Below are 57552 nucleotides of genomic sequence, written 5' to 3'. Positions count from 1 at the left end.
AAATGAAGACCGGCGAGGGCGACGGCTTCCTGGCGCCGGCCGCGATCAAGGCCGGCGAGCAGCTTGCCGAACTCGGCAAGCTGGAACCTTTCCAGCAGGGTTATCTGGGCTCCACGTGGCCGCAGGCGCTGGGCGTCTTCGGTGACGGCAAGGCCGCCATGATCCTCGGGTTCGATACGACGGAGGCCAATCAGCGGAAAAATGCCGGCGACGGCAAGGGGCTGGCGAGCGACAATATCGGCCGTTTCGAGTTTCCCATCGTCGCGGATGGCGCCGGCGCCGCGACGGACACGCTCGGAGGCATTAACGGCTGGGCGGTGACCGCCAAGGCGCCGCCGGAAACGCTCGATTTTCTGGCATATCTGACAGGTGTGGAAAGCGAACGGCTCATGGCCAAGGCCGGCCAGATCCTCCCGGCTGTCGCCGGGGCCGAGGATAGCGTGACGGACCCTCTCATGCACCAGTCCGCCGAACAGCTTGCGCGCTCCACATGGCATCAGAATTTCTTCGATCAGGAACTCGGTCCGTCGGTTGGTCGCGTGGTGAACGACGTTTCGGTTGCCATCGTGTCGGGGCAGATGTCGCCGGAAGAGGGCGCGCAGATGATCCAGGAAGCGATCGAGCTGGAATAGATGTGATGCCTATGATCGGCGGGCTTCCACGCCCGCCGATCAGCATTCCTCGATCCCGATACCCGGAGCGAAGATGACGAATTTTTCTGCAACGACGGCCGCCGGACCGGTCGCAGAGGCCAGGCCCTCTGCACGGCGAAAAAGCCCCACCGTTCGCGGACGGCTTCCGGTGCTGGTCCTGTTCCTGCCGCCGGCATTGCTCCTCTTCACGATCTTCGTGATCCTGCCCATGGGCGAGGCGGCGTTCTACAGCCTCTATCGATGGGACGGTTATGGCCTGCCCACGCAGTTCGTCGGCTTGAGAAACTTCGAGGTTCTGTTCAAGAACAGCGCGTTCCTGACGGCCCTCAAGAACAATTTCCTGATCATCGTGGTCTCGCTGGTCTTCCAGATTCCGCTCGCGCTCTGGCTCGCGACGATGCTGGCGACGCGGATCAAGGGCGTGGTGTTCTTCCGGTTGATCTTCTTTCTGCCCTATGTGCTGGCCGATGTCGCCGCAGGCCTGATCTGGCGCTTCGTCTATGACGGCGACTACGGCCTGTTCGCGGCGATTGCCGGCCTTCTCGGCGTCGAAACGCCCTATGTGCTGGCCGATAAGGACCTGGCGATCTATGCGGTTCTGGCGGTCATCGTGTGGAAATATTTCGGCTTTCACATGATGCTGTTCATTGCCGGGCTGCAGTCGCTCGACAGAAGCGTGCTGGAAGCGGCCGAGATCGACGGCGCCACGGGCTGGCAGAAGTTCCGCTTCGTGACCTTGCCGCTGCTAAGCTCGACACTGCGGCTTTCGGTCTTCTTCGCCGTGGTCGGCTCGCTGCAGCTTTTCGACATGATCATGCCGCTGACAGGCGGCGGCCCGTTCAACTCGACCCAGACCATGGTGACCTTCCTTTATAATTTCGGCGTCACCCGAATGCAGGTCGGTCTTGGCAGCGCGGTCGGCGTCGTCCTTTTCGTGATCTGCGTGACGCTCGCCTTCAGTTACAAACGGATATTCATGCGCCATGACTGAGATGTCCTCGTCCATTCGAATGAGCACGGGCACGAAGATCTATCTCTACGTGTCGCTCATCATCATCGCGGCGGTCGTCGTCGTCCCGCTGCTCACCACCGCGCTGGGAGGCTTCAAGACCCTGGGCGACCTGCGCACCAATCCCTTCGGCCTGCCGGTGGATTGGCAATGGTCGAACTATACCGATATCCTGTTCGGGGAACGCTACTGGCGGCAGATGATGAACTCGCTGATCATCGCCGTCCTGACGGTGACCCTGACGATCTCCGTCTCGGCTATGGCGGCATTCACGTTCGCTCATGTCCGCTTCTTCGGCTCCAACTTCCTTCTTAACTATTTCCTGATCGGGCTGATGTTCCCGGCGGCAACCGCCATCCTGCCGCTCTTTATCCGCATCCGCGATCTCGGGCTCCTCAACACCTATTGGGGTGTCGTCCTGCCGCAGGTCGCCTTCGGTCTCGGAATGAGCATCCTGCTCTTCCGGAACTACTTCCGCAATCTTCCCGAAGAGCTGTTCCAGGCGGCCTTCGTGGATGGCTGCGGCTATATCCGTTTCTTCTGGCATGTCTCGCTGCCGCTGTCGCGCCCGATCATCGCAACCGTCGGCATCGTTTCATTCGTCTCGAGCTGGAACAGCTACATACTGCCGCTGATCATGCTGAATTCGGAGACCATGTATCCGTGGCCGCTCGGCATCATGGTCTATCGCGGCGAGTTCGGCACGGAATGGCAGCTGGTTCTCGCCTTCATAACGGTCACCATCCTGCCGACGATCATCGTCTTCTTCCTGGCACAAAAGCATATCATCGCCGGGTTGACCGCCGGCGCCGTCAAATCCTGATCCCCGCAGATTGGAGCAGCCAATGGCATCCGTCACATTGTCGAACATCAAGAAGTCCTACGGCTCGCTCGGGGTCATCCATGGCGTCTCGCTATCGATCGAGGACGGGGAATTCATCGCTCTGGTCGGTCCCTCCGGCTGCGGAAAATCGACGCTTCTAAGAATGATCGCGGGGCTTGAGGAGATCACCGATGGCGACGTCTCGATCGGCGGCAAGGTGGTGAACGAGTTGACGCCCCGCGAGCGCAACATCGCCATGGTCTTCCAGTCCTATGCTCTTTATCCCCACATGACGGTCGCCGAAAACATGGGCTTCAATCTGAGGCTTTCCGGCGAACCCAAGCCGGTGATTGCGCAGCGCGTGGCCGAAGCCGCTCGCATGCTGGACCTGACCGACCTCCTCGACCGCAAGCCGGCGCAGCTATCCGGCGGCCAGCGGCAGCGCGTCGCCATGGGCCGCGCGATCGTTCGCAACCCGGCGGTTTTCCTGTTCGACGAGCCGCTTTCGAACCTCGACGCCAAACTGCGCGTGCAGATGCGCTCCGAGATCAAGACGCTGCACCAGAAGGTCAAGACGACTTCGATCTATGTGACCCACGACCAGATAGAGGCGATGACGCTCGCCGATCGCGTGGTGGTGCTCAACCAGGGCAGGGTGGAGCAGCAGGGCACACCGATCGAGCTTTACCGCAAACCGGCCAATCTCTTCGTGGCCGCCTTCATCGGCTCGCCGGCGATGAACATCCTGGACGGCACCGTGGAGGCCGATGGCGGAGAACCCGCCGCGCGACTCGGTGACGGGACGGCTGTCCGCATCTCCACCGATCGCAAGGTGAAGCCCGGCCAGCGGATCAAGATCGGCCTGCGTCCGGAACATCTGAACCCCGGTGCGGGCGGAGCCGCGCTCGCGGGCCAGACGCTTCTGGTCGAGCCCACGGGGGCCCAGACGCATGTAGTCTTCGATCTCGCCGGCCAGGCCGTGACGGCGGTTGTTGACGGTGAATATCCCGCCCGCTATGGCGCCCGCTTCCAGGCCAGCATCGCCGCCGAGCAGGTGCATGTCTTCGACAGGGAGAGTGGTATCGCCCTTTAACCAGCGAGCCGGCTGCCATTCACCGTCCCACGCGACTATCTGCCGGAGGCGATGACTTCGCGGGTCAGTTCGTCGACCCTCGAACAGCCGAGATGGCCGAGCGTGGTCCAGAACTCCCGCTGCAGCAGCTCCAGGGTCCGCCGCACGCCGGCTTCTCCGTCGGCTGCGAGCCCGTAGGCGATGATCCGGCCAAGGGCGACGGCATCGGCGCCGAGTGCGATCGCGGCGGCGATATCGCTGCCGCGCCGGATGCCTGAATCGAATATGATCGGTACGTCCGTACCGACCGCTTCACGGATTGCGGGCAATGTCTCCAATGCCGGTGGCGTGCGGTCGATCGTGCGGCCGCCATAATTCGAGACATAAAGACCCGCGGCTCCGGCATCGAGCGAAGCTTTGGCGTCGCGCACGCTCGACACGCCCTTGACGATGCAGGGAAGCGGCGCCTTCTTGATGACGGCTGCGGCCTGCGCCCAAGTCCAGCGCGGCTGCGTGAAATCGAGAAGCTCATGCAGGGCTGCAGGATCCGATTTGCCCGGGCCGAAGTTAGAGGGGCTGGATTCGCCCCGAATGGTGAAGCGGTCCTCCATCATGCGTTCGCGCCACTGGCGGATCGGCGAATAGGTGACGCAGATGTATTTGTAGCCGGCGGCTTTGGCGCGCTCCATCATGTCGAGTACCGCACCTTCATCGCCGACAAAGGTCATCTGAAAGATCGAAGCGACGGGCGAGGCTTGGGCCACGTCTTCCAGCGAATGGCCGGCCGCGACCGGCACCATCTGCTGAATGCCTGCAGCCGCGGCAGCGCGGCCGATCGCCAGATGTCCTTCCGGATGGAACACTTTCTCCCCACCCCCAAAGGGCGCGATGAAGGCGGGAAAGCTCAAGTCGAAACCGAGCACTTTCGTGCGTGTGTCGGGATTGTCGATGCCGGCAAAGAGCGGGACTTCGAAGCGGATATTGTCGAAAACCGAGGTGTTTTCCTTCAGCGTTACCTCGTCGCCCGTGCCGCAGGATAGATAGTTCCAGTCGATCTCGGAGAGGCGGCGTTGGGCATCCCTGTAGATGCCGCGCAAGGTCGTATATTTCTCGGTGGCTGCGTAACGATCATCGATCCGGTTCGTCTCGGTCATGTCCGTTCCCTTATCGGCTGAAAGCGAACGGGCGGATAAAGATCCGCCCTTGAAAACTAGTGGCTATTTCTTCGCGGCGATCAGTACGATCTCGATGAGGCGGCGCGGATCGCCAAGATCGGCAACGCCGATCGTTGCGCGCGACGGCAGGTCGTCACCGTCAATCCATTCAAGCCAGGCCTCGTTCATCTCTTCCTTGCGCGACATGTCGGAAAGATAGATGCGAGCCGAAAGGATATTCTTCTTGTCGGAACCGCATTCGGCGAGCACCTCGTCGAGCTTGGCGCAGGTCTGAAGGGTCTGCTCCTTCATGCCGAGCGAGATATCGTTGGCGGCATGTCCGCCGAGATAGAGCACGCCGTTATGTTCGACGACGCCATGCATGATGCGGTGCTTGCGGTGACGCTTGATCATCATAAATTCCTTTGACAAGGGGGGAGGGGGCCGGCCGCACGCACGCGGCAGGTCGGGGTTGGAGTTTTGCCGGTCCGGGATCAGCAGCGCCCCTGCGGGGCATATTTCTCGATCGGGATATCCGTCGCCTGACCGGTTACGAGCTTGGCGAGCTGGCTGCCCGCGAATGGTCCGATCGTCAGCCCGCCGGCGCCAAGGCCATTGCCGAGCGTCAGGTTTGCGATGCCGGGTACGCGGCCGAGGATCGGGTTCATGGTTTCGCCGGCAGGGCGGAAGCCGATGCGGGTTTCGATCAGCGTTGCATTGGCCAGACCGGGCGCGATGTTAAGGCCGGCGCTGAGAACCTCATGCTCGCCCGCGGCGGTCACGCGGTAGTCGAAGCCCGAATTGGTCTCGCGGGTGGCACCGATCACCACGCGGGAGTCGTCGAAAGCCAGCATGTAATGGCTGCTCATGGGCAGCACGACCGGCCATTTGGCGGTTGCCACGCCCGGCAGGCGCAAGTGGATGATCTGCCCTTTCTGCGGCACGACGGGATGGGAAAGGCCGAGTGGCCGCAGGATCTGCGAGGCCCAGGCGCCCGCTGCAACGATGATCTCGTCGGCTTCGATCACTAGACCGTTGCTGTCGAGGCAGCGGGCGCGATTGCCTTCGAGCTTCAGCGTCACGTAGTCGCTACGGAATTTTGCGCCCATGGCGACGGCGGCGCGCACCATGGCGGCGGAAAGCAGCCGGGCATCGACGCGGGCGGCTCCCGGAATATGGATCGCATCCAGATCGCCCCGCAGCGGCGGGAAAAGCGCGCGGGCCTGCGTGGGCGTCAGATGGCGGACTTCACCCGCCTCGGGAGCTTCCTGCACGCGCCTTGCGACCCTCTCTGCGGCGGCGTGGAATTCAAACCGGTCTTCGGCAACAACAAGGGCTCCGACCTTGCCGTAGCCGAGGTCCGTCTCACCCTTCGTCTTCAGTCCTTCGATGAGGCTGTCGTAGAAACGGGCGCCCGAGGCATACATATAGTACCAGTCCGGATCGTCGGCCTTGGTGGCCCAGGGGCAGACGATCCCGGCACCGGCCATGGTGGCCTTGCCCTGATGGGCTTCGTCGACGATTTCAACATCCACGCCCTGGCGGGCCAGATGGTAGGCGGCGCTGGCGCCGAGGATGCCGGCACCGATAATCAAGACACGCATTTCAATTTCCTGCATTTCAACATGAGATTGGCAAGGCCGGAGAGATGCCGGCTGATAACGCCGGCATCCAGGTCATTCGACAGTAACGCCCGAAAGACGGCTGGTGCCGAAGATCGCCGGCACATAGCCTTTGACGTTCTTGGCGACGGCCGTGATCGTATCGGCGCCACCGAGGATCACGGCGGGTACTTCGGCATGAAGCTCTTCCTGCGCCTTCTTGTAGAGCTCGATGCGCTTGGCCTGATCAGTGACGGCGCCCGCCTCGTTCATCAGGCCGATGAATTCCGGGTCGCACCATGCGCCGATATTGGATGGACTCGGCTTGCCGGAGGAGTCGCAGGTGAAATAGTTGTTCGGAATCTGGCTCGGATCCGGGAAATCGTAGATGCCGCCGAACATGCCGACTTGCGCTTCGCCCGCCCGGGCGCGGGTGATGTATTCGCCCCATTCATAGGAGACGACTTCGGCCGTCACGCCGATCTTTGCCCAATCCGCCTGGATCATTTCGGCGGCGCGGCGGCCGTTCGGCATGTAGGGACGGGACACGGGGACGGCCCATAGCTCAGTAGAGAATCCGTCGGGAAATCCGGCTTCGGCAAGCAGCTTCTTGGCCAGTTCCGGATTGTATTCGTGGGCGCCGAGATCCTTATCATGGCCCCAGAGCGAAGGCGGAATGACCGCACCCGTCACGGTTCCCATGCCGTCATAGACGAGATCGACCAGCGGCTTCATGTTGATGGCATGCGCCAGCGCCTCACGGACTCGCTTGTCCTTGAATTTCTCCTCCCGGAAATTGAAGGTGATGAAGCCAGTCGAGGCGACCGGTGTCTGGACGAGATCGAGGTTCGGGCTTTCCTCGATCATCTGCCGATCGGCGAGATTGGGATAGAGCGCGATCTGGCATTCGCCAGCCATGGCGCGTTGCAGGCGTACCGACGCATCGGCGCTAATGGCCAGGATCACCGCATCGAGCATCGGTGTGCGGGCGGGATCATTGATCGCCGCACCCCAGGTCGCCTCGAACGGCGCAAGGCGGATGGCGGCATCCTGCTGGTAAGCTTCGAGCCGGAACGGCCCGGTGCCGATCGGCTCGCGATCGAGGAGTTCCGGCGTCCCGGCCTTGGAGAGCGCATCGGCATATTCCGCTGAGGTGATTGCCAGCGACTGGTGAGCCATGATGCCGATGAAGGGTGCAAGTGGCTTCTTCAGCGTGAAGGCCACCGTATGGTCGTCGATCTTCTCGACGGATTCCAGTGTATCGGCGAGCTTCGTGCTAAAGGTGATGAAGTTGCCGCCGTTCACCTTTGCATACGGATGATCCGGCTTCATCATCCGCTCGAAGGTGAACATCACGTCGTCGGCGTTGAAATCCCGTGTCGGCGTGAACTTTTCGCCTGACTGCCATTTCACGCCCCGGCGAAGCTTGAACGTATAGGTACGGCCGTCATCGGACACGGTCCAGCTCTCGGCAAGAGCCGGTTGGATGTCCGACGAGCCGGCCTTCACCGAGACGAGGCCGTCATAGATCTGGCCGAGCACGTAAGAGGTGGTACCGTTGCTGGTAAGCTGGGGATTGAAGACCTCCGGCGATCCTTCGATGCAGACGGAAAGAACCGCTGCCTTCGCGGGCGCCGCCGCCACGAGAGCCAGCATGCATAAGCCGAGTGTCTTCTTCATATGTCTTCGTTCCCTTTTGTTCCACCGGCCGCTTGGTGCCGCCTTGACATGATTTTGCTTCAGCCGGTCCCACTTAAGACCGCCCGCCGGACAGATGTGCCCCGCAGATGATGTGAACTGGAGACGGGCCCTTCTTCGGTGGCTTGTTCCGTTTCCGCATGTTGCCGGTCCCGTGCGAGAAACCGACATAGCTTGCATGATAAAGCGCCTCGACAATATGATTGTCAAATAGCTTGTTATCCAATCATTATAACCAGAACTCATGTTGGTTCCGGTGCATCGAAAGGCCTCACGCGACAATGAACATCAGGCAGCTCGAGGCATTTCACGCGACGATCGAGGCAGGATCGGTGACGTTGGCGGGCGAGAAGCTCGGTATATCGCAGCCCGCTGTCAGCAAGCTGTTGCGCAGCTTCTCCGAAGCGTGCGGTTTCCAGCTTTTCACACGCAGCGGCGGCCGGCTTGTGCCGACGCTGGAGGCGCGCATGCTGGCAGTCGAGGTGGAGCGCATGTTCTCCGGCACGAAGCGGATAGCACGGCTTGCGGAAGCCGTCCGCAATCGGGAATGGGGAGAGGTGACGATCGCCGCGCCGCCGGCGCTTGCCACGCGCTATCTCTCGCAGGCGCTCTCACCTTTTTTGAAGGAGCAACCGGATATCCATTTCACGCTGCAAAGCCGCACGTCTCCGCGGATCGGAGAACTCGTCGCCGCCGGCCAGATCGATATCGGGTTGAGCGTGCTGCCCTTCGATCATCCGAATGTCAGTTCGCAGGTCATCATGCGTTTCAGCATGGTGTGCATCCTGCCGGTGAGCCATCCGCTTGCCAAGCGTCAGGTGATTGAGATCGACGATCTGCGCAACGTACCCTTCATCTCGCTCGCCCGCGACGACTGCTCTCTCATGACTATCGACCGCGCCTTTCAGCTCAAGGGCGTGCAGAAGCGTAACCGCATCGAGGTGCCGCTGTCGGAGACGGCCTGCAGCCTCGTCGCCAATGGCGTTGGCATCTCCATCGTGCCGCCTTTTGTCGGCCTCGACTATGCGGAAGATCGCCTCGTGCGCAGGGCGCTTCTGCCGGAGACCTTCATGGATGTCTGGCTGCTGACGCCGAGTGGGCGGCCGCCGTCGCTCGCTTCCCAGAAACTCGTGGAGTTCATCCGCGCAGCGGTCTCGCCTTTCGATCAGCGGGTTGGCCGCAAAGCCGGTTAGAGAAGCTTACCGGCTTTGCACGCGAGTTCCGGCCCTGTCGAAAAGGTGGAAATTGCGCGGTTCCGCGGAAAGCGTGACGATCTCGCCGATCTGGATGCTCGAACGTCCGGGCACGCGGAAGACGATGGTGTGCCCATCCGGCATGCTGCCATGGACATAGCTTTCGGCGCCTACCAGTTCCACCGCTGCGACCTGCACCTCGGCGCGGAATGCGCCGGGAACGGCCGCGCCGGCAATGGTGATATCTTCCGGACGGATGCCGATGGTCGCGGTTCCCAAGGGAAGTCCTGCTTCGCCGGACCAGCCATTGCCCTCGCGAAGCTCCATCAGGTTCATCGACGGCGAGCCGATGAAGGTGGCGACGAAGGTGGTTGCGGGTTTCTCGTAAAGCTCGATCGGTGTGCCGACCTGTTCGATCCGCCCGCCGTTCAGCACCACCAGCCGGTCGGCGAGCGTCATGGCCTCCATCTGGTCGTGCGTGACGTAGATCGAGGTGGTCCCGAGCGAGCGTTGCAGCCGGCGGATTTCGACGCGCATCTGAACCCTCAGCTTGGCGTCGAGATTGGAGAGCGGTTCGTCGAACAGGAAGGCTGCCGGTTTGCGCACGATCGCCCGGCCCATGGCCACGCGCTGACGCTGCCCGCCGGAAAGCTGGCGCGGCCTGCGCTCCAGGAAGGGCTCGATCTCCAGAGCGCGTGCAGCCTCGGTGATGCGCCGATCGATCTCCTCTTTAGGTGTGTTGCGGTTCTTCAGGCCATAAGCGAGGTTCTGGCGAACCGTCATGTGCGGATAGAGCGCATAGTTCTGAAACACCATGGCGATATCGCGCTCCGCCGGCTCCAGCCCGTTGATGACCTTGCCGGAAATCAGGATCTCGCCGGAAGTGATGCTCTCGAGCCCCGCCACCATGCGAAGCAGCGTGGATTTTCCGCAGCCGGAGGGGCCGACGAGAACGATCATTTCGCCGTCCTCGATGTCGAGCGAGACGCCCTTGATGGCTTCGACCCCGCCGCCATAGACCTTGCGGACATCCTTCAGTTCAATTTCTGCCATTACTTCTCGGTCTCCACCAAACCTTTGACGAACCAGCGCTGCATCAGCACCACGACGATGACGGGAGGAATGATCGCCAGGATCGCCGTGACCATGACGTAGTTCCAGGGGGTCGAGGCGTCGGTGAAATCGACCATACGCCTCAAGCCGATGATGATCGTGTTCATCTGGGCCTGGTCGGTGACGAGCAGCGGCCAGAGATATTGGGTCCAGCCGTAGATGAACAGGATGACGAAGAGCGCCGCGATATTGGTCGTCGAGAGCGGCAGCAGGATATCCCGCATAAAGCGGAACGGACCGGCATTATCGATGCGCGCGGCCTCCACCATTTCGCCGGGGATCGTCAGGAAGAACTGGCGGAACAGGAAGGTCGCGGTCGCGGATGCCATGAGCGGTAATGTGAGGCCCGCATAGGTGTTGAGAAGCCCGAGATCGACGATCACCTTGTAAGTGGGCAGTATGCGCACTTCGACCGGCAGCATGAGCGTGATGAAGATCATCCAGAAGAAGCCCATGCGGAAGGGAAAGCGGAAGAAGACGATGGCGAAGGCGGAGAGAAACGAGATGACGATCTTGCCGATCGCGATCGCCAGCGCCACCACGAAACTGTTGAACAGCAGCCGCTCCAGGCTGACGCCGACCACCCGCTCGACACCGCCCGACATCGCCTCACGATAGTTTTCGAGGAGATGGCCGCCGGGAAGCAGTGACATCGGCGGACGGATGATCCCGATCGAGGTCGTCGTCGAGGCGATGAAAGTGTAGTAGATCGGGAAGGCCACGATGATGATGCCGATGACCAGCATCAGATGCCCGAAGAGCGTGGCAAGCGGTCGGTTTTCGATCATGTTACCTCACCCGTAATGCACGCGCCGCTCAACGAAGCGGAACTGGAAGGCCGTCAGCAGAATGACGATGACCATCAGGATGACGGACTGAGCTGCCGAGGAGCCGAGATTGAGGTTTACGAAGCCGTCGTTATAGACCTTGTAGACGAGCGTTTCGGTCGCTTTCGCCGGACCCCCGCCGGTCACGGCGTGAATGATGCCGAAAGTGTCGAAGAAGGCGTAGACGGTGTTGACTACCAGCAGGAAGAACGTGGTCGGCGCAAGCAGCGGAAAGACGATCGTCCAGAAGCGCCGGCTGCCGCGCGCGCCGTCGATTGCCGCGGCTTCAAGCAATGATTTAGGGATTGCTTGTAAACCAGCGACAAAGAACAGAAAATTGTAGCTAATCTGCTTCCAGGCAGCGGCAAGCACGACGAGCGCCATAGCCTGATTTCCGTCAAGCAGAGGGTCCCAGGCGATGCCGTTACGCCTCAGGATATAGGCAAGCGTGCCCATTGCCGGATTGAACATGAAGAGCCACAGCATGCCGGCGACAGCAGGCGCGACCGCATAGGGAATGATCATCATGGTGCGGTAGAGCCCACGCCCTCTAACGACGAGGTCGGCGGCGGTGGCCAGAAGCAGGGCAAGGGCCATGGAGATGAGCGCCGTCAACAGGCTGAAGATGACGGTGACCCGCAACGAGTGCAGGTAATTGGCATCCGTGAGGATGGCGCTGAAATTGGCGAGCCCGACGAAGGTGCTCTGCAGGCCGAAAGGGTCCTCCCGCATGGCGGATTGGTAGAGCGCCTGGCTGGCGGGCCAGAAAAAGAAGATCACGGTGAGGATGATCTGCGGCGCGACCAGCAGATAGGGCAGGATCTTGTTGGGAAAGACGACGCTCTGCATCCGGTCTCCTTCGAATGTAAGGGGAAGCCGCCCGCGGGAAAGCGCGGGCGGCCACGGATCATGTCAGTTGCCGAGCGCCTGCTGGATGGCCGCATTGCCGCGCTCGACCGCCTTGTCGAGAGCGGCCTTGGCGTCCTGCTGACCGGCGAGCATGGCTTCGTACTCTTCGTTCATGATGTCGCGGACCTGCGGCAGGTTGATGAGGCGCACGCCCTTGGAGTTCTCGGTCGGCGCCTTGCCCATCATCTGCTGGATCGGCGTTTCGCGACCGGGGTTTTTCTCGTAGAAGCCGGACTTCTTAGTCTCCTCATAGGCCGCCATGGTGACCGGCAGATAGCCGGAAACCTGGTGAAGCCGCGCCTGGATATCGGTCTGCGAGAGGAAGTTGAAGAACTCCGCGACGCCCTTGTATTCCGCGTCGCTCTTTCCGCCGAAGACCCAGAGGCTCGCCCCACCGGGGATCGTGTTCTGCGGCCGGCCTTCGCCTTCGTAATAGGGGAGCTGGCCGATGCCGTAATTGATGCCGCTCTTAACCACATCGCCGAGCCCCCCTGAGGATTCGGTCAGAATGCCGCACTCGCTCGACAGGAAGAGCTGCTTGGCCTCGGATGTGCGTCCGCCGTAGCGGAAGACGCCATCCTTGGCGAGATCGGCGATGGATTGGAAGTGCTTGACGAAGGGCTCGGAGTTGAAGGCGAGCTCGACATCGGTATCGCCGAGCCCATTTTCATGATTGGCGTAGGCGACGTTGTTCCATGCCGCGAAGTTCTCCGTCTGGATCCAGGTCAGCCAGGTGGAGGTGAAGCCGCAGGGTGCTGCACCGCTCGTCTTGATCTTGCGCGCCGCTTCGAAAACCTCCGGCCAGGTCTTCGGTGGATTGGCGGCATCAAGGCCCGCCTTCTGGAAGATATCCTTGTTGTAATAGAGGATCGGCGACGAGGAATTATAGGGGAAGGACAGCATGGTGCCGTCCGGCTTCGAGTAGTAAGCGACGATACCGGCCAGGTATTGCGATTTGTCGAAAGTGTAGCCGCCCTTTTCGAGCACATCCGCCACCGGCACGATCGCACCCTGGGCGGCCATCATGACACCGGTGCCCACGTCGAAGACCTGGATGATGTGCGGTGGCTGCTTGGCGCGGAATGCGGCGATACCTGAATTCAGCGTTTCCGGATAGGTGCCCTTGAAGACCGGTACGATCTTGTATTCGGACTGGCTCTCGTTGAATTCCTTGGAGAGCGTGTCGACCACTTCGTTGTTGGCGCCGGTCATGGCGTGCCACCATTGGATTTCCGTCACCGCCATGGCGCTGGACGCCATCAGGAGCGAGGTCGTTGCGGCGATTGCCGATGCGAGAATGACTTTCATGGACATTGTTCCTCCCTTTCCATGAACATGACCGCAGCCTTCGAGGCGGCGGTATTCCTTTGTTTTCCCCGCGGCGCCTCTCAGATGCCTGCGAGCCGCTGGAGATCGATGACCGCGCCGGGACCGGCCGCAAGCACCTTCGAGCCGGTCGTCAGCCCGTCCCCCTCCACGGGAAAGGGCAGGTGCCAACCGCCGGCTTCCTGCACGAGGCAATAGCCGGCCAAACAATCCCAGGCGTGCATATGAGGCTCATAATAGCCGACCAGCCGGCCGGCGGCGACATAGGCGAGCGTCAGCGCTCCCGATCCGATCCGGACGAAATTGCCTCCGCCTTCCAAGAGGTCCTTGACCATCTTGCCGACGACATCGGGGCGGACATGATGGTTGGCGCCGATCCCGGTCACCGCATTTCGGATGTTTTTCGAGGCGTCGAGCGTCAGCCGTTTGCCGTTCAGCGTTGCGCCGAGGCCGGATGCACCCGAGTAGAGTTCGTCATAGCAGGGCACGTAGATAACCCCGACCACCGGCCTGTTTTCATGAAGGACGGCGATCGAGACGCACCAGTTGGGCATGCCGCTGATGAAGGGGCTCGTTCCGTCGATCGGATCGACCACCCAGGTATAGCCGGAGCTGCCGTTGACCAGGCCGGTCTCTTCGCCCAGGAAACCGTCCTCGGGCAGCACGGCCGCAATCCGCGCGCGGATGAGGTTTTCGACCTCGCGATCTGCAATGGAAACAAGATCTTGCGGGTTGTTTTTCGTCTCGACTACGAGGCTTTCGCGGTTGCGAAAATATTCGAGCGCGACCCGTCCCGCCTCAATGGCGGTTTCCTGCGCTAGGCGGTGGCGTTCGGCGATATGTTCGTTTACGTCCTTGGTGGGCCGTTCGGTGATCTCAAGCATGTGCCTATTCCGTTATGATCGCGATGCCGCGGTTCCTAAGTCCGATCGCCACCTGCGTGCCGGGCGCAAGCGGTCGCTCCACGGAATGGTCGACGATGAAAAGCCTGCCGTCGTCCGTTTCCGCTTCGTATTCGATATGGTCGCCGAGATAGGCCGCATGGCTGATGCGGCCGGCAAATAGGGCGCTTTCGGCGGGTTCAAGGGTGATCGAATTGGGACGCACGGCGAGCTTGCCACGGCCGGGCCTTGCGCCGCGCGAGGGTACCTTGTGCTTCAAGCCTGCGATGCGGATCGTCGCCTCCGCGCCGTCCACGCCCACGATCTCGCAGGGCACTACATTGGCCTCGCCGATGAAGTCGGCGATGAAGGCGGAGGCCGGCGCCTCGTAGAGATCCCTCGGCCCGCCTTGCTGGGCGATGTTGCCGTCCTTCATCACGACGATGTGGTCGGAGACCGCAAGGGCCTCGTCCTGATCATGGGTGACGTAGACGGCTGTGAACTGCAGGCGTTGCTGCAGTTCACGGATTTCCGTGCGCACGCGGCGGCGCAATCGGGCGTCGAGATTGGAAAGCGGCTCGTCCAATAGAAGGACCTGCGGTTCGAGCACGAGCGCACGCGCCACGGCCACGCGCTGCTGCTGGCCGCCCGAAAGCTCGGAAGGCAGCCGCTCGCCCATGCCCGCAAGCCCGACCAGTTCCAGGCCATGCTCGGCCTTCTGCCGGGCTTGCCTGCGGCCAAGACCAGAGGATTCCAGCCCATAGGCGACGTTTTCGAGCGAGTTCATGTGCGGGAAGAGGGCATAGGATTGGAAAACCATCGAAACGTCCCGCTCATTGGCGGGTAGCATCGTCACGTCCTTGCCGCCGATGAAGATGCGGCCGGATGTCGGGTGTTCCAGGCCCGCGAGCATGCGAAGCGTGGTCGTCTTCCCGCAGCCGGACGGACCAAGCAGCGTCACCAGCGTGCCCGGTTCCACCGTCAATGAAAGATCGTGAATGGCGGTGAACGCGCCGAACATCTTGCGGACGTTCTGAAAAACGACGGAGCCGGATTTTTCGATCATGCGGCTTTCTCCTGCGTGAGGGCGGGCGCATTCGGACGAGCAAGGCCGGCCACACGGTGCTCGCGCCTCAAGCGGCGCTCGCCCACCAGAAGCTGAAAACCGGCTATGACCGCGATCATCACGACGATCAGCATGGAGGAATAGGCGATCGCAACCCCGTATTCACCGTTTTCGACCAGCCCGACGATATAGGAGGTCGCCATGTTATACTGGGCGCTGACGAGGAAGACGACCGCGCTGACCGAGGTGATGGCCCGCACGAAGGAATAGACGAGCGCTGCYGTGATAGCCGGCCTGAGCAGGGGCAGGATGACCTTCCGGATCGTCCGGAAGCTCGTCGCCTTGAGGGTCATGGAGGCTTCGTCGAGAGACCGGTCGAGCTGGCTCATCGCCGCGATCCCGCCGCGTACGCCGACCGGCATGTTGCGGAAGACGAAGCAGGCCACGAGGATGAGCGCGGTGCCGGTCATTTCGAGCGGCGGCAGATTGAAGGCCATGATATAGCTGATACCGATGACCGTTCCGGGAACGGCGAAACTCATCATCAGCGCGAATTCGAAAAGCTCACGGCCGGCGAAGCGCTGCCGAACGATGATATAGGCCGTCGCAAGTCCGACTGCCGCGGTCAGCGGCGCGGCGATCAGCGCGATCTTCATCGTGGTCCAGAAGGAATTCCAGGCGACACCTGTCCAGGCGATGCCACCATCGCGCATCGTCACCGAGAAGGCGCGGGCGTAATGATCGAAGGTGAGCRTGTTGTCGAGGCCCCAGGTCTTTACGAAGCCGCCGACCAGGATCATGCCGTAGACCACCAGCGTGAAGATCATCCAGGGGATCACTACCGCATGAACTGCGACGGAGAGCGGGCGAGGCAGCGCAATGTTCGCGCCGCTGTCGCCTTTTCCGGTGACGGTGGCAAAGTTCTTGCCCGCCAGCCAGAGCCTCTGCGCCAGGAAGGCCGAGAGCGTGAACGCAAGCAGGATCATGGCAAGCACGGCGGCCCGTGCAGGATCGTTCTGGGAGCCGACGACGGCGAAGAATATCTCGGTGGAGAGCACACCATGGCTGCCGCCGAGCACGAGCGGATTGCCGAAATCAGCCATGCTCTCGATGAAGCCGATCAGGAAGGCATTGGCCAGCCCAGGTTTCATCAAGGGCAGGGAAACGCGCCAGAAGGTGCGCCAGCGGTTCGCCCTCAGCGTCTGTGAGGCTTCCTCCATCGATGGACTGACACCTTCCACCACGCCGATCAGGACCAGGAAGGAAATTGGTGTGAAGGAAAGCACCTGGGCGATCCAGATGCCGGTCAGCCCATAGAGCCAGCGGCTGGGTTCGATGCCGAAGAGGCTGGAAAGTCCCTGGGTGACGACACCTGCGCGGCCGAACAGCAGCGTCAGCGCAAGGCCGATGACGAAGGGCGGCGTGATGATCGGCAGGATGGTCAGCAGACGGAGGCCCTTCTTGAAGGGAAAGCACGTGCGGGTAGCGACGAGCGCGAAAGCAAGGCCGAGCAGGGTGGAGGCCGACGCCGTCATGATCGCCAGCCAGAGCGTGCGCCATGCAACGCCGCAACGCGCCCCGCCGGCAAGGCAATCGAGGCTCCAGATCGACGGATCGAGGAAATTACGGGTGAAGCCCGAGAAGTTCACTGAGCCGTCGAAATCCTGGAAGGCGCCGATGAACATGCTGGCGATCGGATAGAAGACGAACACGGTGACGAGGAAGATCAGAAGCGAGATGGTCGCGGTGACGAAAGCATCGCCCTTCATGACACCGCGTTCTGCGAGGCCGAAGGACAGGATCAGCACGAATATCACTGCCAGGAGGACGGCGCCGGCTCCCATGGAAGGCTGGCCATCCCTCAAAGGTCCGAAGATCGCCTCGCTGATGCTCCAGGTCCAGCCCGCAAGACCGATCGCAAGGCCCTGAAGGGCAAGAAAGCCGATGCCGATCGCGCCGGCTGAGACGAGCAGCCTGCTGCGCCGTTCGGGATCGGCCACGAAACGCGCCAGCGCTGCAAGCATGAGTGCGAAGACGGCTGCAAGCAGCCACCAGCGGCCGTGCCCGAAGATTTGCACCACCGCCGGGGCCGAGGCGGCGTCGGTCAGGAAGTCCGCAATCCAGGAAAAGGAGAAAAAGCCCCGTTCTATCCGATACCACGGCAGCAGGATCATCGCCGCGGCACCGAATGCCAAAGCGAGATCGAGTCTGCGATTGCGATTGGACATGGCGGCCGCGACCTCGTCGGAGCTGAACTGCATCAGGTTTACCGGGCCCCTCTGTGGAGGGACCCGGCACTTACGCCCCCCTCGTTAATTGGCATTAGCCCCGATTTCGCTATCCCAACGCTCGAGCAGTCTCTTGCGGGTGTCGGGATCGCCATAGGTCGCGAAATCGTAGTCGATCAGCTTGATCTCTTCGAACTTGGGGGCTTCCTTGGGCACTTCGGCGCTCTTGTTGGAGGGAAGCTGGAAGGATTTCGCCTCCTTCATGTGCGACTGTACATCGGCTCTGAGCGCCCAGTCGTACCACTTCTTTGCATTTTCCAGGTTGCGTGCGCCCTTGACGATCGACATGGAGCCGATCTCGTAACCGGTGCCTTCGCATGGCGCCACGGACTTGACCGGGAAGCCCTCGACCGTCTGTGCGACGGCATCATGCATGAAGACCACGCCGATAGCCGTTTCGCCGCGCGCGGCGGCCTTCACCGGCGCGGAGCCCGATTTCGTATATTGGGAAATATTGGCGTTCAGCTTCTTCAGGTAGTCGAAGGCCTGGTCCTCGCCCATGATCTGCACGAGCGTGGCGAGCGCAGTATAGGCCGTTCCCGAGGAATTCGGATTGGCCATCTGGATCTCGYCCTTGTAGGAGGGATCGAGCAGATCGGCCCAGCATTTCGGTTCCTTGAGGTTCTTGGACTTGAAGAGTTCGGTATTGTAGCCCCAGCCGAGCGCACCGGCATAGACGCCGACCGTCCGATAGGCCGAGCTTTCGGCCTGCTTCTTCGCCCAGTCCTGAAGCTCGTCGAGGAGGGGCGATTTGTATTCCTGCGTCAGGCCTTCGGAAGCGGCCTGCAGATGCGGATCGCCCGTCCCGGCCCACCAGATATCGGTTTTGGGATTGCGCGCCTCGGCGCGGACTTTCGCATAGGTTTCACCGGAGGACAGGCGCACCATGTTGACCTGGATTCCGGTTTCCTTCTGGAACATGCCCTGCATCAGCTCGCAGATTACCACGTCGGCGGAACAGATGAGGTTGAGCTCTTCGGCGGCCCGAGCTGCCGGTGCATTCGAGGTCAGGCCAACCGCCAACGCGGCCCCTGCCAGTATAGCCAGGCGCATGATGATCCTCCCATATGTGGTGACGCCTCCACATCACCCGCTTTTTGCAAGCGTGTGCAATGGTTCCACGCGAGCGAGGTTATTGTCAATAATAATTTTCTGAAGAATTTCGGAAATCAAGCGATCGACTGTCATCAATTTATTGCACTCGTTTGCAAAAAGATGCATGAACCGGATCGGGGAGGAAGCCCATGAGCCGCAAGGTCTTCGTCAGCGCCAAGGAGGTAGCCGATCGGGCAGGCGTCTCCCGGTCGGCAGTCTCGCGTACTTTCACGCCCGGCGCCAGTGTCTCGGAAGAGACCCGGCGACGCGTGGTCGAAGCGGCCGAAGCGCTCGGCYATCATGTCAACCATCTCGCCCGCGGGCTTATGCGGAACGAGAGCGGTATCGTCTGTCTCATTGTCTCCGAACTCGACACGCCCTATCGGGCGCGCCTTCTCAAAGCGTTGACGCAACAATTGCAGAGTGTCGCCAAGATCGCCATGGTAATCAATACCGATCGGTCCGATGACAGCGTCGATCTCGCACTCAGGCAGGCGATCCGATATCGCGCGGATGCCTCCATCATTCTTTCGGGCATGCCGGACAAATCGATCACCGATCTGTGCCTGAAGAACGGACAGCGGCTGGTATTGATCAATCGCGACGAAGATCGCGAGGGCCCGCTGCTCATCAACCTGAACGACCGAGAAGCGGCTCGGCGCGCCTTCATTGCCCTGCAGCGGGCGGGTTGCCGCACCTTCGCATTCGCGAACTCTGCGGCGATGACGCCCAGCCTTATGGCGCGCGAGGAGGGGTTTCGTGAAGCCGGGCGGACGCATGATGTTGAAGTGGTGGTGGAACGTTACGGCCCAACTTCCTACAGGAGCGGCACAATCTTGGCACAGCGTCTGCTGACGCGCGAGACGCGGCCGGATGCGATCTTCTGCGCCAGCGATCTTCTGGCCTGCGGGCTGATGGATGCCGCGAGACATCAGTTCAATCTCGCCATCCCTGCGGAGCTTTGCGTGATCGGCTTCGACGACATAGAGCAGGCTTCCTGGTCGTCCTACAATCTCACCACATTCGCGCAGCCGGTGGAGCGCATCGCCGCCGAAGCGGTGGGCTGGCTTGCGCAGCCTTCCAAGGCGGGGGAGAATTTGCAGAAGATCGAAGCGGAGCTGATCTGGCGCGGATCGGTGCGGGGCGGTTAGGGGGGCTGCGAACGCTCATCACCTGTGATCAATCGGTCGAGCATCTCGCCCTCGATTTGGGACGTTTTTACCGCCTCTTCGCTAAAAAGCTCGATGCGCAGCAGATCGCATTCATTATCGCTGACATGCCGGACAGCGCCGATCACTTCCCCCGATATCGGTTCTCAAAGTGTCCCAACACGGCCGTATTATAGCTGAATCGCGGCCAACTTTCCCGTGTCCAGTTCCAAGCCATGAGTGATAGATCGCGTTTGTATAACTCAATATACGGACAATTATGAGCTATACCAACATAATCCTATCGCTCAAGACGTCATTCTTCCTCCGCTCCAATCGATCTAAAGGATACGCGGAGAGCTAGGCTCCCCGCGTATCCTGCTCGGGAGGTTACTTGGTCGCGAGTGCCTCGTTGATCTTGGCAACGTCCGCTTCGAGGTTCTTGCAGGTGTCCTCAAGGCTGAGTTCTCCGACGATCAGCTGGCTCATGCGCTGCACGATCTGCTGGCTGACAACAGCGGACATGGCAACGTCTACCAAACGATCCTAGGATTGTTTGCCGGAGCCCTCCAGCACGGCGATGAGGTCCTCGCGAACTGCCGAGATATGATCGGCCAGAAGCCGTGYGGCTCGCTCGAAATCGCGGGATCGGCAAAGCCCTATCARCTCAGCATGCTCTTTCATCGCGCGCGCCATGGCCGCTTCGCTCGATAACTGCACGCGGGTGTAGCGATCGCTAGTCTGCAGCAGCGAAGCGACGATCTGCTGCGTGCGCGGCATGTTTGCCCGATGATACATCGCCATGTGAAGCTCGGCGTTGAGCCTGCCRTATTCGTCGATCTGGCCGGCGGCTATTGYCCTCACATAGGTCGTCTGTTTCTCGTCGAGGCGATCGAAATCTTCCTGGATGAGTTTCGGAGCCGAAGCCAGGAACAGGCGCGGCTCCAGCAATATACGCAAATCGAAGACGTCGTCGATCTCTTCCCGCGACAGTTGCGAAACGATCGCGCCCTTCTGCGGCAGGATCTTCACCAAACCTTCGGCCTCGAGCTGAAACAGCACCTCCCTGATCGGGATGCGGCTCACCCCATAGGCCTCGGCAAGAGCATCCTGCCGCAATTGGCTGCCCGCCGCATAGCGGCCCGAGAGGATGGCCTGCCGGATCTCGTTGATGAGCGCACCGGAAAGGGTGCGGTGCTTGAGAGGTGGTGTCATGACGTTCCCCGCTACACGAAATTGGTAAAAAAGCCAGTTGACTCATCAAATGTATAAAATCTACATTATACCAAAAATAAAGGGAACAGGAATGTCAGATCAGCTCTCACCGCCGGGGACGGCGGCTTGGCCCGTCCGTGCGATCATCGCCCTTTCGGAAGTCGTTCTTGCCTGTGAGAAGGTGCTTGTCGGCGCTCTGATGGCCCTGCTTCTCGCTCTCATCCTGCTGAACGTGGTGACCCGTTATTCCGGTACGCCGCTCTACTGGGTTGATGAGGCGGCCGTTTACGCGATGGTGTGGCTCTCCTTCATCGGCGCGTCCGCCTTGACGCGGCTCAGGCTCGACTTTTCCGTAACGCTTCTCAGCGACAAGCTTTCGGCGGTGAATGCGCGCCGTCTTCAGGCGATCGCCAGTCTGTTCGGCACAGCCTTCGCCGTGGCGCTCGCGGTGATGTGCTGGAACTGGATGGACCCTCTCGGCATCGCCGCAGCCGGCTTCGATGCCAAGGCCTATGCGGGGCAGAGCTTCAACTTCCTCTATACCGAGCATACGCAGACGCTCGGCTGGCCCACCTGGGTCGTCAGCCTGGTGCTCCCGCTCTTTGCGATCAGCATGGCAATTCACACGTTTGCCAATCTCGCCGAGGACGCGGGGTTCTCCCCGCGCCGCAGACGTCCGGACTTTTCCAACGCGGAGAGCGTGAACTGATGGTGACCTCTGCCGCCTTTCTCGTCCTGATGCTGGTCGGCGTGCCCATCGGGCTCTGCCTTTGCCTTGCCAGCATGGTCTACATCTTTGCCAGCGGTAACATGCTGCTCTTCCAAAGCCTGCCGGTCCAGCTCTTCGGCGGCGTCGACAATTACGGGCTGATCGCCATCCCACTCTTCGTTCTGATCGGCGAGGTGATGAATGGCGGCGGCATCACGAAGCGGATCATCGACATGACCATGGCTTTCCTCGGGGCCATGCGCGGCGGGCTTGCCTATGTGAACCTGTTCGCAAACATGTTCGTTGCCTCCATTCTGGGTTCGGCTACCGCGCAGGTCGCCATCATGGCGCAGATGATGGTGCCGGAAATGGAGAAGAAGGGTTACGACAAGACCTTCTCGGCGGGTCTGACGGCCTATGCCGGCATGCTTGGGCCGATTATCCCGCCTTCCATCATGTTCGTCGTCTATAGCGTGCTGGCGCAGGTGCCGGTGGGCGACATGCTGGCGGCCGGCATGCTGCCCGGCATTCTTCTGACGATCATCTTCTGCATCGTCATCGCGCTGATGGGCTTCGTCTACAACTATCCGCGGGGCGAACGCATGACGCTCGGGCAACGGCTCCGTGTCATTGCCGATGCGCTGCCGACACTCCTCATCCCGCTCATCATCGTCGGCTCGATCATGGCCGGCATCGCCAATCCGACCGAGGCGGCGGCCGTCGGGGTGATCGCAGCCGTGCTGGTGGGGCGCTACTGGATCGGCGAACTCAGCTTCGCGCAGCTTCCCAAAATGCTGCTGCGCGCTGGCATCTACTCAGCTGTCGTCCTGTTTCTGGTTGCCGCCGCCGCCGTCTTCTCATGGGTGTTGGTCTACGGCATGGTGCCCCAGCAGGTGGCCGCCTGGGTCCAGACCATCGCGTCGGATCCGATCACCTTCATGCTGCTCGTCAACGTCATTCTGCTGGTCATCGGCACGGTCATCGATGGCGCGCCGGGGCTCATCATGACGGTGCCGATTCTTCTGCCCATCGCCACCGAGGTCTATGGCATCGATCCTGTCCATTTCGGGGTGGTGGCCGTGGTCAACCTCGTGCTCGGCTTTCTTTCGCCACCGGTCGGTCTCTGTTTCTTCGTAGCGTCCGCCGTGACAGGAGCAAAGCCGGGCAAGATGTTCATCGTCACGCTGCCGTTCTTCTTCGCGGCCTGCGTGCTTCTCGTCCTGCTTTCGATCTTCCCGATCCTGTCCACCTTCTTCTTGAATCAGTCGTAAAAATAAAGCTCCAGAGGAACAAAGCCATGACGATTACCCGCAGACAGTTCATCCATACAGCGGCCCTCGGCGCAGCCGCGCTTTCCGTGCCCACCGTCCTTCGTGCCCAGGAAGCGAAGACGCTTCGGCTCGGCATCACCACGCCGCCCGGTCATCCCTGGAACAACGCCGCGTTGAAGGTCGGCGAGATGCTGAAGGCCGAGACCAAGGGACGTCTCGATATCGCGGTCTTTCCCGCCAACCAGCTCGGTACGGAAGCAGCGATGCTGCAGCAGATGCAGGCAGGCTCGCTCGATCTCGGCTGGATCATGACCGCCGAGCTCGGCTCGCGTATCCCCGCCGTCGCCGCGATCAACGCGCCCTGGGTGGTGGATTCCACGGCCAAAGTGGCGAAGCTCGTGCGCGAACCTGTCGCCATGGGCCTGCTCGACGTCCTGCCTGCCGAGACAGGCACGATCGGTCTTGCCTGGGGTATCACCACGATGCGCGTCGTCTTCACGGCCAAGGAGATTGGCGGTCTCGAAGACCTGAACGGCATGAAGCTCCGGATCAACACGACGCCCGCCTACCGCGACTTCTACCAGCTTCTCGGAGCTGCCCCGACGCCGATCCCGACCCCTGCCGTCTTCGATGCCATGTCGAACGGCCAGGTGGACGGCCTGGAGGCGGATCTCGACTTCTCCTGGAACCAGCGCTTCGACAAGGTTTCGAAGACCATGCTGAAGATGAACGCGATCTTCATGCCCTGCGTGGCGCTCGCGTCCGGCCGTGTCTGGCAGGGCGTGCCCGCTGCCGACCGCGAACTGATTGCCCGCCTTACCAAGGCCGCTCTCGACGAGCAGATTGATGCGACCGTCGCAAACGAAGGCAAGTTGCTTGAGGAGTTCGGCAAGGCAATCGACATCAAGGAGGTCCAGGTGACCGATGCCGGCAAGATTATCGCCGAATACGACAAGATCTGGCTGCCCAAGGCCCCCGTGCTCGCCGAGCTGCGCAAGGTTGGGGCAACGCTTTGACAAATCGGCGCTGTCCGGCCGACCGGACCGCGCATCATCTGAACGAAAAGGAGTTTCGAAATGACCACCGGCTGGCGCGGCGTGTTTCCCGCCGTCACGACGCAGTTCAACGAAGACATGTCCGTTGATCTCAAATCCACTCAGCGTGTCCAGGATGCGCTCGTCAACGATGGGGTGACCGGCCTGATCGTGATGGGCACTTGCGGCGAGAACAATTCGCTTGATCCGGAGGAGAAGCGCACGATCCTGAAGGCCGCCGTCGAGGTGGTCAACGGCCGCGTGCCGGTCGTCACCGGCGTGTCGGAACTCGATACGCGCCGCGCCGTCGCCTATGCCCGGGATGCCGAGAAGCTCGGTGCTGACGGCCTCATGGTACTGCCCGCCATGGTCTATGTGCCAAAGCCGGAAGAGCTCGTCGCCCATTTCAAGGCGGTCGCCGAGGCGACCTCGCTGCCGATCATGCTCTACAACAACCCACCCGCTTATCGCGTCAATATCGGCGTCGATGTCCTGAAGGCTCTCGAAGACGTCCCGAACATCAAGGCTGTGAAGGAAAGCGCGCCCGATCCGCGTCGCTTCACCGATCTCATCAACGCTTTCGGCGACCGCTTCGATATCTTCGCAGGCCTCGATGACGTGGCGCTCGAAGGGCTCCTGCTCGGTGCGAAGGGCTGGGTGTCGGGTCTTACCAGCGCCTTCCCGCAGGAATCCGTGCAACTCGTCGCTGCCGCCGAGAAAGGCGATTGGGAAGAGGCGCGCCGCATCTATCGGTGGTTCATGCCGCTTCTGCATCTCGATGCGGAGCATGATCTGGTGCAGTCGATCAAACTTGCCGAGCAGATCATGGGCCGCGGCTCCGAGCGGGTCCGCATGCCGCGCTTGCCGCTTTCCGGCGCTCGCCGCGCGGAAGTCACGGCCATGGTGGAAAAGGCGGCCGCAACCCGCCCGAGCCTCGGCAAGAAAGCAGCCTGACGATACCAGGCGGCCGGGACTACCGGCCGCCAACTGCTTCCCGGTTGGCTTGAAGACTAGCGCGGAGGATTTGGAGGAGCTTCATTCTAGGAATATTTATCGCTGCGTGGACGTTTCGCGGATGCTAGAGCGTCCAGGAGGTTGATCGACAGGTAGCGGGTTTTGCCCAAAGTCCGCTTCTCCCAGGGAAGTATCCAGATGAAGAAATCTCTTGCCGTAGCCCTGCTTGCATGCTGGACCGCCCTTTGCGGGCCAGTCCTTGCGCAGGATGAAAACGAGGTGGCCGCAACCGTGCAGGAGCATCTCGCCGGCGGTCGGCTTGGCGAAGCTGATCAGCAGCTGAGTTCGATGGTCGCCAAGACCCCCGACAATGCCGACGCGCGCTTGGGCCTTGGTTTCATTCGCACTGCACGAGCCTTCGAAACGCTCGTGCGATCGCTCTACCGCTACGGTTTCTCGCCCCGATCCGAAGGCTACGAACTGGTTTTCGGTTCCAGGATCGGCACGATCGCCTCGAACCCCAATCCGGAGCCGATCACCTATGATCAGTTTCGAGGGATACTGTCGGCTTTCATAGCGGATCTCGACGAGGCGGACAACGTTTTGGCTGCCGTTGGAGACGAGCCCGCAAAATTGAAAATCGATCTGTCGGTCATCCGTTTTGACTGGAACGGCGATGGCGTTCTCGGTTCCGAGGATCAGCTCGGCAGTGCCGTTTCTGACCATGATGAGAACGGTAATCCGCTACCGTTTGTCGTCGGGTTCGATGCGGCGGACGCCAAATGGCTTCGGGGCTACGGCAACCTGTTGAGGGCCGCTGCGAAAGCATGGCTGTCGCATGACTTTTCCGAAAGCTGGAATAGCGGTTTCGCTTTGGCGTTCCCGCGCGCGGTTTCGACAATGAACACCCAGGCGGCAACCCGCGACGACGAGACGATATTCGGCCTGCAGAACGGACAGGCGAGCGACATCGCGGATTTCATTTCGCTCATCCATACAATCCGGTGGCCGATCGTGGACAAGGTCATGTGGAACGAAGTGCGCGGCCACCTGAAGGAAGTCATCGAACTTAATCGCGAAACATGGGCATTGATCGCGAAGGAAGATGACGACGATAACGAGTGGCTGCCCGGTCCGAAGCAGAAAAACGGCGTGCTGCCCACATTGGATGTCACCGAGAAAAGGGTTGAGACCTGGCTGCAGGTTCTGTCGCAGTTCGAAACCGTTCTCGATGGCAAGCTTCTGGTTCCGCACTGGCGCTTCGATAAAGGTGTGAACGTGGCCAGGATATTCGACGATCCAAGGCCATTCGATCTTGTTCTATGGGTCACGGGTCCTGCCGCCGTGCCATATCTCGAGGATGGTTCGACGATGGCCTCGGGGGACTGGAATCAGCTGACCTCGATTTTCGGAGGCAATTTCATGAGCTACGCCTTTTACTTCAACTGACGCTAACCAGCGTGAGGAGCGTGTTCAGGCGGCGTCTCTTCCGTGCTCCCCCTCCATGCCCGTCAGGCGCAATTCCTGATCCGGTTCGTCGAAGCCGAGAAGGCCGCCATGGCGGCTTTGCCGAACCTTGTTGACATGAGCCTTCGGGCTGAGCCCCAGATTGCGCTTGAACATGCGTGAGAAATAGTAGGGGTCGGTATAACCCACTTCCGCGGCAGCCGCTGCGACCGGCATCCCGGTCTCCAGAAAGTGCATTGCCCGTTCCATCCGCTTGAATTCCTGGTATTTCCGCGGCGTCCTTCCGACGCGCTTCTGAAACGCGCGCAGGAAGTAATCGGGATTGTATGGGGAGGCCTCCACGGCCCGTAGCGCGACATTCGCATCGAGCGGATTGGCCGCGATCATCGTGGCGGCCTTCATCACGGCAAGATCAAGCGCATCTCCGCCCTCCGGCTGATAGGCGGCGCTCCCGCGCCAGCCGATGAAGGCGTCCTCAATGAAGGCGATCAGAAAATACATGAAAAGGTGATGCTGGCCGAGCGTGACGGAGGAGGGTGGGGCACCCTGACGATAGTGGCGGGCAAGCGGTTCGAGCAGGCTCCACCGGGTGAGCCTGATCTTCGGTTGCAATTCCATCTGCTCGAGCAGGTCGTGGCGGCCGTATATGTTGAGCGTGAAGTGCTGTGCTATGCCGATATAGGTCTCGGCCCCTTCGTTCCACCCCTGGAAGCGCTGCCCCCGGGTGATCAACATGGCATCGCCCGGCTCCATCACCCTCGGGTCCCCATCAATCAGGTAATGCCCCCGTCCTTCAAGACAGATCACCAAGTCCTCCACCGGGTTGGTCTTGTCGATCCGCCAGGTCTGCGAATGCTCCATGCGGATGGTCGCGCGCGTAAGAGTCAAATTCAGTGCCGAGGGGGGGATGCTCGACAGAATACCACCTTCGATTTCATCCATCTTTTTCCTCCTCTTTGTTAATTCAGTCTGCGACAAAAATGCGGTTATGTCATCACCGACACCGCAAAAGCGCGCCGAATTTCAAGGGAGGAGATCGGAGTGCGAAGGCATGAAGCGTGATGACGCCGTGTGCTTCTCCGATCCGGGAGCCTAATTTGTACGAAACCGAACCTCTATTTTTCACGTGCCGGCTCTTTCCAGGAGGCGCCGGATGAAAGGTCAGCGCTTCCTGGGGCTTGCCTATCTGGCACCCTATATCATCGGCCTCGCGGTCTTCACGGCCATGCCGTTCCTGACGTCACTGTATCTCAGCTTCACGAGCTATGATCTGATGAGCAGCCCGAAATGGTCGGGCCTTGCGAATTATGAGAGACTGTTCACGCGCGACCGGACGTTCATGAAATCTCTGAACGTCACGCTGCTCTACGTCTTCATCACCGTTCCGCTGAAGCTTGCCTTTGCCCTCTTCATTGCGGCGATCCTCAACTACAAGCTGAAATTCATCAACTTTTTCCGCACCGCCTTCTATGTGCCGTCGATCCTCGGCGGCTCGATCGCGATCGCCGTTCTTTGGCGCTATATCTTCGCCAGCGAGGGGCTTGCGAACATGGCGCTCGGTGCGGTCGGCCTTGCGCCGGTCGATTGGTTCGGTGATCCCACCAACGCGCTCTTCACCATCACGCTGTTGCGCTGCTGGCAGTTCGGCTCGGCCATGGTGATCTTCCTGGCCGCGCTGCAATCCATCGATAAGTCGCTTTACGAGGCGGCGGCGATCGATGGGGCGGGCAAGGTGCGCACCTTCATCTTCATCACCCTGCCGCTGCTGACGCCGGTGATCTTCTTCAACCTCATCATGCAGATGGTTCAGGCGTTCCAGGAGTTCAACGGTCCCTACATCATCACTCAGGGCGGTCCGTTGAAGTCCACCTATCTCCTGCCCCTCTACATTTACGATGAGGCCTTCAAGAAGTTCAACATGGGCTATGCCTCGGCGATCGCATGGGTGCTCTTCGTCATCATCATGGTCCTGACCCTGGTCGCCTTCTGGTCATCGAAGAAGTGGGTCTACTACGCCGGCGACAAGCGGAGCTGAGYCATGGCAAACAGTCAAATACTTACAGATGCACCGGTCCTCGACGATATTCAGGCCGCCCGCCGCGTGAAGATCGGTCTCATTTCCGCGACCGTCCGCTACGTGCTGCTGTTCTCCGTCGGTCTGGTGATGCTCTATCCGCTGATCTGGCTGGTTGGTGCGAGCTTCAAGACGAATTCGGAGATATTCGCCGGAGCGGGGTTCCTGCCCGAAAGCCCGACATTGGACGGCTACATCAAGGGCTGGCAGACCTCGACGCCCTATACTTTCGGGCGCTTCTTCTGGAATTCGTTCCTCATCATCCTGCCTAAGGTGATCGGAACGGCGATCTCCTGCACCATGGCGGCCTATGCCTTTGCCCGGTTTGAATTTCCGTTGAAGAAGATCTTCTTCGTTTCGGTCATCGCCATCCTGCTGCTGCCGAACGTGGTGACGCGCATTCCGCAATACATCCTCTTTCGTGACCTCGGCTGGCTCGACAGCTTCCTGCCGCTTTGGGTGCCCTCGGCGATGGCGGGCGACGCGTTCTTCGTCTTCATGCTGGTGCAGTTCCTGCGCTCGTTGCCGAGGGACATGGAGGAGGCAGCTCGCGTCGACGGCGCCAACAGCCTTCAGACGCTCGTCTATATCGTTGTGCCGATGCTTGCGCCTGCGTTGATCTCTGTCTGCCTCTTTCAGTTCATGTGGACGATGAACGACTTTCTCGGGCCGCTGATCTATCTCTCATCGGTTGATAAGTATCCGGTGAGCCTGGCGCTAAAACTCTCAATCGACACCACCGAAGCCTTCGAGTGGAACCGCATCCTGGCGATGTCGGTCCTGACGATCACCCCTGCGCTGATCGTGTTCTTCGCGGCGCAACGGTACTTTATCGAAGGCATCTCTGCGGGGGGAGTCAAAGGCTGACATGGCACGCGTTCAACTGAAAAACCTGGAAAAGGTCTACGGCAGCTTCAAGGCCGTTCACGGCATCGACCTCGATATCGAGGACGGCGAATTCATGGTCCTGGTCGGGCCCTCCGGTTGCGCGAAATCYACCACCTTGCGCATGGTCGCGGGCCTGGAAGAGATCACCGGCGGCGAAATCCAGATCGGCGACCGGCGGGTCAACGACCTGCCGCCCGGCAAGCGCTCGATCGCCATGGTCTTCCAGAATTATGCGCTTTATCCGCATATGAAGGTGCGAGGAAACCTCGCGTTCGGGCTGAAGATCGCAGGCCGCCCGCGCGCCGAGATCGATGCGGCGATCGAGCAGGTGGCGAAAATCCTGGAGATCGAGCCGCTGCTCGACCGGCTGCCGAAGCAGCTTTCAGGCGGACAGGCGCAGCGCGTGGCGCTCGGCCGTGCGCTCATCAAGAAGCCGGAAGTGTTCCTGTTCGATGAGCCGCTCTCGAACCTCGACGCGAAGCTGCGTGCTTCCATGCGCGTCAGGATCACCGATCTTCATCGGCGGCTAAAGGCCGAGGGCCTTTCATCGACGGTGATCTACGTCACCCACGACCAGATCGAGGCCATGACGATGGGCGATCGCATCTGCGTCATGCAGGCGGGCGAGATCATGCAGGTGGCCACCCCGAAGGAACTCTACAACCATCCGGCCAATCTCTTCGTGGCGGGTTTCATCGGCACGCCCGAGATGAACCTGCTGGATGGGGCGCTGGAGAACGAGGAGTTCGTGATCGGCGCCCAGCGGCTGGCACTTGGCCCCCATGTGATGAACCGTCTTTCCACGCTGCCCGGTCAGGCCGTGCTCGGCGTCCGGCCCCAACACCTTTCGCTGGTCCGTGAGGGACCGGCGCTCACGGCGCGGCTCTCCAATGCCGAGTTCATGGGCCATGAAGTCTATCTCCATGCCGATCTCGAGGGGCGCAAGCTGGTGAGCGTGGTTACCGCCGGAGAATTCGAGGCGCTTGGTGGCTCCGAGCTGATCCGCCTTCGTCCCGATCCGGCGATGCTGCACATTTTCGACAAATCCAACGGTCGCAATATTTCTCTGCTGGGAGGCAGGCTTGCGGCATAGCTGAAGAGGAGGAAGACGATGAAAACCAAACATATGCTGACGGCTCTCGCAAGCGCTGCCGTGACGACCCTTACGCTCTCCACGGCAGTTCAGGCAGCCGAACTTCGCATGGCCTGGTGGGGCGGGGAAAGCCGCCATGTTGCCACCCAAAAGGCGGTCGAGGCCTGCGGCGCCAAGCACGGCCATACGGTGAAGGGGGAATTCACCGGTTTCGATGGTTACCTTGAGAAGCTGACGACCCAGATGGCCGGCATGACCGAAGCCGATATCGTGCAGGTCAACTGGCCCTGGCTGCCGCTCTTTTCCAAGAACGGCGATGGTTTCGCCGATCTGCGGACGCTGAAAGGGCTCGATCTCGCCAACTGGACGGAAGCCGATCTTGCGGCGGGCTCGATGAACGGCGTGCTGCAGGGACTGCCTGTCTCGACCACCGGACGCGTGTTCTTCTTCAACAAGACGACCTTCGACAAGGCCGGCGTGCCTATCCCGGCCAATTGGGATGAGTTCTTCGCCACCACCAAGACGATCAAGGAAAAGCTCGGTTCCGACTATTACACATTCAACGCGGTGAAGGAGACCGCGCATCTGGTCACCATCCTCGCGGTCATGCAGGCGACCGGCAAGGACATGGTGGATCCGGCGACCAATCGTGTTGCCTGGGCGCCCGAAGAACTTGCCCAGGGCATCGATTTCCTCGGCAAGCTCGTGGAAGCGGGCGCGATCCGATCGCAGAAGGAAGAGGCCGCCGACGGCAATGTGAACCTGTTCGAAAAGCCCGCCTGGGCGGAAGGCAGGATTGCGGGTTCCTATGAATGGGATTCGACCTATTCGAAATATGCCGATCCTCTGAAGGAAGGGCAGGTTCTGGAGCCCGTGCCGATGCTGAAGCTGGCCGGCGCGGTGACGGACGGCGTCTATCGCAAGCCCTCGATGGTCTTCTCCATCTCCAAGCATTCGAAGGATCCTGAAGCTGCCGCGGAGATCCTGAACTGCCTGCTCAACGAGCCGGAAGGGATCGATGCGCTCGGCACCTCGCGCGGAATTCCCACGTCCAAGGCAGCGCTCCAGCGTCTGGGAGACAGCGACAAGCCGGAAGTGCGGGCGAACAAGATCGTCATGGCTTCGAGCGGACCGGTCGTCTCGCCCTTCAACGAGCATCCGGAAATCCGCGGTGCCTTCATCGATACGCTCGAAGAATATGCCTATGGCCAGATCGATGCGGACGGTGCTGCCGAGCAGATCATCGATACCGTGAACGACGTACTCGCCAAGTTCGACTGACGAGCCCACTTGCCTGCCGCTCCAAGTCGGGGTGGCAGGCCGCCACATGAGACAGACCAATGAACCGACCGACCCTCGTTGCGATCTCGGCGCGGATCGCGGCCCTGCGCCTTGAGACGCCCGGCGCGCTCTATCGCTTGCCCTCTGCCGTGGCCTGGCGGCTTTCGCCGGTCGGGCATGACGACCCCGTGCGCGTGGGGCGTACGGATCTGGCGGTCACCTTGCTCGACGGCCTGGCTCCGGCAAGGCGTTACCGCTTCGAGGCCGAAGGTTTCGCCCCGCTCGAATTTACCACACGTCCTTGCGCGGGATTTGTCGACGCGGAGGATTTCGGTCTGGTTGCGGATACCTCGCTGGACGATATGGAGGCGGCAAGGACCAATGCCGTGGCGCTTGCCTCGGCTCTCGCCGCCGTGCCCAAGGGCGGGGCTCTCCGTCTTGGTTTAGGCCTGTGGACCGCGCTTCCTGTCGGGCTTCGCAGCGACATCACGCTTCACCTCGCCGAGGGAGCGGTGCTGCGCGCGCCCTCACAGCGCACCGGCTGGCCGATCCTGCCGGCGCGCTACGCGACCGGCTCCATGCTCGGCAGTTGGGAAGGATTGCCCGCAGCCTGTTTCGCAGCACCCTTGCATGCCGTTCGAGCCGAGCGGCTCGTCATTGAGGGGAGGGGGACGATCGACGGATCGGGCGACCGCGGCGACTGGTGGACTTGGCCGAAGGAAACGCGCGAGAGCGCACGCCGGCCGCGTGGCCTTCACCTCATCGGCTGCTCGGATGTCACCCTCCTCGGCTTCACGATCCGCAACGCGCCGTCCTGGACGATCCATCCGCAGGGCTGCCGGGGTCTTGTGGCGGCTGGTCTCACCATCATGGCTCCGCATGACAGTCCCAACACGGACGGCTTCAACCCGGAAAGCTGCCGGGATGTCCGCATCGAAGGCGTGCATTTTTCGGTCGGCGACGATTGCATCGCGATCAAGGCGGGCAGGCGCGGTACGAACGGCGAGGCGGATCATCTCGCCGAAACCCGGGGGGTGCATGTCAGCCATTGTCTGATGGAGCGCGGCCACGGYGGGCTCGTCATCGGTTCGGAAATGTCCGGCGGCGTGCACGATGTCACCATCGAGGATTGCGAAATGATCGGCACCGATCGCGGTTTGAGGCTCAAGACCCGCAGGGGAAGGGGCGGCGGAATCACCGGCATCTCCATGCGCCGGGTGCGAATGGACGGCGTTCGAACCGCGCTTTCCGCCAATGCCCATTATCATTGCGATGCGGACGGTCATGACGAATGGGTCCAGTCGCGCGCGCCCGCTTCGGTCGGGTCCGGCACGCCCGTTATCGACGGCGTCACCGTGGAGGATGTGGTGATACGCGGCCTTTCGCATGCGGCAGGCGCTTTCCTCGGCCTGCCGGAATCCCCGATCCGAAATATCCGGATCCGTGGCCTGCGTATCCTTTCCCTCAACCCGGATGCACGACCGACGCCGCCGATCATGGCCGATCGCATCCGCCCGATGCGTCACGAAGCCATCGTCRCGGAGCAGGCGGACGTCGACTGTGACGATCCGGCTCTTCTAGCCCCAGGCTCCGTCAGCCTTCCTCTCGCATGAGCGCGCACCATGAACCCGATCGACTATTTCGACCAGTTTTGCCGCAACTACCAGCCCTACAAGGGTGGCGCGTGGTGTTACGAGGACGGCTGCATCTATCGCGGCCTTGATCTCCTGTACGAGGCGACGGGCGATGCGCGCTGGCGGGCGCATCTCCTGCGGCTGAGCTCGGCACAGATCGGCCCGGATGGGAAGCTTGCAGGCTATGATCCGGAAGAATTCAATATCGACAACGTCCTTTCGGGGCGCATCCTCTTTCCCCTCGCGAAGGAAACGGGCGATCCGCGTTACATGACCGCGGCGCGTCATCTTGTCGGGCAGCTCGACAGGCATCCCCGCATCCTCTCGGGCAATTACTGGCACAAGAAGCGCTATCCGCATCAGGTCTGGCTGGACGGCCTCTTTATGGCTCTGCCCTTCCAGATCGAATATGCGCGGGCTACCGGCGAGGTCTCACGCATCGCCGATGCATTGTCGCAGTTTTCCACCGCCCTTGCGCTGACCGGCACGGCTGGCGGGTTGCACGTGCATGGCTATGACGAAAGCCGCAGGCAACGCTGGTCGGATCCTGCCACCGGCAAATCACCGGCCGTATGGGGGCGAGCCATGGGCTGGCTCGCCATGGCTCTGGTCGATGCGCTGGCCCTGTTGCCGGAAGATAGCGCGACACGGCCTCTTCGGGCCCGCACCCGCGCTATCCTGCTGGCGCTTGCGGAACGTCAGGCTTCTTCCGGTCTTTGGCCGCAAGTGATGGATGCTCCAGATCTCGTTGGAAACTATGAGGAGAGCTCGGCCTCGGCCATGTTCGTCTACGCCTCCCTGCGCGCCGTGCGAACAGGTCTGGTTGAGGGGAACGAGGCCGATGCTCTTCGCCTTGCGGGGGAACGAGGCCTCAATGCCCTGATCGGCACCCGTCTCGTCGGCCAGGGCGGCGGTGTTCGCTTTACCGGTATTTGTCAGGTGGCCGGGCTGGGAACCGTCTCGGGGCCCTATCGGGACGGAACGCCTGCATACTATCTGACCGAACCGGTCGTTGCCGACGATTCCAAAGGTGTCGGTCCGCTGATGATGGCGTTTGCCGAAGCCTTCATGCTGGACACGCGGCAGTCGCTTGAACTCGTCATCGATGCGATGGCAGGCAGGTCGTAGGCCGTCAGGCATCCCTGACCGGCGACGCGGCACGCAAGAACACCGTTGCGCCGCCCGGTGCCTGAATGGCTAAGCTGGCGGCGTGGATTCCTGCCTGCAGCCATTGTTCTTGCGGCGCATGCCGAAGCCAGGCATCGATAAAGCCCGCATTGAAGGCATCGCCCGCACCGGTCGTGTCCACCACCGGTACTTTCTGCGCCGGGACGTGCAGGATGCGACCGCCGGACTTCAGCCATGCACCATTGGCGCCGCCCTTCARCGCGACCAGTGGAAAGGCCCGGCTAAGATTTTCCAAAGCCGCCTCGGGATCGCGCTGGCCGGTCATCGCTTCGGCTTCCTCCAGATTGGGCAGGAAGATATCGACGCCCTTGCAGGCGTCGATGAGGCCGGGATCACGGATCAGTTTCTCATCCCAGCTCGGATCAAGCGAAACCGTCAATCCCTTGGCTTTGGCAAGCGAAACGAGGTTCGGGATCTCGTGGAGTGTGGCGTATTCGGCGATATGGAGATGGCAGGCCTCATCCCAGGAGAGGCCTTCGTTCAGAGTGGAGGGTCTGGCGCCGCCAGCCCGGCGGGTCAGAAAGGCACGCTCCTCGCCCACGACCGATGCGACCGTCACCTGAGGACCGGCCTCGGTGGAATGTTCTATGAAGCGCAGATCGACGCCGCTTGCCCGCATCTGGCTCTCCACCTCAGCCGAGAGTGGATCCGTACCGAGCCGGGCTACCAATGCGGTCCGGCGACCGGCATGAACGAAATGCGCGGCTGCGATGAAGGCTCCACCGCCGGCCGCGACCTCCATGCCCTCGGCGAACACTTCTCTGCCGAGCTGGGGAAACCCGCCAAGACCGGTGAAGATCAGGTCGCAATAAATCCGCCCGATGCAGAGCACGGCAGAACCATCGTTTTTTGGGGTCATCATGAACGGCCCAGGAATTTCTCGGTTCCGGCATCGAACAAGTAAAGGCTGCCCGCCGCCGCTTCGCAGGTAAGTTGACGGCCCACGTCCGGAACGAACTTGTCTCGCGCGGTCGCGACCACGGATGTGCCGGCGCTATCCACGTGCACCAGCGTTTCCGGGCCGAGAGGCTCGACGGCGGTCACCGTGCCGGTCAGGCTGAAACCATTTCCGCCTGCCGGGGTTGCCCGGGCGAGCAGATCATGCGGACGGATGCCGATCAGAAGATCGCCTGACGTGGCGAGGCTGACGCCGGCATCGGTACGCTGCCCAGACACGAGGTTCATCGACGGGCTTCCGATGAAGCGGGCGGTGAAGACGTCGACAGGGCTTTCGTAAAGGTCTGAGGGCGTGCCGACCTGCAGGATATTGCCGTCCTTCATGACGACGATCCGATCGGCCATGGTCATGGCTTCTATCTGATCGTGGGTAACATAGACAGTTGTGGTCTTCAGCCGCTGGTGGAGGCGCTTGATCTCGATGCGCATCTGCGAGCGGAGTTGGGCATCGAGGTTCGAAAGCGGTTCGTCGAAGAGGAAGGCTGCCGGATCGCGCACCATGGCGCGGCCAATCGCGACGCGCTGGCGCTGACCGCCCGAAAGTGCCGCCGGGCGGCGATCGAGCAGAGCTTCGAGACCGAGAACGCGGCCTGCTTCCTCGATCCTCCTATCCTTTTCCGCCTTGCCGAGTTTGGAGGTGTAGAGCCCGAAACCGATATTCTGGCGCACCGTCATATGCGGGTAGATCGCGTAGTTCTGAAAGACCATGGCGATGTTGCGCTGTTTCGGTTCGCGCTCGTTGACGACATCTTCGCCGATCCTGAGCGTGCCGCCGGAGATTTCCTCCAACCCCGCGATCATGCGCAGCGTCGTGGACTTGCCGCAGCCGGAAGGGCCGACGAAGACCACGAATTCGCCATCGGCGATCGAGAGGTCGATACCCTTGACGACTTCGATCTTGCCGTAACGCTTCACGATCTTATCGAGTTCTATCGTTGCCATCAGCGGGCTCCCATCAGGGCGGTGAACTTTTCCTTCAGCTCCGCGGCGGCGGCGGCTTCGCGATCGACAGCCTGCCTTGCCTCGGCCTCGAACGCGCCAAGCTTTTCGCGATAGGTTGCAATCGCCTCAGCCATTGCCTCCGGCGCCGGTCCACCAAAGCGCCTACGCACGGCGACGAAGTATTCCGGCGAAACGATCTCCTTGAATTTTCGCAGGTCGACCGACGGCTTGCGACCGGTCAGACGTTCGAAAGCATTCAGAAAAGGTTCATATCCGTCATCCGTCAGGCTGCCCTTGGCGGCGACCACGCTCCTTGCGGTTGCTGCGGCAATCTCATGCGCCTCGCGGAAGGATAGACCTTCGCTCCTCACCAAAGAGTCGGCCAGTTCCGTGATCGTGATGCAGGAGCGGCGGATGTTATTCTCGACGCGCTCCTGATCGATGCGGATCTGGGCGATAAGGGCCGCAAGCAGATCGAGTACGCGTGAGGCGGCGGCGAAGGCCTCGTAGCCCATGCTCTGCGTCTCACCCTCGCTGTCGTTCATGTCCGTGAACGGCGTGTTGTGCATCACATCGAGCATGGTGCGTGCCCGGCCGAATGTTTGGCTTGCCAGATGGCGCAAGTGCTCGATCGGCACCGGGTTGCGCTTCTGTGGCATGATCGATGAGATCTGTACCAGCGCGTTCGGCACGTAGATCTGGCCGACCTCGAAACTCGTCCAGAACTGGAAGTCCTGGATGAGGCGTCCCAGATGAAGGAACATCAACTCGATCGCCGAATAGGTCGCGGTCGTATAATCGACGGCCGCGATACAGGAATAGGAGTTTCGGAGCGGGTCTGAGAAACCAAGGAGCTGCGCGACGCGCGCCCGGTCGATCGGGAAGCCCGAAGTCGTGATCGCTGCAGCGCCCATGGGCGAAAGATCGACGATCCGTCGCGCATCTGCGAAGCGCTCGACGTCGCGGATCAGCACCTCGATGGCCGCAGAGAGATAGTGGCCGAAGGTCGTCGGCTGCGCCGGCTGTCCATGCGTATAGGCGACTATGAGAGTGGATTTCTCCCGTTCGGCCGCATCGATCATGGTGGCGAGCAGCAGCCTGGCTTTCTCCATCAGTGCATCGATCTTCTCCTTCAGTCCGAGTTTGAAGAGCGTATGGTCGATATCATTGCGGGAACGGGCGGTGTGCAAACGGCCGGCGATATCGACGCCGATGCGGGCCTTCAGCTCCTTCTCGATCAGGAAGAAGAAGTCTTCCACCTCACCGGTATAGACGAGCGTCGACGGATCGATTTCCCGGTCGATGGCTTCCAGCGCATGAGCGATCTTCGCCRCAAGCTCCTTGTCGAGGATGCCGGTCTCGACCAGCATCACCAGGTGTGCGCGGTCGATCCTGCGAAAGCCGTCGACATGATGGCTCTTGGCACCATCGAAGAGGGGCTTGAGCACGGTTTCCTTGTAGACCGGATCGGGGAATTTGCTGGTATCGGAAAGGCGCGGGTTCGTGTCCGCCATGAGACTATCCTTTCAAGCCTGCCAGCATGACACCGCGGACGATGTATCGCTGCAGGACGATGAAGACGAGAAGCGTGGGAATAGTGGCGATCGCCGCGCCAGTCATGATCATTTCCCACTGTATGGACTRCTCGACGGCAAAACTGGAGAGCCCCACCGGCAGCGTGTAGAGTTCCTTGCTGGTGGTGACGATCAGCGGCCAGAAGAAAGCCGTCCAGTTGCCGAGGAAGGTGAAGATCGCGAGCGCCGATAGGGCAGGCGTGACCAGGGGCATGGCCACCTTCCACCAGATCTGGAATTCGTTGAGGCCGTCGACGCGTGCCGCTTCGATGAAATCATTCGGAACGGTTTCGAAGAACTGCTTCATCAGGAAAGTGCCGAAAGCGGTCATCATGCCCGGGAACATGATGCCCCAGTAGCTGTCGAGCCAGCCGAGTTGGCTGGACATCAGATACCAGGGGATGACCAGCATCTCGGTTGGGATCATCAGCGTCGAGAGAATGGCGAGAAAGATGAAATAGCGGCCGCGGAACTCGAACTTCGCGAGTGTATAACCGACCAGGCTATCGAAGAAGCAGTTCGACAGCGTCACGATGACCGCGATCAGCGTTGAGTTGAAGAACCAGCGCACGAAGCGTCCATCCGCCAGAACCGCGACGTAATTCGCAAGCGTCGGCGCGGCCGGGATGAGACGCAGGTCGTAGACCTGGTCGGCAGTCTTCAGCGACGTGGAAAACATGAAAAGTAGTGGCGAGATCATGATGAGCCCGCCGATGAAGAGCAGGGTCCAGGCGACGATCCGGCCGGGGCGAACATTCGGGCGGTGGAGGGCTGGCGCTTCGCTCATTTCTTTTCCCTCAGGATCCAGAGCTGCAGGAGTGAGACGATGAGCAGGATGGTGAAGAGCACCACCGTCTGCGCGGCAGCATACCCCATCGCATAGGAATTGAAGGCGGTCTGGTAGATCATCAGAACCAGCGGCTTGGTCGATCCGAGTGGCCCGCCCGGATCGTTGGTGGTCATGTTGTAGACCTGGTCGAAGATGCGCAGGAAGCCGATGGACGAGAAGACCACGAGGAAGACGGTCGTGGGCTTGAGGAGCGGCAAGGTGATCTTGCGAAGGATCGCCCATTCTCCGAGCCCGTCGATGCGGGCCGCCTCGTAGAAAGTCGTCGGTATGGCGCGCAAGCCGGCCATGAAGATGATGATCTGGAAGCCGAGTCCAGCCCAGATCGCTGTGACCATGATGGAATAAAGAGCCTGGTCGGTGGAGCGGATGAAGGGCTGCTGGGGGAGCCCGATCATGCCGAATACGTCGTTGATGATGCCGATCGGCGGCGGTTGATAAAACCAGCGCCAGACCCAGGCCATGGCGGCGGCGGTTGTCAGGTAAGGCAGAAAATAAAGCGCCCGGATGAAGCCATGCAGGAAGCGTACGCGATCGAGGAAAAAGGCGATCGTAAAGGCAAGCACCAGGCTGAGCGGGGTGCCGAGGATGAGGTATGTGAAGGTGTTTTTAAACACCTTCCAGAATTGTGGATCGCTGAAGAGCTTGGTGTAATTGGCGAATCCGATGAACTTCGCCGGTCGCAGCAGATCCCAATTGGTCAGCGAAAGCCAGAAGGCTTGCAGCGTCGGGTAGAAGCGAATTACGGAATAGAAGAGGATGGGCAGGGCAAGAAAGCCCCAGACCCAGAGCAGCCTTTTCGTGCGCATGGAAAAGCCGCTTGCGCGCGTGGCGCCGGGGCGGGCAAGCGCCGCCCCCTGTGGTTCGATCGACGCCGTCATCGAAACCTCCGTTACGGCTTGGCCGCGTCGATGATTTCCTGTTCAGCCTCGGCTGCCTGTTTGATCGAATCCTCGACCGACTGGCCCTCGAGCAACACGCGGTTTGCCATATCGATGGCGTTCTGGCGCTGGGCGGCCTCGTCCTTGAACAGCGTCGTATGCGCGTATTCCAGCCCCTTCAGGAAGGGACCGTAGATCGGATCTTGAAGGTTCTTCTCCGTCAGCGCCGCGGAGCGGCGGGCAGGCAACTCGCCTACCTCCGTCAGCCAGATATTCATCGCTTCTGGCGAAGTGAGATAGGCCAGGAACTTCTTGGAGGCTTCCAGCTCTTCGCCTTCGGTCTTGGCGCTGATGGCGTTTGCGAAATAGCTCGCATAGTTCGACCGCACGCCCTCGGTATTGGCCGGCAATTCCGTCACGCCCCATTCGAAATCCTTGATCGTCTTGAACGACCCCAGCCGGAAGGTGCCATCAATCGTCATGCCGGCCATGCCGGCGCGGAAGGCTGCCTGTCCCTCGTCCATGAAACCCACCTGGCCGATCTTCTTTTCGAGCTGCAGGCTGGTGTAGAACCTTAGCGCCTGAATGCCAGCCTCGCTGTCGTAGGCGACTTTCTCGTCGTTGTCGGTGTAAGGCGTGCCGCCGTATTGGCGGATCAGCACTTCACGCCACCACTGGTGATCCTGCCCGCCCATATCGAGTGTTGAGCCGGCGACCGTCAGGTTGCCCGAGGCGTCGTGCTTGGCAATTTTTTCGGCCGCGGCGACGAATTCGTCGAGCGTCTCCGGCGGTTTGTTGGGGTCGAGACCGGCCTCGGTGAAGAGTTTCTTGTTGTAGAAGAGCGCGAGCGAGCGGACGGCGGTGGGCAGCCCATAATAATCATCGCCGCGCTTCATGGCGCTGACGATGGGGAAGAATTCGCTTTCGATCTTGTCGTGCGGGAATGTGTCGGCTGGCAGCGGCTGCAGCAGCTCGCCGGCGACGAATTTATCAAGCCAGCCATAGAAGAGCTGCATGACGTCGGGTCCCTGACCAGCCATATTGGCTGCGATGACACGGGTCTGGTAATCGGCATAGGGGAAGGTCACATGCTTGACGGTGATATCCGGATTGGCCTTCTGGAACTCGGCGATAAGCTGGTCCATCGCCTTCACGCGCGTGTCGAAGACATATTGCCAATATTCGATTTCCACCGCCTGTGCGGCATTGAATGCGAACGTGCTGAAGCCGGCGACGAGACCGGCGAACAAAGTTGCCTTGCGCATGTGAACCTCCATTTTGCCCCGCCGGGTTTGCCGGTCTGAGGTCTCGCTTGTTCCCTGCGGTCGGCGGCTTATCGGCCGACCCTGCTTTATTGGCATGCGGAGGTGTTCACATTCGCTCCTCCGCCGTTGCGCTAACCCACACAACTCACCTTACGGTTCCCCGCATCGGTTGGTTTGTCAATAAGATAATTTACTTGAATTATTTTATTGCCCAAGGCAGGTTCCCTGCGGTGGCACGAATTCGGCAGATGGAAGTCGGCGAGATGACGATACAAACGATCGGCGCTCATCCGGTGGCTCTGGGAAAAAATCCCGAGCGGAGCCGCGAGCACAACCGGCGTGTGGTGCTGGATATCGTGCGCCGGCACGGCTCGCTCGGCCGAGCGCATATCGCAAAATTGACTCAGCTCACCCCGCAGGCGGTTGCCAATATCGTCGGCGAACTTGCCGGAGAGGGGCTGTTGATGGAGATGGGGCGCCTGCGCTCCGGACGCGGCCAACCGCCAATCCAGTTTGCGGTCAATCCGGAAGGCGGCGCGACGCTCGGCGTAGAGATTGCCGCCGACCACATGGTGGCGGTCGCGCTCGATCTTTCCGGCCGGCTCCGGGCAAAGCGCATCACGCCGCTCAAGGACACGACGCCGGAATATATCCTTTCGGCCTTCGCGGAAGAGCTTTCCGCCCTTGACCGATCTGTAGCATCAAAGCTTCTCGGTGTCGGTGTCGTGATGCCAGGCCCCTTCGAGATCGAGGGAATGACCTCGGTCGGACCGACAACGCTTCCCGGTTGGGCGGGGGTTGATGCGGCGGCGGCGCTCAGCAAGACTTGCGGCCATGCGGTCGTCGTCGAAAACGATGCAACGGCTGCGGCAGTGGGCGAGCGGCTGTTCGGCGCCGGTCTGGCGATTTCCAATTTCTGCATGATCTATTTCGGCGTGGGGATCGGCCTCGGCATCATCCAGGATGGCTCTCCCTATCGGGGTGCCTTCGGCAATGCCGGGGAAATTGGCCATGTCACCGTCGCCCCGAAGGGGCGTCCGTGTCCTTCCTGCGGCCAGCGGGGTTGCCTTGAGGGCTATGCCTCGGTCTACGCGCTTAAGGAGAAGCTCGCCGGCGCGGGAATAGGAGATTGCGAGGTCGCCGATCTCGAAAGGCTGCACGCCGCCGAACATCCGGTGGTGGAGGCCTGGATCGAGGAGGCCGCAACCTATCTCGGCCCCATGGTCGCGATGCTCGAAAACATCCTCGACCCGCAGACGGTGATCCTGGGCGGGGCTCTGCCGGATGCCATCATCGACGACATCATCCGCCGCATGGGCAACTTGCCCACGTCCGTGGCAAGCCGGCGCCAGCGCGCCCTGCCGCGCGTACTGCGTGGTCAGACTGGCCAATTGACCGCGGCGCTCGGAGCCGCATCGCTGCCGCTGTTCAATGTCGTGACGCCGAAGCTGGAGACCTCGCTTACGGCGATTGCCGATATTTCCGCGTGATATACTGGAGGAGTTTTCATGCTGAGCGCCCGCGAACGCATCGAACGGCAGATGACCGACCCCGCCCTCGTGCGGCTTCATCGCAAGCTGTCGCGGCTGAAATCCACAGTCACGGTCATGAACACCGGAGCGCATCCCGACGATGAGCAGAACGGCATGCTGGCCTGGTTCCGGCTAGGGCTCGGCATGCGGGTCATCATCGCCTGCTCGACGAGGGGCGAGGGTGGTCAGAATGCGCTCGGTCCGGAGCGCCTCGGCGCCTTGGGAGTGATCCGCTCGCGCGAGCTTGAGGAGGCCGCGCGCGTTCTGGACGCCGATCTCTGCTGGCTGGGCCACGGTCCGCAGGATGCCGTACACGATTTCGGCTTTTCCAAGGATGGGGATGCGACGTTCGGCCGATGGGGCGAAGCGCGCATCGTCGAACGGCTGGTGCGCGCCTATCGCCAGGAGCGCCCGGACATCGTCATTCCGACCTTCCTGGATGTGCCGGGCCAGCATGGGCATCATCGAGCGATGACGCGTGCCGCCGAGGCCGCGATCGCGCTGGCCGCTGACCGGAATGCTTATCCGGAGCATTTGGCCGAGGGATTGAAGCCCTGGACGGTCGCAAAATTCTATCTTCCCGCCTGGTCCGGAGGCGGCGGCACCTATGATGACGAAGTACCGCCGCCCGATGCCACGCTGACCGTAACGGTCGATGGCCGGGAGCCAGCAAGCGGCGCGGAATACGACCGGATCGGCGAGTGGTCGCGCTACTATCATGCCTCCCAGGGAATGGGTCATTGGCCGAAAGAACCGGATCGAGCCTGGTCGCTGCATCTGAAACTGTCCGCGAGCGAGGTAAGGGAAGAGCGCTCCATCCTCGAAGACCTGCCGTCATCGCTTGCCGAGCTTGCCCGTATTCCTGGAGCCGTCGGCGAGGCGCTGCTTGCGGCAGATCATGCGATTGCAGCCGCCATCTCGGCCTTTCCGGATCGCGAGAGAATCATAACCGCGCTTATCGAAGCAGYCGGCCATCTGGAGCGTGCCGCCTTATCGGCGAACGAAGACTTCCTCGCTTGGCACGGCCATCGCGTCGCCCGAGAGCGGGTGGAGCTGGACGCGGCGATCCTGGAAGCCGCCGCCGTCTTCGAGCGAGCCTATGCCGAACCTTCCGCCATTTCTCCCGGCGGCGCGGCGAAGCTGACGGTGCAACTGGGTGAGGGAGCGGGACACGCGGTCGATGTGGTGCCGCATCTGCCAGAGGGAGCCTCGTTCTCGCGGCTCTCAACGGACAAGGACCAGGTATTTTCGCTGAGCGTGGATGCCGAGGTTCTATTGTCGGACCTCTATACGCCGGGCTGGACATCGCTTGGGGGTAACGGCCATGCCTGCGTCACGCTCTCGGCCGAGATTGGTGGTCGCACCGTGAAGGGCGCGTTTGATCTGGAAGAACCTTTCGCAGTCGCGCCGGCGCAGTCGCTCACGCTCGTTCCGGACGCGCTGATCATCCCGCTGGACGCATCGCGAAGCAAATGGCCGGTTCAAGCCAAGATTTCAGGAGCCGAAGCGGCGGTATCCTTCCAGCCCCCCCCCGGCTGGACGATAGAGAAGAACGGGGAGGATTGGCTGCTATCGTCAACTGAGGCCATGAAACCTGGCCTAGTCGAGATTGTGGCCGGTATCGGTGGCCGCCCTGCCTACCAGACGACACCGATTGCCTATCCGCATATCGGTCGTGCAAGCTTCCGCGCGCCGGCCGTGCTCAGGGTTCTGCCGCTCGACCTGAAGCTGCCGGCGGGCGCGTGCATCGGCTATGTCGGCGGGGGCGCCGACCGCGTCGGCAGCTGGCTTGCGCGCATGGGCCTCGACGTAACCGAACTCGATGCGCAGGCACTTTCCGGCGATCTGTCGCGGTTTACCACGATCGTGATCGGGATATTCGCTTTCGGCACCCGTGAGGATCTCGCTGCGGCGACGGAACGATTGCACCGCTTCGTGGAGGAGGGCGGCCATTTGGTGACGCTCTATCACCGTCCTAGCGATGGCTGGAACCCCGAGAGAACGCCGGTACGCCGCATCGAGATCGGTTCGCCGTCCCTACGCTGGCGGGTCACCGACCCCCAGGCGGAAGTTACGGTCCTGTCACCGGATCACATGCTCCTGAAAGGGCCGAACCTCATCAGCCCGGAAGACTGGCATAACTGGGACAAGGAACGCGGCCTCTATTTCGCGTCCCGCTGGGACGCTGCCTATGAACCGCTGCTCGCTATGCACGACGTCAACGAACAGCCGCTCAAAGGGGCGCTGGTTTCCGGCCCCATCGGCAAGGGGCGCCACACCCATACCAGCCTGGTCCTGCATCACCAGCTCGATCAGCTGGTGCCCGGCGCCTTCCGGCTGATGGCCAATCTCGTGCAACCGGCGTGAGCGCGGAAGGATTGCCAGAAGCGGAAAGAGAGCGGGCATCCAATGCTCGCATCGGGGTCGGCTGGCTATTGTTGGACATGACGCTCGTCGCGGGCGGCATGACGGCGCTCGTCAAGGCTCAAGGGGCCACTTACCCAGCTWTTCAACTGGTGTTCGTCCGCGCAATGGTGGGGCTTTTCTTCATCCTGCCGCTGATCTGGCGTCATCGGCTGGAGATGACCCGCATCAAGCACCCGTGGCGCAATATCGTCCGCATTTCCTGCAATGCCGCCGCACTGTCGAGCAATTTTCTGGCGATCACCATGCTCCCGTTGGCAACCGTGAATGCCGTGGGCTTCTCACGGCCTCTGGTCACCATGGCCATGGCGGTGGCCATGCTTGGGGAAACCGTCAGTCGGCTTCGCTGGCTCGGCGCGATCGGTGCATTCGGGGGCGTCCTGATCGTGATGGCGCCGGGGACCTCCGGTTTCGATGCGAAGGTGCTCGTGGTTCTGGTTTCGGTGTTTTTCGGTTCCCTGGCGATCATTCAGACTAGAGCCTTGCGAGACGAAAACACCACGGTGATGATGGTGTTCTACACCCTTGGCCTGGCGGTGATCACTGCCATTCCCGCTATCATCACCTGGCAGCCGGTGCGAACCTTCGATTGGCCGCCTCTGCTCGGCATCGGGATTCTCGCCCAGATCGGCCAATATTGCTTTCTGCGGGCCTATCGTATCGCCGACGCCAGTGTTCTGGCGCCGGTAGGTTACCTCTCCATCCTCTTCACCACGGCAGTCGGATATATCTTTTTCAGCGAGGTGCCGGAGGCTCGCGTGATCCTCGGCGTCGTGATCATTCTTGCCTCGCTTCAGATTTCAGGCTGGCTCGAAAATAGGAGGAAATGATGTGTCATCCGATCGCCGAGAGCTAAAGCCCGGCATGGGCATCCTCGATGACCGCCCTTAGGTCGTCGATGGGGGTCGAGCCGGCCATCTTCTTGCCTTCCAGCTCCCGCGGGACCTTCCAACCGGGATCGATACCTTCCATATTCGGCAGTTCATGCGCGATGCCCTTGTGGCAGTCGATACAGGTTGCCTGGCCCGAGAGCAAATAGCGGGTGTGTATCTCGGCGGCGCGCTGCGTCTGCTTCTGAAGGTCCATCGCCATCGACGAGTGGCAGTTGCGGCATTCGAGACTGTCGTTTGCCTTCAACCGCGCCCATTCGTGCTGCGCCAGTTCCAGCCGTTTCTCCAGGAATTTCGGCCGGGTGTTGATCGTGCCGAAGATCTTGCCCCAGACTTCCTTGGATGCCTGCATCTTGCGGGCGATCTTGTCGGTCCAGTTGTGCGGAACGTGACAGTCGGGACAGGAGGCCCTGACGCCGGAACGGTTGGAGAAATGGATGGTGCGGGTCAGCTCCTCGTAGACGTTGTCGCGCATCTCGTGGCACGAGGTGCAGAATTTCTCGGTATTGGTCACTTCGAGGGCGGTGTTGAACGCGCCCCAGAACATGACCCCACCGATGAAACCTCCAAGGGTGAGGAAGCCGAGGCCGAGCGTTCCGGCGGGTGTGGCGAGGATATTCCAGGCCCAGAGGATGACTTTCTTGATCCAGGCGATCATAAGTTCACTCGCTTCCGGCTTGCTTGAAACCCATCTCGCTCATGTCCTTGAAAGCGTTGGGCACCAGCGGTCGCGTGTCGGCCTGTGGCACATGGCAGGCCGTGCAGAAATATCGCCTCGGCGAAACATCGGCGAGCATCTGCCCATCCCGCGTCATGTAATGTGTCACGCTGATCATCGGCGCACCGGAATCCTGCGTGAACTCGCGCTTGTGGCACGACAGACACCGGTTTGCGTTCACCGAGAGCTGATAGCCTTCGATCGAATGCGGAATGATCGGCGGCTGGTCAGGATAGGCACGCATGACCTGCTGGTCGTCGACCACCCATTTAGGCAACGGCGCAGCGGCGTCCGTCGCCATCGAGGGGGTCGGGCCTTCGAGCTGCGGCACCATCTGCTGCATCACCTGGGCGATGGACGCGGTCGCGAGGAACAGCACGAACCCTGCGGCGACCATCATCCATTCGGGTCGCCGGATCAGGCGACGGGAAGTATCTTGACCGCGCATTTTTTGAAATCCGTCTGTTTGGAGATGGGATCGRTTGCGTCGAGCGTGACCTTATTGATCAGCTGGCTGGCATCGAACCAGGGAACGAAGATGACCCCTGGCGGCATGCGATTGCGGCCGCGGGTTTCGACGCGCGAGCGGATTTCGCCCCGTCGGGACACGATGCGCACCTCGGCGCCCTGATTGATGCCGCGCTTGCGCGCATCGTCGCCGTTCATGAACACCCGGGCGCCCGGGAAAGCCTTGTAGAGCTCGGGAACCCGCATCGTCATCGAGCCGGAATGCCAGTGCTCCAGCACGCGGCCGGTTACCAGCCAGAAATCGAATTCGTCATCCGGCGATTCGGCAGGTGGTTCGTAGGGAACGGCGAGGATGACCGCCTTGCCGTCAGGCTGGCCATAGAACTTCACGCCTTCGCCCGGTTTCACGTAAGGATCGTAGCCCTCGCGGTAACGCCAGCGGGTCTCCTGCCCGTTCACCACAGGCCAGCGCAGCCCCCGCACTTCGTGATAGGTATCGTAGGGTGCGAGGTCGTGACCATGTCCGCGACCGAAGGCGGCATATTCCTCAAACAGGCCCTTCTGGATATAGAAGCCGAAATCCTTGGCCTCGTTGTTGGCGTATTCCTCATTGACCTCGCTGAGCGGGAAGCGATCCACCTCGCCGTTGCGGTAGAGCACGTCATAGAGCGTCTTGCCACGGTAGTCCGGATTGGCATCGAGGATATCGGCCGGCCAGACCTCGTCGGTGGTGAAGCGTTTGGAAAACTCAACCATCTGCCAGAGATCCGAGCGGGCATCGCCCTTGGCCTGGACGAGCTGATGCCAGACATGGGTGCGGCGCTCGGCATTGCCGTACGCACCTTCCTTCTCCACCCACATCGCGGCCGGCAGGATCAGGTCGGCGCTCATGGCCGTAATGGTCGGATAGGCGTCGGAGACGACGATGAAGTTGTCGGGGTTGCGGTAGCCCTGCCAGGTCTCGTTGCTCGTGTTGGGGCCGGCCTGGACGTTGTTGTTGACCTGCACCCAGTAGAAATTGAGCTTGCCGTCCTTCAGCATGCGATCCTGCTCAACCGCGTGATATCCCGGCTTTTCCGGGATCACGCCGTGAGGAATGCGCCAGATCTCCTCCGCATGCTTGCGGTGTTCTGGATTGGTCACCGTCATGTCCGCCGGCAAGCGGTGGGCGAAGGTGCCGACCTCGCGGGCGGTGCCACAGGCCGACGGCTGGCCGGTCAATGAAAAGGGGCTGTTACCTGGTTCCGAAATCTTCCCGGTCAAAAGGTGCAGGTTGTAGACCATCTGGTTGGCCCACACACCGCGCACATGCTGGTTGAAGCCCATGGTCCAGAGCGACATGACCTTGGTCTTCGGATCGGCATAGAGTTCGGCCAGTTGCTCCAGGAAGCCTGGATCGACGCCGGTCAGCTCCGCCGTCTTCTTCAGCGTGTATTCGGAGACGAACTCCTTGAACGCCTCGAAGTCCATGGGCTCGGTCTTAGTCGGATCGGCGGAATTGACCGCGTTGACCTCAATCGGATTATCGGGTCTGAGGCCGTAGCCGATATCGGTCACCCCGCGGGCGAACTTGGTGTGGCTCTGGACAAAGTCCTGGTTCACCCGTCCGGTTTGAATGATGTGGTTGGCGATGTAGTTCAGGATCGCCAGGTCCGTTCCCGGCTTGAAGACCATCGGGATATCGGCAAGATCCATGCTGCGGTGGGTGAAGGTCGAAAGCACCGCTACCCGTACATGCGGATGCCCGAGCCGGCGATCGGCGACACGCGTCCAGAGAATAGGATGCATCTCCGCCATGTTGGAGCCCCAGAGGACGAAGGCGTCGGCATTTTCGAAATCGTCGTAGCAGCCCATCGGCTCGTCCATGCCGAAGGTGCGCATGAAGGCGTAAGCCGCGGAGGCCATGCAGTGGCGGGCGTTGGGATCGAGATTGTTCGAACGGAAGCCCGCGCGCATCAGCTTCGTCGCGGCATAGCCCTCGAAGATCGTCCACTGGCCGGAACCGAACATGCCGACGGCGGTCGGGCCTTTTTCCTTCAAGACCTTCTTGCACTGCTCGGCCATGACATCGAAGGCCTCGTCCCAGCTCACCGGCTCGAACTCGCCATCTTTGTCGTAGGTGCCGCCACGCTTGCGCAGGAGCGGGGTCTGCAGCCGGTCTTCGCCGTACATGATCTTGGAGAGGAAATAACCCTTGATGCAGTTGAGGCCGCGATTGACCTCGGCCTGCATGTCGCCATGGGTGGCGACGACCTGACCGTCCTTGACGCCAACCATCACCCCGCAGCCTGTGCCGCAAAACCGGCACGGCGCCTTCGACCACTTGATCTGCAGGGCTTCCACCCCGCCTGGGACAGGCTGTGCCGCCGCTGGCAGAGCCATCCCGGCGGCCGCCGCCGCGACCCCGGCAGCATGCGCCTTCAGCATGTCACGCCGCGTCAGTTCTCCCGTCATGGTTCAGCTCTCCTCGTGTTTCCACATGTTCAAACACCATGTTGGCCGCGACGACCCCATCGAGCACCGATATCCGGCTCAGCATCTCACCAAGCGCGCCGGTGCTTGCTCCTTCGAGCACGATGACGATCTTGGCGCCGTCATGTGCATGGACCTCAACGCCGGCCATGTCTTTGATATGGGTCAAGACGCTGTCGGTGGATCCGGGCTTCGTCGCCACCACCGCGCTTGAGATGTGCCAGGTCGTCTGGTCAGCCATTGGCGGCCTCATGGGTAAGGGGACGCATGCTTATCGCATCGGCGGGGCAGACCTGCTGGCATGCGCCGCAACCGGTGCAGAGCACCTCGTCCAGATTGGGCAGAAAGGGGCCGCCGATTCGCGGCCGAAAACGGATGGCTTGAACGGGACAGCTTTCGCCACATGACTGGCAGGCGATATTGCTCTTCGCAAGGCATCCAGCACCGATGGCCGCGGTGTGAGGAAAGCGCGAGGCAGGCCTCTCGTCGAACACGGGTTCTGGGCAGCTTTCCTGGCAGGCGGCACAGAAAGTRCATTCGCCGGCAGTAAAGTCGACGCTCGGTAATCCGCCCACCAGGCGGATTATGCCGGTGGGACATCGTTCCGCGCAGAGGCCGCATCCGGTGCAGTTGCGCAGACCATCAAGAGACGTTCCGGGTGGACAGATACGAGGCTGATGGGCCGGGGAACGGCCGGTCAACAACTCTCGTCGGGAAAGTGGTGCCGGCCTCATGCATGCCCTCTCAGTGCATCGGAGGGCCGGGAGGTCCGAAAATCATCTGATAAAACCAGACGAGAAATCCGTAGCTTCCGACGACACCGATGGCCACGCTCGGCCACACTCCGAAAGCAAGGGCAAAGAATGCGAGCAGCTCATTGCGCCGCCGGCTTCGCAGGTTTGTTGGGGAAGGCGGATCAGAAACAACGTCCGTCATGCAACCTCCTGAATACACAAATGATAATACCCGCTCGGAAAAAGGCAACCCTTCCGCGAGCGCGAGACTTTGCCTCTCGGCCGAGGCGGCGCGTTTTGAGGAGCCTGCCTCGGCCGTGCCGGCAATGCGGGCGCAATCAGCGTATATTCAGCGTAACTGGAGAGGTCAAAAGGCCTTATTGCCGCATCAGCCATAGATAGGCTGCGGCAGTCCAGGAAAAGCCGAGTCCGCCGCAACCTTCGCCCGTCATCGGGTCGAAATATTCGGCAAAGCCTTCGGTTTCGATCGCGTCGATGGTGGACTTGCGCAGCTCTTCGGCAAGGTCCGGCTGTCTGTTGCGCTTCAGCCCGTCAATCAATAGCCAATTGATGATCGCCCAGGCTGGGCCGCGCCAATAGCGCTTCGGCTCGAAGCTCTCGATCCCCGGCTTCGTGGTCGGGAAGACGACCTTCAGGCCTTTCGACCATGCTTTCATCTCACCCACCAGTGCTCCCGCGATTTCCTCCTCGAGATCCAGCGAGAGAAGGGGGATGAAGCCCGCCTGGGTGGGCGCTTCCACGTCTTCGCCCGAGATCAGGTCGCGGGAAACGAAGCGCGAAAGTGCCGGCCGCCATTGGGCAAGCAGCGCCTTGCGGCTGCGAGCGTTGAGTGCTGCGATCTCAGCCGCTTCATCTTTCCTTCCGAGCCGTCGGGCGAGATGTTCGAGGTCCTCGCCGGCCTTGAGCAGGATCGCGGTGGTCTGAACCTCCGCCACCTTGAACGGCGCCTTTTCCCATTGCTGAGCCGGGTCCCAGCCGCAGGCGGCATAGGTATCCACCAGATGGATGAAGCGCTTGTAATCTTCATCGCGCGGACGCATCTCGGCATTCACGTGACCGGTATCCTTGCGTGCGACCGCCGTTTCGGTCGTGGTCGGCACGCGAGCAAGCGCGATGTCCCAGGCGGGTGAATTGTCGCTGCCGGTCTCCCATGGGTGCAGGAGCGCGACGAGCCCGGTTCCTTCGGGGTCGCGGGCGCAATACCACCAGCGATGCCATTTCAGGGCAGCCTCGTAGAGAGGAAGCGTTCTCGCTTCGGTGATCGAACCTGCAGCCTCGTGTACTTTGCGCAGTGCGATGGCGAAAACCGGAGGCTGGGTGATGCCCGAGGTCGGGATCGAATGTCGCGTGCGCCAGACGGAGGGGCCGGGGAAATAGGTGTCGCTCGGCTGATGGAAGATGATGTGCGGGATCATGCCGTCCGCCCACTGACCCTCGGCAAGCCGCTCCAGTTCCCGATAGGCGCGATCGACATCGTAAAGCGCAAATCCCATGGCGACGAAGGCCGAATCCCAGTTCCACTGGAAGGGGTAGAGCCGATCGGTCGGTACCGTATAGCCGCCGCGGTCATTGGACGCGAGAATCCGCCTCGCCTCGTCGAGATGCTTATTCATTCTTGGTACTCCAGGAGTTTCAGGCCGCCACCGGGTAGGATTTGCCGCTTTCGGGTGAAAGCCAGGTGATTCGTTTACGGTCGAGCTTCAGCCCGATCACGTCGCCGCTTCTGACGGTTTCGGACGCCGGCAGGATGACGCGCACGGGCTGGTCGTGGATCGAGCCTGTCAGGAGCAGGTGCGATCCCATCGGCTCGGCCACGCGCACCTTCATTTCCAGCCCTTCGGGCAGGTTTGAAAGTTCCACGGCTTCGCCGCGGAGGCCAAGAACGATCTCGCTTGCGGATCCATCCGGCACGGAAAATTGTTCAGCGCCGGCGGCCACATGGCCGTTTTCCACCGGCACCTTGATGAAATTCATCGGAGGGTTGCCGATGAACCCTCCGACGAAGCGTGTCGCGGGATGGTTGTAGACGTCGACAGGCGAGCCGACCTGTTCGACCACACCATTGTGCATGACGGCGATACGATCGGAAAGGCCCATGGCCTCCGTCTGGTCATGGGTGACATAGATCGTCGTGGTGCCTGCTGACTGCAGCACGGTTTTGAGTTCGGTGCGCATTTCAAGCCGCAGCAGCGCGTCGAGATTGGACAGCGGCTCGTCCATGAGGAGAACCTTGGGCTCGACGGCGAGTGCGCGGGCGACCGCGACGCGCTGTCGTTGGCCTCCGGAAAGTTTGTTCGGGTAGCGGTCGAGATAAGGTTCGATATGCAGCAGACCTGCGGCTTTCTCGACCTGCTTTTTCACACGCGCATCATCCACTTTCTGCATGCGCAGGCCGAAGGCGACGTTTTCGTAAACCGTCATGTGAGGGAAGACGGCATAGTTCTGAAAAACCATCGCCAGCCCGCGATCTTTCGGCGGAAGGCCGATCACCGATTTTTGGCCGATGCGCACGTCGCCGGAGGTARCTGTCTCCAGCCCGGCGATGATGCGCAGAAGCGTGGTCTTGCCGCAGCCCGACGGCCCGAGCAGCGAGACGAATTCTCCGTCGTTGATCGTCAGCGAGATTTCCTTCAGCGCCTGAAAGGAGCCGAAGTTCTTGCGGATTCGATCGATGACAATATTGGCCATGGAAAGGGTCCCGTTACTTGGAGGAAATGCCCCAGATCGCGAACAGATATCGTCTGACGGCGAAGATGAAGATGACCGAGGGAAGGATGAGCAGCAGGCCGCCGGCAAACCGGTAATGCATCGGGCTTTCGGAAAGCACTGTCAGCAGGTAAGCGGTCAATGTGCGATTTCTCACCGTCAGCACCGAGGCTGCGAACACCTCGTTCCAGGAAATAACGAAGGCGAAGACCGCTGTCGCCACGATGCCAGGTAGCGCAAGCGGCGCCACGACCTTGAAGAAGGCCTGGATACGGGTGCAGCCGAAGACCCAGGCAGCTTCCTCGAGCTCTCGAGGAACGCCGAGGAAAATGCCCTGCGTCACCAGCGCGGCGAAGGGCAGGGCTAGAACCGTATGGATCAGGCCGACGCCGATAATGGTATYGTAGAGACCGAGCCGGATGTAGGAGACGGTGAGCGGCAGCGCCAGGATGGCCAGCGGAAAGGCGCGCGTGAGCAGCACCAGCAGCCGGTAGCTGTCCTTGCCGCGGAAATTGTAGCGGGCAAGCGCATAGCCGGCTGGCGCCCCGAGCAGGATCGACAGCGCCACGGTGATCCCGGCCGCGCCAAGTGAATTGAAGAAGCTCTGCGCCACGCCTTCGGTCTTAAGAAAGAGCAGGAACGGATCCAGCGAAATGCCTGTCGGTAAACCGGTTTTCGGCCATTGGTAAACGCCCTGGCGTCCGCCGAGCGCACCAAGTGCCACGAGATAGATCGGCACCAGCACCCAGGCGCAAAGCGCCATGATGCCGCTCCACAGCAGCCAGCGGCGGGAAGAGACGAAGCCAGCGGGATTTGCTGTGCTCATGGCAGACGCTCCGGATCGACCTTGATGACCTTGAGGTAGACGAGGGTGGCGGCGAGCGAGATGACCATGATCAGCACCGCATAGGCCGCCGCGACGCCGTAGTTCTGGTTCTGGTTCTGCCAGGTATAGGCTTCGCCCACCAGGACCGGGAAATTGCGCCCACCGAGTGCATAGACGACCGCAAAGACTTCGAAGGCGAGCACGGTCCGTAGAATGAGCGCCGATTGCAGGGCCGGACGGATCAGCGGCAGGGTAATGCGCCAGAAGCGCGTCCAGGGACCCGCCCCGAAGATTTCGGCGGCTTCCTTGAATTCCTTCGGCACCTGGTTGAGACCGGCGACGATGATGACCATGACGATCGCCGTGCCGCGCCAGATTTCAGCGATCGCAATGGCGATGAAGAGCGCGACCGGTGTCTGATAGGAAAGCCAGCTCGTTTGCCGTTCGATGAGGCCGAAACCGAAGAGCAGCGAGTTGAAATATCCGGTGTTCTGCAGAATCGAGAGCCAGACGAGACCGGCGGCAAGATCCGAAATGGCGAGCGGAATGGTCCAGATCCAGAGGATGGTTTCTCGGCCGCCTGCGATCTTGGCAACCATGGTGCCCATGGCAAGCGCGATGGCGAGTTGAACCGGCACGACGACAGCGGTGAGCAGGAACGTATTCTGGACCGAGCGCCCGAAATTGATGTCGTTCACCATGCGCTGAGCATTCGCAAGCGAAGGCACGCCGTTATCGGAGATCGCCAGCCAGATCGTCTGCACCAGCGGCACGATGAACAGCAGCGCCAGGAAGGCGACGGAAGGCAGGATCAGAAGATAGGGGACCCAGGGTCTGTTTTGCGTCATCGGCGTGCCCCGCAGGCGGATTGGAGAAGCGGGTCCGGGCACTGGTACCCGGACCCGAACGGCCTTGGGAGGCGCTTATTCGACCGGGCAGGGGCCGTCGCTCTTTGCGTCGGGTGCCCAGCAGGCGGCCTTGGTGTCGGTCATCAGCTTGGAAAGCGTTGCGCCCTGCGCCTTAAGCACGTCGGCCACCGGCTCGTTCTGCAGAACGATCCGCTGGAAGCTGTCCATGTAGACCTTGTTGAATTCTCCCCCCTTGTCTCCGAGGCCGACCGGAAGCAGCGAAATCAACGCATCGTCGGCGGCTTGGGTGGCTGTGACGGCGCCTGCAAGCAGGGCGACGCCCGGATCGAGATCCCGCGGGAGCTGAACGTTCAAGGTCGGGAAGAAGCCGACGCGCTGGGCGGTCAAAAGCTGTGTCTCCTGCGTCGTCAGGTGCTCGATGAGCTTGGTGGCRCCTGCGACATCTGGAGCACCCTTCGGGATCGCAAGTCCGGCAACGACCGGCATGTAGCCGCGTCCCTTGGGACCGGCCGGCGCGGGGAAGACGACATAATCGTCAGGCGAGGCGGAGATCGCGTTCCTCAGCCGCGCGACATGATCCCATGCCACCATGACTTCGCCTGCCGCGAGCGGCTCCTGCATGAAATCGTAGTTGGTGGAGTTCGGATTGACCTGTGCCCACAGTTCCTTGAATTTCTCCCAGCCGGTGGCGGCATCCGCATTCTGGAAGGTGCGCACTACGCCACCCGTGAAGGACGGGTAGAAATAGCCTTCGAAATAGCGGGCCATCAGACCCTTCGGACCGGCGGGGAAGCCGATTTGCGGCTGGCCCGTCGCCTCTTGCAACTTCTTGCCCCATTCGATGAGCTGATCATAGGTGAGCTTGTTCACGTCCGCGCCCTCAGGCAGGTGCTGCAGCGCCTCCTTATGGGCAGCCATGACATAGGTGGCCTGCATCCATGGGATGTATTGCTGGGTGGTCTTGCCGAGCTTGCCGAGATCGAGCAGGGACTGCGGCATGCCGCCTTCGGCGAGCTTCTTCGCCAGCTCGTCGAGCGGCTCGAAGCCGTCCTTGTCGGCGATCGGCGAAAGTTCGCCATGCAGCGCGCCGACCAGGCTGATCGTGTGCTTGCCGGCTTGGCGCTCGGCCTCCATGCGCACGGCGAATTGCGGCGGCTCCTCGACGACGTAATCGACGTCGCCGACGCCTTGCAGCAGTTCCTCGCGCACGGTGGTCGCTTCCTCGATCGGGCGGAGCTGGGTGGACAGGAATACGGTCTGGGCCAGCGTCGGCGACGCAAAGGCCAGCACCGTCGAAGCCAGAATTCCAAGTGACAGCAAGCGTTTCATTGTTTCTCCTCCTTATTGTCTTTCTGTTTGGATCGGACGTTGGCTATGCTTCCGGGAAAGGACGGCGATGGCTTTCCCGATCCACGAATTCGATGGGGCGCAGTTCCTGAAGGCTTTCGGCGGGTTCTCCCGCAATGGCGCGAAGCAACAGGGAGGCGAAGCTCGCGCCGAGGTTTTCGCCGGTCATCCGCATGGTCGATAGCGGCGGACTTGCGAATGCGCCGATCGGCAGATCGTCGTGGCCGACGATGCTTATGGCCTCGCCACCCTCGATTTCACGCAGCGCCCGCAGTGCCCCGATCGCCATTTCGTCGGTGGCGCAGACGAGTGCCGTCGGACGCCGCGGCAGGCGTAGAAGTTCAAGCGCCGCGAGATAGCCGCCCTGCTCGGTCGGCGCGCCTTCCGCGCAAAGATCAGCCTCCAGGCCGCATTCATCCATGGCCGCCTGCCAGCCGCGGTGGCGGGCGTGAGCGAAATAATATTCCTGCGGGCCGGCGATATGGCCGATCCGTCGATGGCCGGCGGCATGGAAGCGCAATGTCGCCTCGCGAAAACCGGAAAAGCCGTCGCCATCGATGAAGGCGTGCGGCATAAGGGATTCGGTGCGGCCGTTGGTGACGAAGGGAATGCCGCGAGATTGCAGGAATTCCACACGCTCGTCATGGCGCTTGGTGCGCACCAAGAGCATGGCGTCCACCCTGCGCCCGTCGACGAAGCGGCGGCACATTTCCAGTTCGCTTTCCCCACGCGGAACGGGTGCGATCACGAGATTAAGGCCGGCGCCGGCGAGATGCTCGGCACATCCGGAGAGCATATCGATGAAATGGGGAGGGCCGATATGGCCGGGATCGCTAGGAAGCGTGACGGCGACGAGTTCCGCCCGCTGCTTGCGAAGCCGGCGCGCAGAGGCGTTCGGCCGATAGCCTACCTTGTCTGCGGCTTCCCGAACCCGCTCGCGTGTGGCGGGAGAAACATCCGCATAGCCGTCCAGGGCACGGGAAACCGTGGTAATGGACAAGCCGAGCGATTGCGCAAGCTGCTTTAGATTGGACAAGGTTTCCTCCCTTGGCCTTAAGGTCATCCAAAACGTTTTGGGAGTCAAGCCAAAACGTTTTGGATGAAGTTCAGATTACAAGGAGGAGAAAAATCGGGGAAGCAGGCTAAAGCGCGGCGCGTCTGTCCCGTTGCGCAAGCCGCTCAAGCAGGTAGTCGACCTCGGCGCGGGCAGTTGCGCTGAGCGCCAGACCCGGCTTGCGCTGCGCATCGGAAGTGATGACGCCGCGACGCTTCAGCACGTGCTTTCTCACGGCAAGCCCAATGCCGAGCTGCTGTTCATAGCGGATCAGGGGCAGGTGAGCGTCGAAGAGATCATGCGCCTCGTCGCGCTTGCCGGCTGCGAAGAGGTCGATAAGCTCTACCAACATGTCCGGGAA

55 protein-coding genes (2 of these 55 only partly in view) are annotated in these 57552 nt (G+C 61.4%); 20 read left to right on the top strand and 35 right to left on the bottom strand.

Going from position 1 to position 57552, the window contains the following annotated elements:
• The 4 genes from LCM4573_RS19925 to LCM4573_RS19910 form a co-directional block, all read left to right on the top strand.
• Positions 1-632, top strand: the 3' end of a protein-coding gene (locus LCM4573_RS19925) for an extracellular solute-binding protein (protein WP_071008118.1). The gene continues 652 nt to the left of window position 1, outside the view; only the last 632 of its 1284 coding nucleotides appear in the window; its start codon lies off the left edge, out of view; its stop codon occupies positions 630-632.
• A gap of 73 nt (positions 633-705) precedes the next feature.
• On the top strand, positions 706-1644 hold the full coding sequence (locus LCM4573_RS19920; RefSeq protein ID WP_071008117.1) for a carbohydrate ABC transporter permease: 939 nt from the start codon (positions 706-708) through the stop codon (positions 1642-1644).
• A complete protein-coding gene (locus LCM4573_RS19915) occupies positions 1637-2485 on the top strand; it encodes a carbohydrate ABC transporter permease (RefSeq protein ID WP_071008116.1) in 849 nt (282 codons plus the stop codon). The genes LCM4573_RS19920 and LCM4573_RS19915 overlap by 8 nt, the downstream gene beginning before the upstream one ends.
• A 22-nt stretch (positions 2486-2507) precedes the next feature.
• Positions 2508-3578, top strand: coding sequence for an ABC transporter ATP-binding protein (locus tag LCM4573_RS19910; RefSeq protein WP_071008115.1), 1071 nt, complete (start codon positions 2508-2510; stop codon positions 3576-3578).
• A 35-nt stretch (positions 3579-3613) separates the two neighbouring features.
• On the opposite strand, the gene LCM4573_RS19905 is transcribed toward LCM4573_RS19910, so the two are convergent.
• The 4 genes from LCM4573_RS19905 to LCM4573_RS19890 form a co-directional block, all read right to left on the bottom strand.
• Positions 3614-4711, bottom strand: coding sequence for an alpha-hydroxy acid oxidase (locus LCM4573_RS19905; protein WP_071008114.1), 1098 nt, complete (start codon positions 4709-4711; stop codon positions 3614-3616).
• 63 nt (positions 4712-4774) lie between these two features.
• On the bottom strand, positions 4775-5125 hold the full coding sequence (locus tag LCM4573_RS19900; protein WP_071008113.1) for a RidA family protein: 351 nt from the start codon (positions 5123-5125) through the stop codon (positions 4775-4777).
• Positions 5126-5205: 80 nt separating this feature from the next.
• On the bottom strand, positions 5206-6315 hold the full coding sequence (locus tag LCM4573_RS19895; RefSeq protein WP_071008112.1) for an FAD-binding oxidoreductase: 1110 nt from the start codon (positions 6313-6315) through the stop codon (positions 5206-5208).
• Positions 6316-6387: 72 nt separating this feature from the next.
• The gene (locus tag LCM4573_RS19890) at positions 6388-7992 is read right to left on the bottom strand and encodes an ABC transporter substrate-binding protein (RefSeq protein WP_071008111.1); all 1605 of its coding nucleotides are present in this window, start codon (positions 7990-7992) and stop codon (positions 6388-6390) included.
• 299 nt (positions 7993-8291) lie between these two features.
• Here LCM4573_RS19890 and LCM4573_RS19885 point away from each other — a divergent pair, with 299 nt between their 5' ends.
• Positions 8292-9203, top strand: coding sequence for a LysR substrate-binding domain-containing protein (locus tag LCM4573_RS19885; RefSeq protein WP_071008110.1), 912 nt, complete (start codon positions 8292-8294; stop codon positions 9201-9203).
• Between the two features lie 6 nt (positions 9204-9209).
• Here the strand turns inward: LCM4573_RS19885 and LCM4573_RS19880 are convergent, their stop codons facing one another.
• The 8 genes from LCM4573_RS19880 to LCM4573_RS19845 form a co-directional block, all read right to left on the bottom strand.
• Positions 9210-10256 carry a sn-glycerol-3-phosphate import ATP-binding protein UgpC gene (locus LCM4573_RS19880; RefSeq protein ID WP_071008109.1) on the bottom strand — a complete coding sequence of 349 codons (1047 nt, stop codon included), beginning with the start codon at positions 10254-10256 and terminating at the stop codon, positions 9210-9212.
• Positions 10256-11104: a sn-glycerol-3-phosphate ABC transporter permease UgpE gene (gene ugpE, locus LCM4573_RS19875; protein WP_071008108.1), complete on the bottom strand. Its 849-nt coding sequence runs from the start codon at positions 11102-11104 to the stop codon at positions 10256-10258. The genes LCM4573_RS19880 and ugpE overlap by 1 nt, the downstream gene beginning before the upstream one ends.
• 6 nt (positions 11105-11110) lie before the next feature.
• Entirely contained in the window at positions 11111-11992 is an 882-nt protein-coding gene (gene ugpA, locus LCM4573_RS19870) for a sn-glycerol-3-phosphate ABC transporter permease UgpA (protein ID WP_071008107.1), read from the bottom strand.
• Positions 11993-12055: 63 nt separating this feature from the next.
• A complete protein-coding gene (ugpB, locus tag LCM4573_RS19865) occupies positions 12056-13360 on the bottom strand; it encodes a sn-glycerol-3-phosphate ABC transporter substrate-binding protein UgpB (RefSeq protein ID WP_116285662.1) in 1305 nt (434 codons plus the stop codon).
• A gap of 80 nt (positions 13361-13440) precedes the next feature.
• Complete coding sequence (locus tag LCM4573_RS19860; RefSeq protein WP_083347544.1) at positions 13441-14262, bottom strand: inositol monophosphatase family protein; 822 nt, start codon at positions 14260-14262, stop codon at positions 13441-13443.
• A 4-nt stretch (positions 14263-14266) separates the two neighbouring features.
• Positions 14267-15325, bottom strand: a complete 1059-nt coding sequence (locus LCM4573_RS19855) for an ABC transporter ATP-binding protein (protein WP_071008105.1) — start codon at positions 15323-15325, stop codon at positions 14267-14269.
• Positions 15322-17553: an iron ABC transporter permease gene (locus LCM4573_RS19850; RefSeq protein ID WP_071008513.1), complete on the bottom strand. Its 2232-nt coding sequence runs from the start codon at positions 17551-17553 to the stop codon at positions 15322-15324. The genes LCM4573_RS19855 and LCM4573_RS19850 overlap by 4 nt, the downstream gene beginning before the upstream one ends.
• Before the next feature lie 84 nt (positions 17554-17637).
• Complete coding sequence (locus tag LCM4573_RS19845) at positions 17638-18666, bottom strand: ABC transporter substrate-binding protein (protein WP_071008104.1); 1029 nt, start codon at positions 18664-18666, stop codon at positions 17638-17640.
• Positions 18667-18857: 191 nt separating this feature from the next.
• Here LCM4573_RS19845 and LCM4573_RS19840 point away from each other — a divergent pair, with 191 nt between their 5' ends.
• On the top strand, positions 18858-19859 hold the full coding sequence (locus tag LCM4573_RS19840; protein ID WP_071008103.1) for a substrate-binding domain-containing protein: 1002 nt from the start codon (positions 18858-18860) through the stop codon (positions 19857-19859).
• Here the strand turns inward: LCM4573_RS19840 and LCM4573_RS28885 are convergent.
• The 3 genes from LCM4573_RS28885 to LCM4573_RS19835 all read right to left on the bottom strand — a co-directional run bounded on the left by LCM4573_RS28885 (position 19856) and on the right by LCM4573_RS19835 (position 21071).
• Positions 19856-20005: a DUF4172 domain-containing protein gene (locus tag LCM4573_RS28885; protein ID WP_338012597.1), complete on the bottom strand. Its 150-nt coding sequence runs from the start codon at positions 20003-20005 to the stop codon at positions 19856-19858. The two genes, LCM4573_RS19840 and LCM4573_RS28885, sit on opposite strands and share 4 nt — an antisense overlap.
• Positions 20006-20246: 241 nt before the next feature.
• Positions 20247-20381, bottom strand: coding sequence for a hypothetical protein (locus tag LCM4573_RS28815; RefSeq protein ID WP_274534864.1), 135 nt, complete (start codon positions 20379-20381; stop codon positions 20247-20249).
• Positions 20382-20402: 21 nt separating this feature from the next.
• Positions 20403-21071 carry a GntR family transcriptional regulator gene (locus tag LCM4573_RS19835; protein WP_071008102.1) on the bottom strand — a complete coding sequence of 223 codons (669 nt, stop codon included), beginning with the start codon at positions 21069-21071 and terminating at the stop codon, positions 20403-20405.
• Between the two features lie 91 nt (positions 21072-21162).
• Between LCM4573_RS19835 and LCM4573_RS19830 the strand changes: the two genes are divergently transcribed.
• From LCM4573_RS19830 to LCM4573_RS19810, 5 genes are all read left to right on the top strand, one after another.
• Positions 21163-21780, top strand: coding sequence for a TRAP transporter small permease (locus LCM4573_RS19830; RefSeq protein WP_071008101.1), 618 nt, complete (start codon positions 21163-21165; stop codon positions 21778-21780).
• Positions 21780-23051, top strand: a complete 1272-nt coding sequence (locus LCM4573_RS19825) for a TRAP transporter large permease (protein ID WP_071008100.1) — start codon at positions 21780-21782, stop codon at positions 23049-23051. The genes LCM4573_RS19830 and LCM4573_RS19825 overlap by 1 nt, the downstream gene beginning before the upstream one ends.
• A 26-nt stretch (positions 23052-23077) precedes the next feature.
• Positions 23078-24067, top strand: a complete 990-nt coding sequence (locus tag LCM4573_RS19820; protein WP_071008099.1) for a TRAP transporter substrate-binding protein — start codon at positions 23078-23080, stop codon at positions 24065-24067.
• Positions 24068-24127: 60 nt separating this feature from the next.
• Positions 24128-25039, top strand: coding sequence for a dihydrodipicolinate synthase family protein (locus LCM4573_RS19815; RefSeq protein ID WP_071008098.1), 912 nt, complete (start codon positions 24128-24130; stop codon positions 25037-25039).
• Positions 25040-25237: 198 nt separating this feature from the next.
• Positions 25238-26488: a hypothetical protein gene (locus LCM4573_RS19810; protein ID WP_071008097.1), complete on the top strand. Its 1251-nt coding sequence runs from the start codon at positions 25238-25240 to the stop codon at positions 26486-26488.
• A gap of 24 nt (positions 26489-26512) precedes the next feature.
• On the opposite strand, the gene LCM4573_RS19805 is transcribed toward LCM4573_RS19810, so the two are convergent.
• Positions 26513-27448, bottom strand: coding sequence for an AraC family transcriptional regulator (locus LCM4573_RS19805; protein ID WP_071008096.1), 936 nt, complete (start codon positions 27446-27448; stop codon positions 26513-26515).
• 211 nt (positions 27449-27659) lie between these two features.
• Here LCM4573_RS19805 and LCM4573_RS19800 point away from each other — a divergent pair, with 211 nt between their 5' ends.
• Genes LCM4573_RS19800 through LCM4573_RS19775 form a run of 6 tightly spaced genes read left to right on the top strand, consistent with a single transcriptional unit; the run spans position 27660 to position 34604 of the window.
• Positions 27660-28541 (top strand): carbohydrate ABC transporter permease, encoded by an 882-nt coding sequence (locus LCM4573_RS19800; protein WP_071008095.1) that lies wholly within the window; start codon positions 27660-27662, stop codon positions 28539-28541.
• A gap of 3 nt (positions 28542-28544) precedes the next feature.
• The gene (locus tag LCM4573_RS19795; protein WP_071008094.1) at positions 28545-29447 is read left to right on the top strand and encodes a carbohydrate ABC transporter permease; all 903 of its coding nucleotides are present in this window, start codon (positions 28545-28547) and stop codon (positions 29445-29447) included.
• 1 nt (position 29448) lies between these two features.
• The gene (locus tag LCM4573_RS19790) at positions 29449-30561 is read left to right on the top strand and encodes an ABC transporter ATP-binding protein (protein ID WP_071008093.1); all 1113 of its coding nucleotides are present in this window, start codon (positions 29449-29451) and stop codon (positions 30559-30561) included.
• Between the two features lie 18 nt (positions 30562-30579).
• Positions 30580-31842 carry an ABC transporter substrate-binding protein gene (locus tag LCM4573_RS19785; RefSeq protein WP_071008092.1) on the top strand — a complete coding sequence of 421 codons (1263 nt, stop codon included), beginning with the start codon at positions 30580-30582 and terminating at the stop codon, positions 31840-31842.
• Between the two features lie 59 nt (positions 31843-31901).
• Positions 31902-33455 (top strand): glycoside hydrolase family 28 protein, encoded by a 1554-nt coding sequence (locus tag LCM4573_RS19780; RefSeq protein ID WP_071008091.1) that lies wholly within the window; start codon positions 31902-31904, stop codon positions 33453-33455.
• A gap of 9 nt (positions 33456-33464) precedes the next feature.
• Positions 33465-34604, top strand: coding sequence for a glycoside hydrolase family 105 protein (locus LCM4573_RS19775; RefSeq protein ID WP_071008090.1), 1140 nt, complete (start codon positions 33465-33467; stop codon positions 34602-34604).
• A 4-nt stretch (positions 34605-34608) separates the two neighbouring features.
• Here the strand turns inward: LCM4573_RS19775 and LCM4573_RS19770 are convergent, their stop codons facing one another.
• From LCM4573_RS19770 to LCM4573_RS19745, 6 genes are read right to left on the bottom strand one after another with little or no spacing between them, the layout of a single operon-like run.
• On the bottom strand, positions 34609-35526 hold the full coding sequence (locus tag LCM4573_RS19770; protein ID WP_071008089.1) for a carbohydrate kinase family protein: 918 nt from the start codon (positions 35524-35526) through the stop codon (positions 34609-34611).
• The gene (locus tag LCM4573_RS19765; protein WP_071008088.1) at positions 35523-36563 is read right to left on the bottom strand and encodes an ABC transporter ATP-binding protein; all 1041 of its coding nucleotides are present in this window, start codon (positions 36561-36563) and stop codon (positions 35523-35525) included. Before LCM4573_RS19765 ends, LCM4573_RS19770 begins: the two co-directional genes overlap by 4 nt.
• The gene (gene argH, locus LCM4573_RS19760) at positions 36563-38077 is read right to left on the bottom strand and encodes an argininosuccinate lyase (RefSeq protein ID WP_071008087.1); all 1515 of its coding nucleotides are present in this window, start codon (positions 38075-38077) and stop codon (positions 36563-36565) included. The genes LCM4573_RS19765 and argH overlap by 1 nt, the downstream gene beginning before the upstream one ends.
• Before the next feature lie 4 nt (positions 38078-38081).
• Entirely contained in the window at positions 38082-38924 is an 843-nt protein-coding gene (locus LCM4573_RS19755) for a carbohydrate ABC transporter permease (protein ID WP_071008086.1), read from the bottom strand.
• The gene (locus tag LCM4573_RS19750; protein WP_116285621.1) at positions 38921-39865 is read right to left on the bottom strand and encodes a carbohydrate ABC transporter permease; all 945 of its coding nucleotides are present in this window, start codon (positions 39863-39865) and stop codon (positions 38921-38923) included. The genes LCM4573_RS19755 and LCM4573_RS19750 overlap by 4 nt, the downstream gene beginning before the upstream one ends.
• Positions 39866-39876: 11 nt before the next feature.
• The gene (locus LCM4573_RS19745; RefSeq protein ID WP_083347543.1) at positions 39877-41142 is read right to left on the bottom strand and encodes an extracellular solute-binding protein; all 1266 of its coding nucleotides are present in this window, start codon (positions 41140-41142) and stop codon (positions 39877-39879) included.
• A 251-nt stretch (positions 41143-41393) separates the two neighbouring features.
• Here LCM4573_RS19745 and LCM4573_RS19740 point away from each other — a divergent pair, with 251 nt between their 5' ends.
• The 3 genes from LCM4573_RS19740 to LCM4573_RS19730 are packed head-to-tail and all read left to right on the top strand — an operon-like array spanning position 41394 to position 45916.
• The gene (locus LCM4573_RS19740) at positions 41394-42620 is read left to right on the top strand and encodes an ROK family transcriptional regulator (protein WP_071008511.1); all 1227 of its coding nucleotides are present in this window, start codon (positions 41394-41396) and stop codon (positions 42618-42620) included.
• An 18-nt stretch (positions 42621-42638) separates the two neighbouring features.
• Positions 42639-45029: a PIG-L family deacetylase gene (locus tag LCM4573_RS19735; RefSeq protein WP_071008084.1), complete on the top strand. Its 2391-nt coding sequence runs from the start codon at positions 42639-42641 to the stop codon at positions 45027-45029.
• Positions 45026-45916 carry a DMT family transporter gene (locus LCM4573_RS19730; RefSeq protein ID WP_071008083.1) on the top strand — a complete coding sequence of 297 codons (891 nt, stop codon included), beginning with the start codon at positions 45026-45028 and terminating at the stop codon, positions 45914-45916. The genes LCM4573_RS19735 and LCM4573_RS19730 overlap by 4 nt, the downstream gene beginning before the upstream one ends.
• 22 nt (positions 45917-45938) lie before the next feature.
• On the opposite strand, the gene LCM4573_RS19725 is transcribed toward LCM4573_RS19730, so the two are convergent.
• The 13 genes from LCM4573_RS19725 to LCM4573_RS19665 form a co-directional block, all read right to left on the bottom strand.
• The gene (locus LCM4573_RS19725) at positions 45939-46631 is read right to left on the bottom strand and encodes a NapC/NirT family cytochrome c (protein ID WP_071008510.1); all 693 of its coding nucleotides are present in this window, start codon (positions 46629-46631) and stop codon (positions 45939-45941) included.
• A 7-nt stretch (positions 46632-46638) separates the two neighbouring features.
• Positions 46639-47142: a nitrate reductase cytochrome c-type subunit gene (locus tag LCM4573_RS19720; protein WP_071008082.1), complete on the bottom strand. Its 504-nt coding sequence runs from the start codon at positions 47140-47142 to the stop codon at positions 46639-46641.
• On the bottom strand, positions 47112-49616 hold the full coding sequence (napA, locus tag LCM4573_RS19715) for a periplasmic nitrate reductase subunit alpha (RefSeq protein WP_071008081.1): 2505 nt from the start codon (positions 49614-49616) through the stop codon (positions 47112-47114). The genes LCM4573_RS19720 and napA overlap by 31 nt, the downstream gene beginning before the upstream one ends.
• Complete coding sequence (locus tag LCM4573_RS19710; protein WP_071008080.1) at positions 49591-49875, bottom strand: chaperone NapD; 285 nt, start codon at positions 49873-49875, stop codon at positions 49591-49593. The genes napA and LCM4573_RS19710 overlap by 26 nt, the downstream gene beginning before the upstream one ends.
• Positions 49868-50368, bottom strand: coding sequence for a ferredoxin-type protein NapF (locus tag LCM4573_RS19705; RefSeq protein ID WP_071008079.1), 501 nt, complete (start codon positions 50366-50368; stop codon positions 49868-49870). The genes LCM4573_RS19710 and LCM4573_RS19705 overlap by 8 nt, the downstream gene beginning before the upstream one ends.
• 10 nt (positions 50369-50378) lie before the next feature.
• Positions 50379-50570 carry a periplasmic nitrate reductase, NapE protein gene (locus LCM4573_RS19700; RefSeq protein WP_071008078.1) on the bottom strand — a complete coding sequence of 64 codons (192 nt, stop codon included), beginning with the start codon at positions 50568-50570 and terminating at the stop codon, positions 50379-50381.
• Positions 50571-50745: 175 nt separating this feature from the next.
• On the bottom strand, positions 50746-52002 hold the full coding sequence (locus tag LCM4573_RS19695) for an MGH1-like glycoside hydrolase domain-containing protein (RefSeq protein WP_071008077.1): 1257 nt from the start codon (positions 52000-52002) through the stop codon (positions 50746-50748).
• Positions 52003-52021: 19 nt separating this feature from the next.
• Positions 52022-53077: an ABC transporter ATP-binding protein gene (locus LCM4573_RS19690; RefSeq protein ID WP_071008076.1), complete on the bottom strand. Its 1056-nt coding sequence runs from the start codon at positions 53075-53077 to the stop codon at positions 52022-52024.
• A gap of 13 nt (positions 53078-53090) precedes the next feature.
• On the bottom strand, positions 53091-53921 hold the full coding sequence (locus LCM4573_RS19685) for a carbohydrate ABC transporter permease (protein WP_071008075.1): 831 nt from the start codon (positions 53919-53921) through the stop codon (positions 53091-53093).
• Complete coding sequence (locus tag LCM4573_RS19680) at positions 53918-54769, bottom strand: carbohydrate ABC transporter permease (protein ID WP_071008074.1); 852 nt, start codon at positions 54767-54769, stop codon at positions 53918-53920. Before LCM4573_RS19680 ends, LCM4573_RS19685 begins: the two co-directional genes overlap by 4 nt.
• A gap of 75 nt (positions 54770-54844) precedes the next feature.
• A complete protein-coding gene (locus LCM4573_RS19675; RefSeq protein WP_071008073.1) occupies positions 54845-56119 on the bottom strand; it encodes an ABC transporter substrate-binding protein in 1275 nt (424 codons plus the stop codon).
• Between the two features lie 43 nt (positions 56120-56162).
• Positions 56163-57173, bottom strand: coding sequence for a LacI family DNA-binding transcriptional regulator (locus LCM4573_RS19670; RefSeq protein WP_071008072.1), 1011 nt, complete (start codon positions 57171-57173; stop codon positions 56163-56165).
• A 106-nt stretch (positions 57174-57279) separates the two neighbouring features.
• Positions 57280-57552, bottom strand: partial view of a dihydrodipicolinate synthase family protein gene (locus LCM4573_RS19665; protein WP_071008071.1) — the 3' end only. Its footprint extends 654 nt past the window's final position; 273 of the gene's 927 nt are visible here — the last part of the coding sequence; the start codon falls outside the window, past its right edge; it ends in the stop codon at positions 57280-57282.

Source organism: Rhizobium sp. LCM 4573 (assembly GCF_001854865.1).
Lineage (GTDB): Bacteria > Pseudomonadota > Alphaproteobacteria > Rhizobiales > Rhizobiaceae > Neorhizobium.
This window is presented reverse-complemented; position numbering and strand designations above follow the sequence as displayed.

Bases quoted from the DNA above. Each gene is read 5' to 3' on its own strand.
- LCM4573_RS19920 (WP_071008117.1), top strand. From the start codon at position 706: ATGACGAATTTTTCTGCAACGACGGCCGCCGGACCGGTCGCAGAGGCC.
- LCM4573_RS19915 (WP_071008116.1), top strand. From the start codon at position 1,637: ATGACTGAGATGTCCTCGTCCATTCGAATGAGCACGGGCACGAAGATC.
- LCM4573_RS19910 (WP_071008115.1), top strand. From the start codon at position 2,508: ATGGCATCCGTCACATTGTCGAACATCAAGAAGTCCTACGGCTCGCTC.
- LCM4573_RS19905 (WP_071008114.1), bottom strand. From the start codon at position 4,711: ATGACCGAGACGAACCGGATCGATGATCGTTACGCAGCCACCGAGAAA.
- LCM4573_RS19900 (WP_071008113.1), bottom strand. From the start codon at position 5,125: ATGATCAAGCGTCACCGCAAGCACCGCATCATGCATGGCGTCGTCGAA.
- LCM4573_RS19895 (WP_071008112.1), bottom strand. From the start codon at position 6,315: ATGCGTGTCTTGATTATCGGTGCCGGCATCCTCGGCGCCAGCGCCGCC.
- LCM4573_RS19890 (WP_071008111.1), bottom strand. From the start codon at position 7,992: ATGAAGAAGACACTCGGCTTATGCATGCTGGCTCTCGTGGCGGCGGCG.
- LCM4573_RS19885 (WP_071008110.1), top strand. From the start codon at position 8,292: ATGAACATCAGGCAGCTCGAGGCATTTCACGCGACGATCGAGGCAGGA.
- LCM4573_RS19880 (WP_071008109.1), bottom strand. From the start codon at position 10,256: ATGGCAGAAATTGAACTGAAGGATGTCCGCAAGGTCTATGGCGGCGGG.
- ugpE (WP_071008108.1), bottom strand. From the start codon at position 11,104: ATGATCGAAAACCGACCGCTTGCCACGCTCTTCGGGCATCTGATGCTG.
- ugpA (WP_071008107.1), bottom strand. From the start codon at position 11,992: ATGCAGAGCGTCGTCTTTCCCAACAAGATCCTGCCCTATCTGCTGGTC.
- ugpB (WP_116285662.1), bottom strand. From the start codon at position 13,360: ATGAAAGTCATTCTCGCATCGGCAATCGCCGCAACGACCTCGCTCCTG.
- LCM4573_RS19860 (WP_083347544.1), bottom strand. From the start codon at position 14,262: ATGCTTGAGATCACCGAACGGCCCACCAAGGACGTAAACGAACATATC.
- LCM4573_RS19855 (WP_071008105.1), bottom strand. From the start codon at position 15,325: ATGATCGAAAAATCCGGCTCCGTCGTTTTTCAGAACGTCCGCAAGATG.
- LCM4573_RS28815 (WP_274534864.1), bottom strand. From the start codon at position 20,381: ATGTCCGCTGTTGTCAGCCAGCAGATCGTGCAGCGCATGAGCCAGCTG.
- LCM4573_RS19830 (WP_071008101.1), top strand. From the start codon at position 21,163: ATGTCAGATCAGCTCTCACCGCCGGGGACGGCGGCTTGGCCCGTCCGT.
- LCM4573_RS19825 (WP_071008100.1), top strand. From the start codon at position 21,780: ATGGTGACCTCTGCCGCCTTTCTCGTCCTGATGCTGGTCGGCGTGCCC.
- LCM4573_RS19820 (WP_071008099.1), top strand. From the start codon at position 23,078: ATGACGATTACCCGCAGACAGTTCATCCATACAGCGGCCCTCGGCGCA.
- LCM4573_RS19815 (WP_071008098.1), top strand. From the start codon at position 24,128: ATGACCACCGGCTGGCGCGGCGTGTTTCCCGCCGTCACGACGCAGTTC.
- LCM4573_RS19810 (WP_071008097.1), top strand. From the start codon at position 25,238: ATGAAGAAATCTCTTGCCGTAGCCCTGCTTGCATGCTGGACCGCCCTT.
- LCM4573_RS19805 (WP_071008096.1), bottom strand. From the start codon at position 27,448: ATGGATGAAATCGAAGGTGGTATTCTGTCGAGCATCCCCCCCTCGGCA.
- LCM4573_RS19800 (WP_071008095.1), top strand. From the start codon at position 27,660: ATGAAAGGTCAGCGCTTCCTGGGGCTTGCCTATCTGGCACCCTATATC.
- LCM4573_RS19795 (WP_071008094.1), top strand. From the start codon at position 28,545: ATGGCAAACAGTCAAATACTTACAGATGCACCGGTCCTCGACGATATT.
- LCM4573_RS19785 (WP_071008092.1), top strand. From the start codon at position 30,580: ATGAAAACCAAACATATGCTGACGGCTCTCGCAAGCGCTGCCGTGACG.
- LCM4573_RS19775 (WP_071008090.1), top strand. From the start codon at position 33,465: ATGAACCCGATCGACTATTTCGACCAGTTTTGCCGCAACTACCAGCCC.
- LCM4573_RS19765 (WP_071008088.1), bottom strand. From the start codon at position 36,563: ATGGCAACGATAGAACTCGATAAGATCGTGAAGCGTTACGGCAAGATC.
- LCM4573_RS19750 (WP_116285621.1), bottom strand. From the start codon at position 39,865: ATGACGGCGTCGATCGAACCACAGGGGGCGGCGCTTGCCCGCCCCGGC.
- LCM4573_RS19745 (WP_083347543.1), bottom strand. From the start codon at position 41,142: ATGGAGGTTCACATGCGCAAGGCAACTTTGTTCGCCGGTCTCGTCGCC.
- LCM4573_RS19740 (WP_071008511.1), top strand. From the start codon at position 41,394: ATGACGATACAAACGATCGGCGCTCATCCGGTGGCTCTGGGAAAAAAT.
- LCM4573_RS19720 (WP_071008082.1), bottom strand. From the start codon at position 47,142: ATGCGCGGTCAAGATACTTCCCGTCGCCTGATCCGGCGACCCGAATGG.
- LCM4573_RS19710 (WP_071008080.1), bottom strand. From the start codon at position 49,875: ATGGCTGACCAGACGACCTGGCACATCTCAAGCGCGGTGGTGGCGACG.
- LCM4573_RS19700 (WP_071008078.1), bottom strand. From the start codon at position 50,570: ATGACGGACGTTGTTTCTGATCCGCCTTCCCCAACAAACCTGCGAAGC.
- LCM4573_RS19695 (WP_071008077.1), bottom strand. From the start codon at position 52,002: ATGAATAAGCATCTCGACGAGGCGAGGCGGATTCTCGCGTCCAATGAC.
- LCM4573_RS19680 (WP_071008074.1), bottom strand. From the start codon at position 54,769: ATGACGCAAAACAGACCCTGGGTCCCCTATCTTCTGATCCTGCCTTCC.